Here is a 57,671-nt window from a genome sequence, read left to right as displayed (position 1 = left end):
TTCGTAGTATATCCTACAAAGCGAAAAACAAGTATTTCACTTCCTTCAGGTACAGTAATAGAGTATTTACCCTCTAAATCGGTAGTTGTACCTGTATTTGTTCCTTTTACCTGTACAGTTGCACCAGGTAAACCACCTTGAACGGCGTCTATTACTGTACCAGTAATTGTTCGCTGTGCCCATGCTGAACCAACCAGCATAAGACTCATTAGCGCACTTAGTAATAATTTTCTCTTCATGAGATTAGTGAATTTTAATTTAAATAAATAATCAATTTTAAATATTCGGAAGGTCGATTGTTTGATTACAAGATTGTTTAACAGAATATAAATAAACTATTAAATTATTGTTACTGAAAAAAGCACTCTTAAATTGTCAAAAAAAGCACAATTTCCATAAAGATAATTTTATCAAAAAAGCTTATTTAAGCCTTATACAAATAATTAATTGGTCATTAAATCAATACACCAAATAAAAAAATGAGTAAGGCTTTACATACAGCTTTCTATTTTTTTATAAAAGTATATCATATCTCTTAATAATCCAAAACAAATACTAATAAATTATTAATTATCATAGCTAATTTATAATGAATTTAAAATATATAGTTGATAGTAATACTTTTACAGTATAATAAAACACATATTTTAATTCCATTTTATACAATTTACATGTTGATTTAAAACCTTTCATTTACTAAGAGATGAAAATTGACATTCTTTTTTAAACTTAATATTGGGCAATAATGAATTTACATTTCAGGTAAAATACCTAAAATTAATATACATGGATTTGGTGGTTATTAAATAGCTTTTAGAATAAAAATACTACTCATATATAAATCCAGGGCATGTTCATAAAAATCTTTTATGTTCAAAGAGGTGATATACATTTCGTTCTTTGTAGGCTAATTCTTCTCTGAGTACTGTGAGATTTTCTACTTTTTGCACTTCCAATAGGTTTGTAGCTAGTGTTATACAAACAGCTATAAACCTACTTTGGTTTTCATTTCTAGTTATCAAATTGTCTTCTCCCATTTGTTTATCTCTTGTATTATGATGTACTTCTATTGCCCAATGCTCTCTTATAGCCATAAATAATTCTAGGAAATTAATTTGGTTGAGAGGTAAATTGGTTACCCAGTAACTTTTTTCTTTACTTTTTTTCTGTGTTTTTGTGATTTTTCTTTCTCTTTCTACTACTATCAGGATTTTGACTTTCGTTTCTTTCCAACGTTTGGGTAATGATTCTGTATTCATTTCATATCCAAAACCGATTCGTATTTCTTCTCTTCCATGCGCTTTTTGGTAGGCTTCTTTTTTATAAGAAGTAGTTAAATTATCGTCAATATGTTTACAATCTTCTAAAAGAAGTTTTTGATTTGCCTTTACTTGCATCAAATAAATACCTCCTTTTTTTGCTATTAAAGCAGGTAATTCACTACTCAAATGAAGAGCATCTAACGTATATTTACCTAATAAGTAATCGTAGGAGTTAAAATAATGAGATACAACAGTCTTTTCCGAGTCTTTACTTCCATTGTACCACCCTACAATACTACTTTGTTTAGTTGAATGAGAAGTACGAGAAACTACATTTTGACCTCGTTTTTCTCCTGCTACATCATCAATACTACCACGAAGTTCTTTTCCATCTATGGCGTACCATTCCAAAGCATCTTTATAAATATATTGATGAAAGAAGGTTTCATTAATTGCATTAAAACCTTGATAATCAACTTTTTTTAGAATACGTTGAAGTTGAGTATAAGAAATACACGAAGAAACTTCTATATCTAAATCTTGAGCTACTTCTTTATAAGAACGGCACATAGAACGATGAATATAGGCGACTGTCAGTTTTTTATCAGAGCGTAAAATACAAAGCATAAACAGAACAATGACAAATGCTAAAGAATGCTGTTTTCCACGGTTATCTCGGTGGTCTAAAAGACAAGTTTGTACTTCTTGATAATACTTTGTAAATTCGTTTTTTGGGGAGTATGCATAGTTTTATATTTTGTAGGTTAGAATTACAAAAATAGAAAATTTAGCAAACGCCCCTTTTTTTTGGACATTATTTTTTATGAACATGCCCTGTATATAAATCCTACTTGAATGTAAGTTAAAAAATAAGCATAACTAAGTTTAGAAGTTACGCACTCTAAACTCACATAACATTCTAATTAGCTAATAATCAATTGTTTAGAAAAACTTATTTTTTTTAGCAAAAATTTAAAATATAGAACTCAAAACAAATTATAAGTCGCTAAAAATCAATCATTTAAAAATAACGTAATATTTAGGTGCGTAACTCCTATAATTTAATTTCGTAATTTTGAACTTTAGTTATTTCTAACTCTTCAACTTTTTATTTATTCTATGATTTACTTAGATAATTATTCATTTGCTGACAAAACAGCTCTAGTTCGTGTAGATTTTAATGTTCCTTTAAAAGATGAAAATGGTAATTTTATAATTACAGATGACACTCGTTTAAAGGCTGCTTTGCCTACTCTCAAAAAAATACTAAAAGATGGAGGCAAAATTGTTTTGATGTCGCATTTGGGCAGACCCAAAAATGAAGGAGAAACACAAGAAGAAGGAAAAGGAGAAAATAAATTTTCTTTGAAACATATTGTAAAATACTTGAAAGAACATCTGAAGACAGAGGTAAAATTTGTAGAAGATATTACAAGTGATAAAGCCTTAGAAGAATCTAAAGAACTCAAAAAAGGTGAAGTTCTTTTATTAGAAAATGTCCGTTTTTATAAAGCAGAAACCAAAACAGAAAACGATAATCATACAGAATTTGCTAAAAAATTGGCTCTTTATGGAGATGTATATGTCAATGATGCCTTCGGAACAGCACACAGAAAACATGCCTCAACAGCAACAGTAGCTGATTTTTTTGATAAAAAAGATAGAGTTTGTGGCTATGTAATGCAACAAGAGCTAGAAAATGCCAAGAAAGTATTAGGAAATCCAGAACGCCCTTTTGTGGCAATTATGGGAGGTGCAAAAATTTCTGATAAAATAATGGTTATTGAGAAATTATTAGACAAGGTAGATGCTCTTATTATAGGAGGTGGAATGGCATATACGTTTTTTAAAGCAGAAGGAGGAAAAATTGGAAGTTCGTTAGTAGAAGAGGATAAATTAGAATTGGCTAGTGAACTTTTAAAGAAGGCAAAAGAGAAAAATGTAAAAATTTATTTACCAAAAGATTCTGTTGCAGCCGATAAATTTGATAATAATGCCAATACAAAACTTGTAAATAACAATGAAATACCAGATGGATTTATGGGATTAGATATTGGAAAAGAAGCACAAGAAGAGTTTTCTAATGTGTTGAGAAATGCAAAAACAATCATGTGGAATGGTCCAATGGGAGTTTTTGAGATGTCAAATTTTGCAACAGGAACTAAGAAAATTGCTGAAGCTGTAGTGCAAGCAACAGAAAATGGAGCATATTCACTTATTGGAGGAGGAGATTCGGCAGCAGCTATCAACCAAATGAATGCAGGAGATAAAGTTTCTTATGTTTCGACAGGTGGTGGTGCACTTTTAGAATATTTGGAAGGAAAAGAATTACCAGGAGTAACAGCTTTAGAAGGATAATTTTTTAGTTATTATTGACTTAACCCTAAGAGATTTAAATTGAGATTTAAATTTCTTAGGGTTTTTTAGTAGATAGAATTTTTCTATTTGATTTAGCTTTTTATTATATTGAGATAAAATTATTCTACTCTACAAATACACATACAAACAATATACTTATGAGGACTATGCAACAATGGCTTGATAAATATGGAGAAAGCCATCAAAATCACACCAATAAAATGATTCATTGGATTTGTGTGCCTACTATTTTTTTTAGTGTGTTAGGACTTCTTTGGAGCATTCCACATCAATTTTTGATGGATTTATTCCCATTTATGGGGAGTTTTGCTAATTTTGCGACTATTTTTTGTATTGCTTGTTCTATTTTTTATTTGCGTCTGTCTTTTCCTATTTTTTTAGGAATGATTGGAATAGCTATTGTTTATCTCTCAATTTGTAATTGGATTTATACTACTCCTAATCTCTCTCTTTGGGTGGTCTCACTAACTATTTTCGTGGTAGCTTGGATAGGGCAATTTATTGGACATAAAATTGAAGGCGAAAAACCTTCTTTTATCGATGATTTGAAATTCCTTTTGATTGGTCCTGCTTGGTTACTTTCTTTTGTTTTTCGTAATTTGGGAATAAAATATTAACTTATCAGTAGTCAGACATAATCAACAAATATTTTTTGTTACTCTACACATATAAAGTGCTGCTATATCCAAATAAAAAAAGCTATACAATTTCTCGTATAGCTTTTCTAGTTCTTAGCTTATTTTATTCTATCAATTTTTATCTAAAGGAATCACTTTACCAGGTTGTTGTCTATCTACAACTCCTTTTTCTACAAGCATGTGTTGTATTTGTTCGGCTTTCTTTTTACTCCAATAATTTCCGTACAAAATTTTGAATGTAAAATCAGGACCATAATGATCAACTTTTATGTAAGCTTCTCTATATCCTTCTTCGATAAGCATTTCACAAAACTCTTGCGCTCCTTCTTGTTCTGGAAAATCTGTTAGATGAATTACCCAACGCCGTTTATCTATCCTATGTCCTTTGTGGTCATACATAAAATCATTTTTGGGGTCAAAGGGTTGATAAGGAGGATAGAAAGTAGCAATTTCTAATACTTTATTATCTTTTTTGAATGGCATAAACCAATCATATTGCAAGACAGAAAATTCTTGTATATCTTCATCCACAGGTTTTACATACAAATAATAGGGATTTCCATCTTCTTCTTTTTCCATTCTTGCAAGGTCTCCATTTACTGTTGGCGTGTAAACAGTTATAAGAATATTCGAACGACGATCATCTTCTGGTGATTCTACAAAACTCTCAGGCATTTTTGGCAGAGCTGTAAGAACATCCATTTTTCCATCAAAGTTAAAATCACCAAATGATTCTATTCCTGGCAAAATACTATTAAAAGCATAAGCTACTACCTTATTGGGGTCAGTAATATCAAATAGATTATAACATTTGAAACGACAACCTTTGGTCATACATTCCTCACTCAAAGTATAAAAACAAAGATATTTCCTACCCAAAAAATCAAATTCATATACATCCAAAAAAATACTTAAATATTGAACTAATGAACGCTCAATACTACAATAAAATTTAAAGTGTTGTCCATTTATATAAACTCCTGTTGGAGCTGGATTTATAATTGGATGATACTGAGGTCCATTAAGTACATATAAAGCAATCGGAATACTAGACCCTTGATAATCTGTAAAACTAGTGTCCTTCTTTTCTCTAGGAAGTGAAGGAGTAGGGTGCATTGTAATAGTAACAGGTTCTTGACTAAGTTGTGCTATTTTATAATCTTGTGCCAAAACAGAAGATTTAAGTAGCATAAGTGAACCAATAAATAAAATAAATACGATTATATTTTTCATAAACTGCGTTTTTTCACTTTATTAAATAAGCAGACTTTATAGTATAATTTTAAGGATGTTTTTTTTGTATTCTTATCTTCAAAACGCTAGATTTTAGCAAAAGTTATATTTATTGATAATGAATACTGAGAATTAAATAATAAGTTTAAAAGTTATGTTTAAAACTCTGTCTTCATATTTATTAATTTTCCATTTACTCCTGCTTTCTTTAAGTCTAATTGTAGCTTTTGTATTTTTTCTTTGTTTTGATAATTTCCAGCTAAGACTAAGAAATGCAGATCCCGATTGTATTGATCAATGTAAACAAAAACATCTTCTAAACCTCCCTGCATCAAGTATTCACAATAATCTAAAGCTCCTTCAATTTCATCAAATTCTGCTACTTGGACTGCCCATAAATTCTGAGGAACTCGGTAGCCTTTAGCATCATATAAAAATGGTTCTTTAGGGTCAAATGACACATAAGGAGCATAATAAGGCGTAATAGGAGCAATTTTTCCAGATTGATCTTTCAATGGAATAAACCAATCATTTTGTACGACTTCAAAACCCGAAAACTCTTCGTCTGTTCCTTTAATAAACAAATAATAACTGTTTCCTTCGTGCTTTATATCAACTGCCTTTCCTTCTTTATCAAATGAAAATACAGTAACTAATCCATAAAGTGATTTATCTTCTGTTGGAATTTTGTCTTCTTCAATATTAGGAGGAAGTTGAGAAGCTACACGAATAAAATCCATTACACCATCACTATTATAGTCTCCAAAAGTAAATGTTTCACCATATACACTTGCAAAAGAGTTAGCTGTTACATTATTAGGGTCTGTAATATCATATAAATTGTAACAACGATACAAACAACCTTTATGCAAACAATCTTCTCTAAAACTAAAGAAGCAAAGATATTTTCTTCCCAAATATTCAAATTCATAAATATCTAAAAAGTTAGAAATATTTTTCTGACTTCCTCTTTCAGCATCACAATAAAACCCATATTCTTTTCCATTAATTAAAAGTCCTGTTGGATTAGGATTTAAAATATGATGGTATTGAGGTCCATTAACAAAATAAACCGAAAAGTTTCCATACAAGCCAGAATATACTGTAAGGGTAGTATCTCCTTTTTCATCAAAGCCTGAAGGCAAAGGATGAGACTTTACTTCTACTTGTTCTTGAACGAGCATAGGAAAAGTATAAATAGCTTGTGCTTTACTGTTTTGATGAAAAGCCAAAACAGTTAAAGCAAAGAGTAATAATAGAATATTTTTTTTCATAATTAAAGAATATTTTGAAAATGATTAGCAAAAATCAAATTATAATCAGAGTGAAGTATTTTAAGATAGTATTTTACAGATAATATAGAAAAGTTTAAAAAATGGAATTAAAGAAGCTATTTTGATTTCTCTAATCAAAGGTATATATCCAAAATACGAACCAAAAATGTTATTTGTATCTTTCTAGATTTGTTTAAGGTTCAATTTAACTAAAAATATAAAAAATAGGAAACATATTATTGATTGCCTTCTATTTCTTTACTCTCCATTTTTTTGCTTTGTTATTTAATTCCTCAATATGATGATATGTACTATGCAAGTTATTTAACTGTGCTAATAGTTGTTGGTCAGTCATTTTTTTCTCTTGCACTAAAGTATGCAAATCTTTACTTTGTTTCACTAATTTTTGTAAGGTATTTTGAAGTTCAGTTTTCAACTTTTGAGTTTCATTTTTCTCAAAATAAGCTGGTAATTTAGAATTTAAAAGATTTTCAGCAGCTTCTACAAGCTCATCAGAATCATTTTTGACAGGCTCAAAATCTCCATCTTCAGCAGGATGAAAAGTAAGTGCAATGGCTTGATGAAAAACTTCTAGCTCTTCCCAAACATCTATTTGAACAAAGGAACTAAAAGCTATAAAAACAAAAACCAAAGCAAGGGATGAAAATAAATATTTCATGTTTTTAAATAATTTGAGATAAAAAATATATACTAAACACTTGTCTTATTTTGTTTTTGACTTTTGTAAAAAGTAGTCAATTCTTTTACACGCTCATCAAAAGTAGTTTCTTCAAGATTGAATTCATTTAGAATTACTTTTGAGAAAAATTCTTTAATGTTTTCTGTGTGATTTGTTCTTCGTCCGTTAGTAAGATTAATAAAAACAAGTTTCATCCAAAGAAGTGATTTTAATTGCGTTTCGTCTTTGTTAAGCATTCGACATTCAATCATCAAATTTGAGTCGTCAAAAAATGCTGTTGCTGTTCGGATTACTATTTCTTCTCCATACACTGCTGAGCGCAAGTACGCCAATTCTTGCTTCTGAACAACCCATCCCTTTTTCTCTTCATTTATAAAGTCTACCAATCTCCATCCATAATCATACGTAACTTGATTATCTCTTCCATCAAGAAAATAATCTAAATATCTGCCATTGTTAAGATGCCCATAAGGGTCGCAATCTTGAAAACGAACCAGCATTTCTGTTTTTGATAATGGATTTATTTTGTGTTTGGGCTGAGGAAGTTGCATAACTTAATGTCAATTATAGATTACGAATTAAAAATTACGAATATAGCTCATTAACTATAATGCCTTTATAGTTTAATGATAGTCTTTTAATTAATATTTTTTCTAACTAATTAAAATAATTTATAGGTTTACAAAACTACCTAATTTTGATTGAAAATTTATGTTTAAAATTCTAAAAATTAAATTGTTACTTTTGATATAAAAATGGATTCTATGTAAGAATTAATAAAAATGCAAAGTCATTTTTTCATTTATAATTAAAGGGTAAGTATGCAAAATCAGTCTAATTTGTTCAAAATCAATTATTTTCTTTTCTTTTTTATATTACTTGTCAGTTGCAAAAGTTCTCAACATGATAAAAACGCACACAAAGTAACTAAAGAATTTGATACACAATATAGTAATAGTCAATATGAATTTTCTTATATAACATGGGGTACTTTTGAAACTATAACTAGTTGGGATAGTGTCAAAAAATATATGCCAAAAAAAGATAGAAAGCGTTTTTCTAAAAATATGTTTCTGACAGGTGCAGACTTTCCTCTCTTGAAATTTAGTCCTACGAAGCATTACATTTTTGTATATCCAATTACAAAAAAGAATAAAAATCAAGTACTAGAAAGATTAGATTCTGCAAATAAAATTTTTGAAAAAATTTATAAACATCCTACCAAAAACTATTTTATTCATTTCTATGCTCATGATAATACAAAGCTAGAAAATTATAGTGCTGAAGTTTTTACTCAAGGGTATAGAAGCTCATTTGACTCTGTAAAAGTAGGTAAAGACTACAAAGTAGCAGCACCAGAAAATCCTTTTTCTATAGCTAATGAAGCATTTTCAACTCAAAAAGATTCGACTGGAAATTATGTTTTACCTCTTTTAAAATTAGATTATTATAGTGAAAATTATCAAACTGAAAGAGAAAAAGCTAATTTTACTCAAACATCAGCTACTTATCATTCCTTTATTCATCGTTCTGAAAAACTACCTTTATTTTGGAAAGAGTATAGAAATTTGACCTATTTCAAAAAAATAGAAGAAGATACTTTACCTTCTTTTCTAGTAAATGACGAAAAAGCAATCGATTTTCTTGTAGAAAAAGCTAGTCAAAATCAAGTTGTTATGCTCAATGAAGTGCATTTTGATCCTCAACATCGTTTGTTAGTTAATCATTTATTAGAAAAATTATACAAACAAGGATTTCGTTTTTTAGCTTTAGAAGCACTCGGAAAACACGACGAAGAAATAAATAAGAGAGGATTTATAATTCAGAAATCTGGATTTTATACACGAGAACCAGCTATGGCAGATTTGATTCGTCAGGCTCACAATCTAGGATTTTATATTTTTGGTTATGATGATTATGGAAAAGATAGAGAAAAGAAACAAGCAGCAACTATTTTTGATAAAACAATAGCCAAAGATAGAGATGCAAAAGTGATTGTTTTTGCAGGTTTTGGTCATATTAGTGAGAAAAAAGCCAAAACAGACAAGCAACGAAATATGATGGCAGTTGAGTTTGAACTTCTATCAGGCATCAATCCTCTTACGATAGACCAAGTAGAATATATGAATAAGGCAAATAATTGGTTATCTATTATTGATACTGCTTTTGACAATGGATTTATTGAAGTTGATATTAAAATTGCAAACTCATTCTATAATTTCCCTCAAGAAAGAAAAGAAATAAAGTACACTTTTTCGGATAGCATAAAAACAGAATTAAATATTGAAAGAACAGAGTACAAAGGAAGTCTAAAAGTCTATAATTTGGAAGAATGGAAAATTACCAAACAAGCTGTTCCTTTTCAAGTTTTGGCTATCAAAGATGAAAATTTTGTAAATCTATTTCTGAATCCTAATCAAGAGTACCATTTAGAAATTTCTGACCCACAAGGAGGAGTAATCTTTGAAGAAAATTTGAAAGCAGAATAAAAAATAGTAGTAACTGGTTCAAGTGTCGAAACTTGAACCAGTTATGAAATTAGTTTCTACTATAATTCGGAGCTTCACGAGTTATCATTACGTCATGTGGATGACTTTCTCTCATTCCTGCATTGGTAATTTTGACAAACTGTGCTTTTTGCAAATCTTCAATAGAAGCTGCACCACAATATCCCATTCCAGCTTTAAGTCCACCAACAAGTTGATAAATTACTTCAGCAGCTTTTCCTTTATAGGCAACTCTTCCAGTGATTCCTTCTGGAACAAGTTTTTTAATATCATCTTCTGTATCTTGGAAATAACGGTCTTTTGAGCCGTCTTCCATTGCTTCTATCGAACCCATTCCACGATAATATTTGAATTTTCTTCCTTCATAAATTATCATTTCCCCAGGTGCTTCGTCTGTTCCTGCCAAAAGTGAACCTATCATAATACAAGATGCACCTGCTGCAATAGCTTTGACTAAATCTCCTGAAAAACGTACTCCTCCATCTGCAATAATTGGAACTCCTGTTCCTTTTACAGCCTCAGCAGCTTCAAAAACAGCCGATAATTGAGGCATTCCTACTCCTGCAATAATTCTAGTTGTACAGATACTTCCAGGTCCTACACCTACTTTTACAGCATCTGCACCAGCATCTGCAAGGGCTTTTGCGCCTGCACCTGTGGCTACATTTCCTACAATAACTTGAAGTTTTGGATAAGTAGATTTTACCTTTTTGAGCATTTCTATAACACCTTTTGAGTGTCCGTGAGCTGTATCAATCGTGATAACATCAACAGCAGACTTTACAAGTGCAGCAACTCTTTCTAAAGTATCGCCAGTAACACCCACGGCAGCACCTACACGCAAGCGACCACGTTCGTCTTTACATGCATTTGGTCTATCACTATTTTTGAGAATATCTTTGTAGGTAATAAGTCCTACAAGATTGTTTTCATCATCAATAATTAATAGCTTTTCTATTTTATTTGCATCTAAAATTGATTCTGCTTGTTGCAAATCAACACCTTCTTTTGCTGTAATCAGATTTTTAGAGGTCATTATATCTGAAACAGGAAGCGAAAGGTTTTTCTGAAAACGCAAATCTCTATTTGTAAGGATGCCAATCAATTTTTTGTTTTCATCAATAACAGGGATTCCACCAATTTTGAATTCTTTCATCAAGCGATTTGCATCAGCAAGGGTTTGGTTAGGAAAAACAGTTACTGGGTCGGTAATCATTCCACTTTCCGAACGTTTTACTTTTCTTACCTGTTCAGCTTGACGTGCAATGCTCATATTTTTATGAATAAAAGCAATTCCTCCTTCTTGAGCAATAGCAATTGCCATTTCAGCCTCGCTAACCGTATCCATTGCAGCCGAAACAATCGGAACATTCAATGTAATTGTTTTGGTAAGTCTAGTTTTGGTTTGCGTATTTCTTGGAAGAGTTTCAGAGTAAGCAGGTACGAGCAATACGTCATCGTAAGTGAGAGCTTCCATTAAGAATTTGGAAGCAAAAGCATCAGAAAAACTCTGGCTTTGTAAGTTTGGGTGGCTAGTTGTAGCTGCACCGTTTTGGGTTGTGGAATTTTCAGGCATGTGCAAATAATGTAATGTTTCTATTTGCCATACAAAATTAAGGAATTATTTGGATTTACAAGTATTTAGATGAAATATTATTTTACAATTAAAACTACTTAACTAATTCTTAACACTAAGAAATTAGTTGACCTTTTATTTTTTGGTCAAAAACTTGGTTAATAAAATAATTGAAAGTAAAAATAAACTATTGATAAAGCATTAACTAGATTCATTATCCATCTTATGATTTTAAATTTGACAAAAAATGAATTACTTTTTAGTATTTTTGTAAAAGGAATATTTGAACCAAATTAATTACTAATCATTGAACATTAATCACTAAAAAATTGCAATTTCCTTCTATCAACCGTCCTTTTTCCAAAAAACGTATTGGCTCTTATCCATATATAGGTGTACTGGTTAATATTACGTTGGCACTTTTTATTACTGGACTTTTGGGTTTAATTCTGATTTATACCTATCAATTTTCTATCAGAACTAAAGAAAACGTTGAAGTTGAAGTGTATTTGCGTAGGGATGTAAATGAAAATCAGCGTTTGAGTATTCAGAAAAAACTTACCCAATTAGATTTTGTCTTAAAAGATGAAAAAGGAACACCTCGCATTCGTTTTATGGCAAGTGAAGAAGCAGCTAAAATGATGCGTCAAGAAGCAGGAGTAGAATTTGAAGAGTTTTTGGTAGGAGAAAATCGTTTGCCTGATGCCTATTATATCAATGTAGAAGAATCGTATTATCAGAAGGACAAAATGGCTCTGTTAAAAGCACAAATTGAAAGTATAGAAGGCGTTTATGAAGTAGATTTTAAAGATAAATACATCGAAGAAATCACCAAAAATCTCCAAACGATTAGTTATATTTTCTTTGCTTTTGCACTTGTTTTCTTTGTTGCTGCTATTATTTTGATTGATAGTGGTGTTCGTTTGGCTCTTTTTTCACAGCGTTTTCTGATTCGTAGTATGCAACTTGTTGGAGCAACACCCTTTTTTATCAAAAAACCTTTTCTTCGTCGTGCTTTTATTCACGGAATAATTGGGGGAATAATCGCTTATATTTTGGTACTTATTCTTGCTAAAGGTTTTGCTTTATGGATTCCAGAACTTAATGCTTTTGATTATATGGGTTCTATTCTTGGTCTTGGCTTCATAATTTTAGTTTTAGGAATAAGTATAAATACAATTAGTGCTTACATTGCTGTGAGCAAATATTTGTATATGCGATTGGATGATTTGTATTAAAAATTTCAACAAACTAAGAAGTCTGTGATACATTGCAACTAGAACCAATTTATTTTCGTTTAGACAAACAACTAGAGAAACGAATAGATTGTAAAAACACCAAATTTCAGAATTTTCTTTTATTTCTCTATCTTGTAAATGCCCTTCAATAGGGCTTGTTTTAAATTTAGACGAATAATTAGCTACGCTGAACTACGTTTGACAATGAAAAAATATATTCCTTTCTTTCTTATTTTTTGCTTTTACTTTTTAGTTAATCTTTCAGTAATTGCACAAACAGCTTCTATACCTCATTCTTTGGATGAAGCAATTTCACTTTTCAATGCAGGAAATCATAGTGAGGCTAAAACACTATTACGCCAAAATTTAGAGTACGACCCAGAGGATTCAGATTCTCGTTCTGTCTTGGGAAAAATGAATTATCATTTAGGCGAATGGCAAAGTGCAATTGATATTTGGAGCGAAGGATTGAATGGAAAACCCTCTGATTATGTTTTTCACATGAATATCGGAAATGTTTTTTATGAAAAAGCAGAGCAAAATGCACCTTCTATTTATTTGACAACCTATTCAGAAGAAGATATAAAAGAAAAACCAACACTCTACGAACAAGATTTTCTAGAAAATACTTCTACTTCCTTTCTAAAATATTGGCAGAAAGGAATTAATGCCTATCAAGCTGCCTACGAAATTTATCCTTATGAAGAATATGTTTTAGAAAGATTAGTTGACCTCTATGAAATGAATAGGGAGTTTGATAATTCATTTTTATATTACAAGCAACTAGCAGAGCTTTACCCAGAAAATAGTTATTACCTCACAAATGCTGCTATTTATCAAGCTAAAATAAAGACATCCAGTCAAAAAGAACAAGATTCTTTGGAAAGTTTAGTGATTGAAAGGCTGAATTATTCTTTAGAAGTTGATGCTCACAATCCTGATACATACAGAGAATTAGCTCGTATTTTAGCAAATAGAGAAAGTTCTGAGAAAGAGAAACAAGAAGAAAATGAAGATAATTCTCAAGAAAAAATAACAGATGAAATTACACCTTCTTTAGAAATTACGCAAAAAGCTAATTTTTATGCTTCAATTCCCAAATATGCACGTTTTGAATTTTCAAATGAAAAAGCGTTACTTTTAGATAGGTTATTAACAAAAAGTTATAGTCAGAAAAAAAATTGGTCTATGCTAATAGATTCCTTGACAAACTCTATTTCTGAAAAAGATTTTATCACTCAAAATTTATTAATTACTGTTTTGGCTGCTGATGCTTCTGACTCTGAACTATTGCGTACTTTTAATAATTACTATTCCTTAGCAAGAGAACGAAAAAATATCATTAATTCACTTGCAAGCACAAATAATGGTCAATGGCTTTTGGTTCAACTCTTAGGAGAAACTAAAGAAATCAATTTAACACGAGAAGTAACCACTACTTTAGTTAGAAAAAAATCGCCTAATATGCATGATGTTTTGATTGGTTTATTAGAATATGATTATTTACCAGAATCAATGGATATTGCAAAAAACTTATCAAAACTAAATGATGAAAGAAGTAGAACAGCACTTATAAAAGAACTTTATTTGCCTCTTCCAAAAACGTCTGAAAAATGGAAAAATAAAACCTATTATGCACTACAAGTTCGCCAAATGCGTGCTATTATAGCACTTTCTTCATTAGAGAAAGATGAGGAAATAAAAAATGAATTACTCAAAGGTTTGGAGCGTCAAGAAGTACGTTTGTTTTGTGCTGTGGCTCTTTACTCTCAAACTAGAGATACAGATTATCTAAAACTTGCCAAAAAATACAAACCTAAAAAAGTTCCTTTTCCAGAACTAGGACAATTTTTGAAGCAGTTTAATAATTCAAAAGCGAACTCTTTGGGGGATAAGTTGATTAAGGGGTAAACAAAATATAAGAAATGCAAAAATTCGATTGGATAAAACGATTTTATGAAATTCGCAATGAAGGTGACACTTGGAAAAGTATTTCAGATATAATTCCGAATAAATTTGATGATTATTTTCTGATTCACTGGAATGTAGGAATAGTTGATAATTTTCCTTTTGATGATTATCCTTTAAAAAATGAAACGATAGAAGAAACCAATAAGAGGATAAAAATTGAAAAAGAGTTCGGTTTGTTTCTTAATCCAAATGAAAGCAAACTATTTCGTCCAATAACTATAAAAGAAATTGCTGAGAGATTTAATGTAGCTTATGACTATAATGTCTTGAATAATATTAAGCGAACACCAGCAATTAAAACGCTTGCAGACCTAAGTATTTCGAATTTGAAATTGGGGCTTAATAAAATATCTCAAAATGAATCACTCAATTTATTTATAGAAGATATTTATAGACATTCAATTGATGAAATAAATCCAAAACAGGAGATAGAGAATCTTACTATTGAAGATTATTTTGAGTGGCAGCAAGAATTAGGCTTTGACTATTGTACATACTTATTTCCTAAAAGTATGAAATGGTGTATCACAACTTCAGAGAATTTTGATATGTTTCTATGCTGTAAAAATGAACTTACTTCGAAAATAAGAAGTGTTTTTGAGTTAGAATTATTTCCAGTTAAATATGAAGATAAAATTTTACAATAATATTAAATTCATCAATCCACCTCCAAAAACTTAACAGCTTTTTTATAGTCTTGAAAAACTTTTGTATTTGTTTCTATACTTGTTTTTACTTCAACAATAGAAATTCGGCTTCGTTTTTCTACATCTAACTCTAGGTTTTCTAAAGCATTTTGAAATCCGTTTTTATCTTCACAAAACGTATATTCTAACTCAAATTCTTTACTCAAACTTTGAGCATCCAAAGGCTGTTTGATTACAAAAAACTCATCTGATTCAGGCTGTTTGGCTGCATCTGGAAGCATCTTAAAAATTCCTCCTCCATGATTATTGAGTAGAATTACAATCAGATTTTTTGGTAAATAATTATTCCAAAACGCATTTCTATCGTAGAAAAAAGCAACATCACCAGTCAATAAAATATTCAATGTTTCATCGTCTGCAAGAGCGTGTCCTATGGCTGTACTTGTTGAGCCATCAATTCCACTCGTACCCCGATTAGAGAAAATTTCAATTTCTTTATTTGCATCTTTATCTAAGTTTAGATAATTGGCATAACGCACACTCATACTGTTTGCCAAATGAAAATTAGAACGTTGTGGTAAGTGTTCCATCAATCTCTTAACAGCTTCAAACTCTGAAAAAGGTTGCTCTTCGAAAAAATGAGCATTTAATTTCTTAATTTCTGCATCTGTTCCACGCCAATTATCAACAAAGAAAGATTGACGATACGACTCTGCAAAACGAGTTTGTTTTTCCAAAACCTTTCTAAAAAAATAGGATGGATTAAGAGGAATTACTTTTGTAAGTGACTGAAAAGTATCAGCAGCAATTCCAGCAGGTTGAATGTGCCAATGTTCAATAGCAGGATATTCACGTAAAAATTTTTTGAGATTTTTTGAGATGACTGATTTTCCAAATGTAATCAATAATTCGGGTCTGAGTTCTTCTAAACTTTCTCTATTCATCAAAAAAACGTCTTGATGCTGAATACTATTTTTTACAATATGAAGATTTGAAATTACATCTGCCACAACAGTAACCTCCAAACCATTAAGCGCATAAATCAAACGCTCATCATAACGCATTTGTCCTCCAACAATCAATTTTTTTTCTGTTCTATTCCACACTTCTAAAAGCTGTTCCCAATGCTGTGTTCGTATTTTTGGACGGCTATGAATTTGTTCGATAATCTTTACATCATTATCATATTTTATTTGGTTTTCATACAAACTATTTATATCATCTTCTTCATTCGTAACTTCAATAGGTGGATAAAACGGCTCACGAAAAGGCGCATTGATATGAACAGGCGCAGCAGGATAGGTTTGACAAAGATTAATTGCCTCTGAAATAGTGCGTTCGATATGCCAAACAGCATCTTCATGTGACAAATCAACTGGCAATGTATAACTTTCTTTTACGTGTTTTCCGTAGATATTTGTTTGTCTGATTGTCTGTCCATCAAACTGATCTATCCATTCTGGAGGACGGTCAGCCGTCAAGACAAGCAGAGGAATTTGTTGAAAATAGGCTTCTGCAATTGCTGGAGCATAATTGTAGGCAGCAGAACCCGAAGTACAAATCAAAACAACAGGTTTATTGGTCTGCTGTGCAATTCCTAAAGCTATAAAAGCAGCAGAACGCTCATCAGCCACCACTTTGCAATTCAAATTTTTATGTCTTACAAAAGCTAGTGTAAGAGGAGCAGACCGAGAACCTGGTGAAATGATTACGTTTTCGATGCCGTGTCTGTGGCAAATATGAGCAATATTCCAAATGGGTTGAAGAGCGTAAGACATAATTGAATTGACAATTAAAAATTAAAAATTACGAATAGATTAACTATACAGTTTATTAACGATAATCCTTATAAGGTTATGTTTTGACTTGACAAATTTAATCAATTTGAAACTATCTAGATTACAAAATTAGATTATTAATCTTATTTAATCTCTTGTTTGTCATTTAGTTTTCACACTTTGGCATATTAATAGCTATTTAACTCATTGTGATTGCCACGAGATTGGTAATTTTTTCATGGCTATAAAAAAGAGGTTTCGGCATGTTCTGAAGCCTTTTTTTCTGTGGTTTATGAAACTCTATAATCTCTCAAAAATCATATCTAAGATTAACTAAAAAATTTCGTTTATTCATTCTATAATCAAAACGATAAGAATTATTTTTTATGAGATAGTTATCTTTGTCAGCAAGATTTGTAATTAGAAGACCTAGTTCTAAATAAGGTGTAAAACGATAGGCAAATTTTGTATCTACAGTTGCCCAAGCTGCTACATTTTCTGGGCGAAAATCTTTTGTTCGCTCAGTAATATCTGAACTTCTACGCATAACTTCACTTTGTGCATGAACCATTGCCGAACCTAAAAATTTATTTTTTTCATAACTAAAACCAACATTCAAACTATGTGCAGGATACCAAGTCAGTTTATCAGGACTTTCTGTAATTGTGGTATCTCTAATGGTTTCGTTTAGGCGTTGAACAAAAGAATAATTTCCCATAATCTGAAATTCAGAAGAAATAGATGATTCAATCTCATATTCGATTCCAAAATTAGTAAGACTGTATAAATTTGTACTCAAATTAGCATTGGCAACACTATAAGCAATAATATCTTCAAAATTAGTATAAAAGGTATTCAGTCGCATAATCGTTTTTTTTGAAGCCTGCCACTCTCCAACTAACTCAAATGTAGTGATAGATTCTGCCGAAAGTTCGTTGATATTCGAAGCAAGTGAATATGTATTTGCACCAAACATTTCGGTAGGAGTAGGCGTACGAAATGCTCTTCCTCCAAGAGCTTTGACAGTAAGTGTAGGCATGGCATGAAAAACCAGTCCTACTCTTGGACTAAACTGTTCAAAAGACTTTGATTCTTCGTTTCTTTCTGATGAATAAATATCTGTATAATTGAAAAATTGATTGTCATAACGAAGTGTAACTGTCGCTTGTAGAAGTCCATTCAAAACTCTAGGCGATGTATATTGAGCAAATAAAGCAAGATTTATCAGAGGTTTTGATGCTATAAACTCCAACCACGCATTCATTGGCTGAGGATCATTATCTTGAAAAGGAGAAAAATCTGAATTCAAATCAATATTTGAAGTATGAGCATCATCTCCATCATAATAAAATACATTTCCTTCTATACCTGCAAGAAACACCGACTCTTTTCCTAACGAATATTTGTATTGCATTCTACCAAAAACATCTTCTGCACTTGTTTTCAAATATTCTGTAACCCCTAATGGATAAAAATTATCAAGCGCACCATCAGGATAATAACGCATATTCCAATCCACAGCATGACGCTGATAACGCACAACATATTCTTGTACTAACTTTTTATTCAAATGTCCACTTGTATAACGCAAAGATAGCATTTTCCGATTTTCTTTAATGGCTTCTGGTTGATCTGGAATAAAAAACAACCAACCATGTCCTGTTTCAAGCTCCCAATCGTGCTGATGATATTGTAATTCGAAACCTGATAATTTCCCTCTTCCCTCTAGCTTTCCAAAAAGATAATAGCTATTTCTTTTATCATTTATTTCTTGTTTCAAAAAATTACCTGCATCATCTGTTCTTTCTGAATCATCAAAAGATAAATATTCGTTTCCTAGTGTAGAAAAAGAATTAAAAGCCACAACAGCAGCCAAGACATCACTTTCTCCACCGACTACCACATCATAAATTTGTTTGTTATTGCTTCCCAAACGAATCTGAGCCATTCCATTTTGTCTAAAATCAGAAGGAGAAACAGTATTTATTCCCATTGCTCCATTCATTGCATTTGCACCATACAAAGCCGAAACAGGTCCCCGAATGAGTTCTATTGATTTAGAAAAAACTAAAGGTGTAACCTCAGAAGTATAAGCTGTTCCATACAAATTATCATTATAAGGAACACCATCTACCAAAATAAGCAAATGATTATTATTCCAACCTTCATACACTCCTCTAGAACTTACCGTTTTTCTATCATAATCTTGTGAAGGTGAAAAGCCAGCTTGTCTGTATAAAATATCATTTAGACTAACCCAACCATATTTATTTATTTTTTCTTGTGAAATAACTTTTACAATACTAGGCGCATCAAGTACACGCTGCTCTATTTTGGAAGCAGAAGAAACTTTTCCTGTCAGTAAGTTTTCTTCAGGTTGTAAAAGTTCATCAATACTCAATTGATAGAGTGAAGAATCACTTTGAGCTAATAATGAAAATGAAATAGATAGACAAATTGATACAAAAATGCATGTCAAGTAATGTTTTTTCATGAAAAACAAGGTGTAAAGTAATGTAGTTACAATGTTACTTATTTCAAGATAAGAATTTATTTTGTTTCATGGTAGTGTAAATAATTATTTTTGAAATTTAAATTGCAGCATAACACATCAAAAAATTAGACTATAAGAAGATAGAAAAATTATTTACTCATCAACATACAGCTTTCTACTAATTTCAAAAATTCGCTTCGATAACCTTCTATATCTTGTCCTTTTGCATTTTTGGCTAATTCTATTACATTTTGATAATCAGCATTTGATTTGTATTCCGAATTTCTCAAAATCATTCCAAAACTAGCCACAGCAGCCGAAAAACGAAAATTATCAGACGTTTTGGATAAAGCTATATTTTCATCTTTTAATGGACTTACAATCAATTTACTTTTGGTTTCATCAGGCTTTTTGTAGCGTAATTTTAAGTTCAAAAGCTCATCAGAAGAAGCCACAGCCGTATAATTTGAACTTATTTTAGAGTTATTTTGATAACGTAAATCATCTACTGAAGTCAAAAATTCACTTTTTACACCAACAGGAATAATTTCGTACAATGCCGTTACAGTATGTCCTGCGCCAAGCTCTCCAGCATCTTTTTTATCATCATTGAAATCTTCTTTTTTGAGCATTCTGTTTTCATAACCAATAAGACGATAAGCAGCTACTTTTGTAGGATTAAATTCAATTTGAAGTTTGACATCTTTTGCAATTGTAAAAAGCGTTGCTCTCATTTCCTTCACAAATACTTTTTTTGCTTCTTGAATATTATCGATATAAAAATAATTTCCATTTCCTGCATTGCTCAACTCTTCCATTTGGTAATCTTTATAATTTCCCATTCCAAAACCACAAACGGTCAAGAAAATATCGTCATTTCGTTTGCTTTCAATAAGTTTTACAAGGTCGTCAGCCGAATTAACACCCACATTAAAATCGCCATCTGTACACAAAATGATTCTATTATTTCCATTTTTGATAAAATTTTCTTGTGCAATTTTGTAAGCTAAAGTTATTCCTGCTCCTCCTGCTGTACTTCCACCTGCCGAAACATTTTCTAAGGCATTCAAGATTTTAGCTTTTTCTTTTACTGAAGTAGAAGGCAAAACCAAACCAGCAGCACCAGCATAAGCAACAATCGAAATATGGTCTTTTTCATTCATTTCTTCCAAGAGCATTTTCAAAGAAGAACGCAAAAGAGGGAGTTTGTTTGGGTCTTCCATCGAACCCGAAGCATCAATCAAAAAGACAAGATTAGAAGCCGATAAATTTTTGTAATCCAATTCTTTTCCTTGAATTCCGATATGAACTAATTTGTGTTTTGTGTTCCAAGGTGCAACCGAAATTTCTGTATTTACAGAAAAAGGAACGTCGTTTTTTGGTTGTGGATAATCGTAATCAAAATAATTGATAAACTCTTCGATACGAACAGCATCAGGATTTGGAAGCTGTCCAGACTGAATAAAACGACGAGCAGTAGTATAAGAAGCATTATCAACATCAATCGAAAAAGTAGAAAGAGCTTGATTTTTGGGTTGGATAAATTTATTTTCTACTAATTTTTGATAGTTTTCGGTGTTTGTATTTTTTACATCATCTTTTCTAGGAGCTTCTATCGCTGTTACATCAGTTACAATATTATCAATTTCTATTTCAACATCTTCTATTTTTATTTCAATATTTTCACTTAATTCTAAATCATTTTCTACCTCTATTATTTCTTCTGGAGATATGGGCGTTGGAATATTTGTAAGTGGAACATCTATAATTTCCTCTTTTTCATCAGAACTAACCAAAACAGTAGAATCAGCCATTAGATTGCTATTTGAAGCTGTTTTTTGATTAGAACAAGCCGAAAGAATAGCTAAAAAGGCAGCTAGAAAAGCGAGGATTAAAATTTGTTTTTGAGTTTTCATAAAAAGTAGTTTTTGAGTTGTAGAAATATAAAATTTTGGAATCTCATTTTTACGTTAAACATTATCACGATTATTTACAGATTTGATAATCAGAAAATCTTATTTTTCCATAGCGTAGGGTTTGCAAACCCTACGTTATGGAAAAATGAACATTACTAAATTAAGCATGATAACATTTATTAGATAAAATTTCTAATGAGTTTCCATGTTTCTACAATCATTTTTTTTTGAAAAAGACACATACAATTCAAAGAAAAAACAAAGTTGAACTCAAATAATCTTACTTTACCTCATCTCTAGCTTCAATAGCTACTAACTTCGGAATACCTGCTATATCTTCTATAATCATCTCTATAATTTTTCCATCTTCAAAACGATAGTGAAAAGAAAAAAGTTGATTATCAATACCTTTTACTTTTGCTACAGGAACTCTTGTGAATAATACATATTCTTGTGAGAGGTTTACAATATTGCGTATCTTATCTGCTATGAGTTTAAATTCATCAGGTGTAGCTCGCCAATATAAGTGTTGAGAAGAGTGTTCTTGCCAAACAACGTCTTCTAAATTTTCCTTGAGTAGGTCTATAATAATGTGTCCTTCATCTTCAGCTTTCGTAAGAAAAAATAGATTAGACATCTCATATTGCTGTTTTTGTGATATTCTATACGAAATATAGTTCTTTATTTTTTCTTTATACTCAATAGCCTCATCTACAAACATAACCTGCAATTTCACTAGGTTTTCTTCTTCTACAATATCAAAACTTATTTTACTTAAAATGGTAGTATCACTTGTTTCTAAACTTTGTAATAGAACATTTTTATCATTTGTATAAATTAACTCCCTTATAAATCTCTTATTTTCTTCGGAAGTAGGATATATACTTATACTAATTTTCGAATCTTGATAGACTGTTTCTTTCTGATAAGGCTTAACGGTACAAGAAAAAAAAGTTGATACAAGAAAGAATAATATGAGAATTTGCTTTATCATGATTTCGAATGTTTTTTAAGTAGAAAATAGTAAAAACCCTAAGGGTCTTCGAAGACCCTTAGGGTTTAATAATAGCTCAAAAATCAACTTCTTAAATATGAATTACTTCTCCATACGCTGCTGCTGCTGCTTCCATAACAGCTTCTGACATTGTTGGGTGTGGATGAACCGATTTTACGATTTCCATTCCTGTGGTTTCTAATTTTCTTGCCACAACAGCCTCTGCAATCATTTCAGTTACATTTGCACCTATCATGTGTGCGCCTAGCCATTCGCCATATTTTGCATCAAAGATTACTTTTACAAAACCTTCTTTTGCACCTGCTGCACTTGCTTTTCCTGATGCAGAGAATGGGAATTTGCCTACTTTAATTTCATAACCAGCTTCTTTAGCTTGTGCTTCTGTCATTCCTACTGAAGAAATTTCTGGCTGACAGTACGTACATCCAGGGATATTTCCATAGTTCAATGGCTCTGGGTGATGTCCTGCAATTTTCTCTACACAAATAATTCCTTCTGCGCTTGCTACGTGTGCAAGAGCAGGTCCGTGTACAATGTCACCAATCGCATAAACGCCATCAACTGAAGTTTTGTAATAGTCATCAACAACAACTTTTCCTTTTTCAGTTTTTACGCCTGTGCTTTCTAAGCCAATTCCTTCTAAGTTTGTAGAAACTCCAACAGCAGAAAGAACTACATCACATTCGATGATTTCTTCGCCTTTTTTAGTTTTGACAGTTACTTTACAACCTGTTCCAGAAGTATCTACTTTTGTTACTTCTGAAGAAGTCATTACTTTCATTCCTTTTTTCTTGTATTGTCTTTCTAGTTCTTTAGAAACGTCTGCATCTTCAACAGGAACGATTCTGTCCATAAATTCTACAATTGTTACTTCTGTTCCGATAGAATTATAAAGATAAGCAAACTCTACTCCGATAGCTCCAGAACCTACCACAACCATTTTTTTAGGTTGTTTTTCTAAAGACATCGCTTTACGGTATTCAATGATTTTTTTACCATCAATAGGAAGATTTGGTAATTCTCTTGCACGTCCACCTGTTGCAAGGATTATACTTTTTGCTTCATAAATTTCTTTTTTTCCATCTTGAGTGGTTACTTCTACTTTGCCTTTTCCAGCTAGTTTTCCGAAGCCCATTATTTTATCAATTTTATTCTTTTTGAATAAAAACTCAATTCCTTTGCTCATTCCACCAGCTACATTTCGGCTACGACCAATCATATCGCCAAAATTTACTTTAGATTCGCCTACTTCGATGCCATATTCTTTGGCATGTTGAACATATTCGAATACTTGAGCAGACTTTAAAAGTGCTTTTGTAGGAATACAGCCCCAATTTAGACAGATTCCACCAAGTGATTCTTTTTCGATAACGCCTACTTTTAGTCCGAGTTGAGAAGCACGAATTGCAGCTACATAACCACCAGGTCCTGAACCGATTACTAATAAATCATAAGTTGCCATAAATATATTGATTGGATTAAGGTTTTTAAATTCTAATATACTTCAAAGATAAGACTTGAAAAGCAATAAAAAAAAATTGGCAACCTTAACTAATTACTTTCTATAAAATCTAGTTCAAGCATCTAAGCTTGAACTAGAAATTAAAACTTAGTTATCCCATAGAATAAAAAAAACGTTCTTCTGTAATTTTGCCATTTTCTACTTTATAGACAGCCAATTCTTCGTCTTTTACTCTTCCTCTGTCTTTGAAAGTGGCATCAAAAGCCATTGTACAAGAAAAATGGTTTCCTGCTACAATAGGTTCAGAAACTTCTGCAAAGTGCATTTCTTCCAAATTATTTGCCCATTCTTCTCCTTTTTTACCAATGGCTTCCATTCCTTGCACTTTGTTGTTAGGAAATAGTTCGGGTTCAATGCTAAAAGCATCTTGATGATACAGTTCTTTGTGAGCTTGCTCATAATTTCCCTCTCGGCAAAGCTCTACTAAACGGTTTGCAATTTTTTCTGTTGTCATGATTGAAATAACTTTTTGATAAACTAATTAAGTGATGAAAAATATAGCTGGTAGAAACTGCTCACAATATAAAAAATCCAAATCAAAAAAGCTAATTAAAATAGCATTGCTAAAAAAATTAACATAAAGTTCAAACTTCTGAAAAATTGTTTTGGCTCTTCCGACTTTTTAGCGATTTTCATTTTCTAAGAACCAACTTCTATTTTAATTTGGTCTGTACCATAAGGTCTGACCAAGTTTAAATAAGCATTTACAGTTCAGAAAGGCTTATTTTGTTCAAGTCAGACTTTTGGTACAGACTTGAACAAAATATAAAATATTGATTTTGCGCTAAAAGGTCGGAAGAGCCATTGTTTTTATACAGTTTTCAGTTCAGTTTCTTTTTCCATCAAGAAATTGATTGCAAAACGTATCAGACTACTCATTCTTACTATAAAAATGACTACTCCTAAGAGTGTAATGGTAAGCAATACAGATTGAAGAATAATTTTGAGATATTGAGAAATAAGTGTTGCTGATTGCCAATTTTCATAAAATGAGACTAAAATATTTGGAAGCATTGGCGTAAATTTCCAAACCATGATTGATAGAAAAACAAACCAAAAGCTAAAGAAGATAATTGTTCCAATAGAAAAAAAAGAAAGTGCATAAAATTGCAGTTTAGTTTTTGTAATCTGACGAGCTTTGTGAATAGAAAGTGATTTAAAAATAGCTGATAAAAATTGATTTGATTTTTTGCGTAGATTTGTTAGTTCAAAGCCATCACTAAAAATCCAGTATCCATCTGCTTTCATAAAAGGAACAAAAGAATAAATCAATCGAATAAAGTTCATTGTTACCACTCCTGACCAAATGTGAGTAGAGCCAATATTAAAATAATCTAATAAAATAAAAAGACTTCCTGCAATCCATTGAAAATAAACACCTCCCAAATTAATAATCATTCTTTTTTTGGGTTGAAGCTTCCAAGCCTCACTAATTTGAGTAAAAAAAACAGGATAAACCAAATAAAAACCATAACCAATTTTGGGCGCACGAATTCCGAAATGCAAAGCAGCAGCAGCATGACCAATTTCGTGAAAAACAAATATAAAAATGATTAGGAAATAAAGTGACATATATTCTAAAGCTGAAGAATCTACCCATATTTTACTATGTTCTCCAAAAATAGAATGAGAAGAAAGGTAAAAAATATGCATAACAAGCCCAATCAAAACAAATAAGGCAGCTACCCATTTTTGATATAAAAATTTAAAAACAGAAGCTATAAAATTTGTCTGTGATTCATTTAAAAGTGTTTTTTGAGTTTTTATAGAATCAGCATCATAACTAAGCTCTTCACTTTTTGAGGTTTCAATTTCATTTATATTTTTCAAAACACCTAGAGGAATTATTTTTTTATCAATAATCATCTCTATATCTTGAAGAGTTAGTTTTTTGTAGGCTTGGTGTTTCGTAATTTGGGAATGAACTTGAAGAAGAGATTTATTTTCGTTCAGTTCTACCAAAATTTCTTTAATAAGTAATCCACAATAAAACTGTTTTTTTCCATATAGAACTAAAAACTGTTTATGAGATTCTTCAAAGTCTGTTTTCTCAATTCGAATAGAATCTGTCAATACATAAGGGGAAGGAGTAGAAGTTGTCTGCATATTTTTAATTAAGAATCTAAAATATTAATTAGCATATATTTATTATCTTGGAATAACAATATACTTATTTTTTAGATTATTTTGATTGAATAGAGATTAAAATTTTGAGGTAACAAATTATTTATCAACTAATCCTTATTTTTGTTTTTATTATTCTTCCAAAATTAATTTTATTACAATTATGATAATTTCATTCATCAGCCGAAAAGGTGGAACAGGCAAAACAACAAATATTATGCACCTTGCCACCACACTTGCCAGCCAAAAAAAACGGGTCATACTCATAGAAACAGATACTAACTATACGCTCACAACGCTTAGAAAAATGGAGCTTTTTAAAAAGAAAATTGCTGAAAATGATGCTCCTTTCCCTATTGTTGGCTCAACAGATGAACATATTATTGAAAACCTCAAAAAATTTAAGAAGAGTAAAAAATACGATTATATTTTGGTTGATAGTGCAGGAAAAACAACTGACGAAGCGATAAGAAAACTATGTTTAGAATCTGATTTAGTAGTTGTTCCGACAAGTCTTTCTCAGAATGATTTATTGGTAGCTTATCAGACCTTGCAAGACTTAAAACCTGCACAAGAAATTAATAAAAAATTAAAAATAGCTATTCTGCCTAGCCGAATTCATAACAGAACTAATCAAACGACAGTAGAAAATGCACTTTCTAGTTTAGATTCAATTATTATTTCTCCTTTTGTAGTTTCAAAAAATAAGATGGCAGAGTTTTCTACTTTAAGTCCTATTGCAGAATATAAAGAAATTGCGAAAAATATTGTATCTTTACTCAATAAATAAGAAATATAACTAACACACAATCAAGCATTTATCTAAAATATTTTTTTTAGTGAAAACAATCCAAAACTCGTTTACTTTAGTCTAATTCCTATTACAACTATGGCAAAAAACAGCACACTCGCAGATTTAGATGCTTTTTTGAAAGAACAAGAAACTTCTTCAACTACTACAACACAAAAAGCTCCCTCAAAAGAAGAATTTGTAAATAAAAATCCTCATCAGATTGTAGAAACTGAAATTTTAGCACAGAAAAGTACAACTGGTGCAAAACAAGAAAGCAAAAAGCTAGATACTACCGTTGAAATAAAAACGGCGACTAAAAATGTAGCTTCAAAACATATCAATAATCTTGTTCCAGATGCAAAGGAAGAATCTTCAACAATGGTTCAATGGGCAAAAGCAATTGATGAAACTGTAAAAGGAAGTGAAATGCTTCGTTCTGTTCCTCTTTTATCAGATATTACAGAAAGTGGTACTGAACAATTGAAAGCCACTGAAAAATTCTTAGAAACGTCTCAAAATATTTGGAAGAAATTTTGGAGTTAAGAAGATAAGGACTCTTGTATGATAGTTGAAAAGCAATCTTTAAAGTAATTTTGAAGGTTGCTTTTTTTGTTTTCTATAATAATTAACAAGTTCCATAATGCCAAATTCTTCGGTATTCTGCCCCTATTATTTCTATAATCCAAATCGTATTAAATTCTGGACAGCCTTTATTAGAGTATTCATTAATTACAGCAAAACTTCTATTTCCTATCTTAAAAATTGACTTTATAACTGAATAATAATTGTCAGAACAAATATTATAATCATAGCCTTCATTTGTTTTGAGATTGATATGTTCTGTCAATTTTTGTGAGTTAGAAATAGTTAGGCATGAAAAACCATTTAAAATATCTAATTTTTTGGTACTTATATTTTTCTCAAAACCTTTTTCATACTTGAAGACGAGTCTCATGAAAAGTCTTTTTACATTTTCTTTTATAAAAATTCTATCTATCAATTTGCACTTTGCTTTACTTTCAAACAGCATGTCTTCATTTCCTGTACTTCCTATAAAATTTGAAGTATTTGGTGAAATTTCATTTACTAACCAAATACTCAAATAGCTTTCTTTATCAATCGAACAAAGCGTATCATTTACCTTAATTTGATGAACATTTTTCTTTCCAATTCTGTCCCACCAATTTTGTCCATTTTGAGAAAAACTATAAACAGAAGCCGTAGAATCATAAAAGTTTCCTTCACCTACTAAAATTTTATCATATCCAAAACCCTCAAACCCTATTCCCAAAAAGAGAAAAGAAAACAGAATAAAAACTTTGATTTTCATAGTTGTTTTTTAGTGTTAATTAGTTTTGATTTTTAGAGGTATTTTTGATTTTATCCAACCTGCGAAATGAAGCTGTGTATCTGGTTCACCAATCATATAATCAAAAACTCTTCTTTGAATTGACTGTGGAGGAAAAACTATCAAGTACCAATACAAACCATCTACAAATCTTGTAGCTAAAACTCTACCTTTCTGATTTGGAGAAACAACAGCTATTATTTCATCATCATAGTCGTACTGCATAATACTATCTTTGTCAGTAGTATAATCTACCATTTCAACAAAATCGCCGTAGCCTCTAGGATTATTACCAATCAAGTATGCACTATCAACCGTTACAAAGATTCCATTTTCTTTTAGTTCTGTTGCACCTTTTACGTATCGATCTTTTTTCAAGTAACATATTTGTTTCTTCAAAATTAAACTATCATTTTCATAAGCATAAGTTTCATCACACATAAAATAATTATCACAACAGCCACTTAATTGTATGTCTATTTTGAGAATATTTTTATCTCTATAAATTTTTTTGATACTTCCACCTTCAAAAAGTTTCTTACTCTTATATTCTCCTTTTCCATTTAAAGTCCAAATACAAGCATGTTTACCTTCGCCTAAATCTCTAGTTGTAGGTTGTATAATCATATCTATAATTTTATTATTCTTTGTATCTAAAAGAAGTATTTTACTTGTCGGACAAAAACCTGCTTGGTAGCTTATGGAAGAGTCTTCATTAACATAAAAACCATAGTTATTCCATGTACAAACTCCCTCTTCGTCAACTCCTAAATTCTCACACTTTTTGATAATTTGTATTTTTTCAATAAAAGAAACCTTTACAGTATCTACTTGTAATTCTGTTTCATTAAAATCCTCATCTTCATCAAAACATTGCCCAAAACCATCAAATCCAATTCCCAAAAAGAGAATAGAAAACAGAATAAAAACTTTGATTTTCATAGTTATTTTTAAAATTAAAAAACACATTAATAATTTATTACTTATCACTTATCATTATTTCCACACGTCTGTTTTTGCTACGTCCGTTTTCTGTGGCATTGGTTTTTGTAGGATTTTTTTCGCCTTTTGGAGTAATTTTGATTTTAGATTTGTCAATTCCCTTTCTTTCTAGGAAGTCTTGAACTGATAAAAGTCTTTTTTGTGATAGAATTTCATTGTACTCATTACTTCCTTTTGAATCGGTATGTCCTGTAAGAATGATTTTTTGTGTAGAATGATTTTTTTCTAAATTTTGATTAAAAACAGCAATAAGATTTTCTAAAACTTGAATAGAGTTTTGGTCTAATTCGTCTGAATCAAAATCAAAATATACGATTTCTAATTTTGTAATTTTTTCGGTTTTTTCTATTTCTTCTTTACAATCGTTTATCTGTGTTTTTCCTAACTCAATTTTGGTGTATTTTTTTATTGATGGAATTTCTATCTTTTTAGTTTCAAAAAACGGTTCTTGTTCGAATCCTTTTTCGGTTTCTATGATTTGTTTGTACAATTTTTTGGTTTTTGGAGGATTAGAAACTAGTAAAACATACTCGCCTTTATTTCTTGCATTGGTAAAACTAACACTAATTTCTTTGTCATTTTCATCATACAAACTCACTTTTGCATCAATCGGGTTTTCATCACAACCCACAATATTTCCTTCTAAAAGCAAAACAGGTGAAGGTTTTATCTCAGGCGAAGCATTGATTAAATCGGCATAAAAAATATCGCCTTCTCTCACAAAATAGGCAGCCTCCCCAGAAGCCGTCAAAACAAAACCATAATCATCTTTATCAGTATTAAAGGGCGCACCAATATTGAAAATTTCAATTGCATTTCCATTCTCATCAAGCAAAGCCTTAAAAATATCAAGTCCACCAAAACCACCATAACCATCAGAAGCAAAATAAATCGTTTTGTTATCAGCAGCTAAAAATACAGAACGCTCATTTTTTGGCGTAGAAATAGGCATTTCTGTACAAACTGTCCATTTTCCAGTCGAATCTTTTTTACTCCAATACAAATCCATATCTCCACTATAGTTTGTACCAGCAGCCACAATAAACGTATTAAAATCAGAAGAAACACTCATTCCGTCGGTTGCATAGCCACCGTATTTTGAAAACTCTCTTCTAAAAAAAGAATTTATTCCTTGTCCTAATCCTTTTATGTTTGTCCAAGAATTCCCCTTTGCTTTTGCTTCATATTTAGCTTTATAATAAGGTCCTCCTTCTGACATCCAGTTTCTTCGCCACGACTGAAAAACTACCTGTTGTCCATCTTGGCTTACAAAAGGTTCGTCTTCTCCTGAGGAACTATTTATGGCTTTTAAGTTTTGGGCTGCTGTCCATTTTCCAGTTGAATCTTTTTTAGAAAAATAAATATCTCCATCATAACGAACTTGATTTTTATAGATTCCAGATTTTATAGACCAATTTTCGCCTCCTCTACTGCTCATAAAAAATAGATATTTTCCATCTGGTGTAACCGATAAATTTGTTTCTCTACTTTCAGAATTCAAAACCTCAATCGCTTCAATATGAACAGAATCTGGATGTTTTAAAATCTTTGGAAGATTCTTAGAATCTTGAGCAGAAAGAGAACTAACTTTGAAAATCAGAATTATTGATAATACAGATAGAAAATAGAGTTTATTTACTTTCATTTGGAATCGGATTGGGAGAGTTTTTTTGATAGAAGAACGGAAACAAGGTATGAATATTTTGCAATTTTTCACTAAATAAAAAAAGCATTTTATTCCTTTCGATAAGTCAGAATAAAATGCCTTTTATGATTATTATTTTTTGACAATAAAATTACTCAATAATCCTCATTTCTACTCTTCTGTTTTTTTGTCTTGATGATTCACTAGTATTATCTGAAATGGGTTTTGTTCCTCCGTAGGCTTTTGTTTCTATTCTATTAGCTTCTATATTTTTTCTCATCAAATAAAGTTTTACAGCATCAGCTCGTTCTTGTGAGAGTTTATAGTTTAAGGTTGCATCCCCTGCTGTGTCGGTATGACCTGAGAGTTCTATTCTGACAGCCTGATTTTCTTTCATAAATTCTACCAATTCAGAAATTCCTGTTGTATCACTAAAAATGGCTGTTGCTCTTTCAAAACCAATATGCAAACGAACAATGTCTCCCTTTTTGATAGATGTAGTTCCTAGTCTAAATTCTCCTTCAGGAAGTGTGTTGAGTTGAGAGAGTTTAACTAATCCTTGTCCAAAAGTTCCTGCCCAAACTGTTTTGTCTTGTGGGTTTTGCACTAATGTACTGACCATTGTAGAGGGAAAAGCAGAATTCTGAGGATTAAAAACAGTCCATTTGTTATTTTCAAAAAGAGATAATCCACTCAAAGAAGCTGCCCATAAGCTCTCCTTTGTTGGAAGCATGGTTCGGAATTGATAATGTACATCTTTAGATATGGTTTGCTTTTTATCTCCCACAAAAAACTGTGCTGTACTTTCTAAAGTTGAGCTGATTAATAACTCATTTTGAGGAGAAAATGCAATGGAGTTGATAGGCTGGTCTTTCAAAGAAGGATAAATTTTCAGACGATTATCTTCATCTAATGTATAAAGTCCTCGTTCTGTAGCTATCCATTTTGTGTTTTCTTTATCGACAACAATTTCAAAGACTCGTGTAAATGCAATTCTTTCAACACTAATCAGAATTTTGAATTTAGAATCAATTCGAAATAATCCTTCTTCTTCTGTTCCTACCCAAATTGTTTTGTATTGGTCTTCTGTTATACAAAGGACTGTATTTTTATTAGATTTTGAAGGAACTTGCAAATGTGAAAAGTTTCCTGCTGCATCAATTTTATAAATTCCTGCTCCATACGTTCCGATATATTTATCGCCATCTTTTCCAATAGCAATACATTTTATACCATAATCTTTTAATTCTGAGTTTTTGGGTGTATAGATTGTAGAATCTTTTTCAGACCAATGTACCAATCCACCTCCTGTTGCTATCCAAAGTGAATTATCACTTTTATCGAAAGCTAAATCATTGATAAAGTTGTGTGGAATAGATGAATTTTTATCATTATATGTATCAAAATGCCAAGTTGGTATACTTTGAGCAAAGCTAGACAGTACAAAAAAAGTATAAAAAAACAATAGACAAACAACCTTTCTAAAGGTTGATAAGGGCAAAATATAGTTATTCATCACGAAGAAGAAATTAATTATTCAGTTTATAGGATAGGTAGTTTTATGATAGAATAACGTATTTTTTCTATCAATCTATATTTTATACAGATTTTTTGTTGTGCTTTAACCTACTAAAATAGCAAACAGAATGTTAATTTTTAATTGAAAACTTATATTTATCACTCAAAATTCTATCGCCATGGCGCACTTGAAAATAATATTTCTTTGCTCCGAATGTAGAAGCAGCTTGTTTCCATTCAACACGTTTGTATTCTGTATCAAAAACTTCATCCTGACAATAAACAGGTGCTTGGCTTCCTTCTTCAAACAAACAAAGTGTTAGTGTTGCTTGATTTGGGTTTCCATCTAACTTGAAGAAATTCAAATCTAAATCAATAATTACTTGTCCAATATCAGCTTGTGGATATGTACCATCTTCTTCTACCAAAAGTAACTTTGGGCTATACCCATTATCTTTTTTACGACTTGCTTCTAAATCTTTTTTATCTCTATAATAACAATCAAATTTATTGAAAGGAGGTATTTTATCGATAATATCTGTCAGTCCATCCATTACTTCATTTACTTCATTCATCTGTTTCAATTGCTTTATCTTATTAACAATGAACTCATTATCTTCACGAAGTTTACGTTTTTCTTCTCTAATTTCGGCAACACGCTTATCTTCTAAAGCCAAATAACGATACTCTTTAAATTCTTTTTCCTTTTTAGATAAAGCTCCTTGATAACTTTTGATTGCCTTCTGAAGCTCTTGTGCTTTCCCCTTCAATTCACTTGCTTCCTCACTAGAAGATTCTCTGTTTTTGGCAAGCGCACGAATAGTTTGCTCTAATGTATCAATACGGCGTTTCATCGTTTCGATTTCGGTATCTTGTTCCTTGATAATTTCTCTTGATTCATTAAGAGCTTCTTCTTTTGTGTTGTTACAAGAAGTAAAAAACATACCCGAAAGTAAAAAAACAGGAAAGAATAAAAGGTAGATGTATTTTTGCATTGCGTTGAATTCAGATTTTAGAAAGGGAAGTTTTTATAGAGATAAAAATCTTTGATAGTAAATAGTTTTGTCGTATAAGAGACAAAGTTACTATTCGTTATGCGTTAAAAAAAATGTATATTCTTGTTTGAAAAAACTTATTTTTGAAATTTTTCACATTTTAACTCCAAAATACGCAAAATCTATTAGTTTGAAAATAAACTTTAAAGCTATTAGGGAAAATTTAATAAAGAAAAATCCTTTTTTGACAAAAACTATCAAAAAAGGATTTTTTTAGTTTAAAAAATTAGACATCATTACCTTCTAAAATATCTTATTTTTCGTTTTCAGAAGTAACTACAATTCGGACTCCATTTTCCTTTGTATCACTAATTGTTTTTATCTCATCATCTTTTATAGCTGAAGCTACGTTTTCTTTACGTTTTGTAGTGTCACCGTCTCTAGGTGTTTGAAGAGGAACAGAACTAACAATTATCTTTACTTCTGAATCATCTTCTAAATTATTCTGAGTTTGAGATGATTTTTCATCTTGTCCATTCTGTGATGTTTTAGTTGAATCATATTCTAATAATTCTTCTATTGGAACTTTTGTATCTTCATACGTATCAACTTCATTGGTAGGTTTATCTTCTCCTAGAAAAGATTCAAATTTCTTATGAAAATTGTTGGCTCTTTTCATAAGTCCTTTTCTATATATCAACATAGTAGAAGAGGCTGTTTTGTTATAAATATAGTTTTTACGCTGTTTGAGAAGCCAATCCCACATTTGTTTTTTAGGTTGAGATTCGATGGCTTTTATGGTTTGTTGATTGAGTTTTCCTGTGACTTTTAGATTGGTAAAACCATCAGCTTTGAGTCTTTCTTGAAAATACCTAATTGAAACAGGCGCAGAATAATACATTTCAGCAAAAAAAGCAGCAATTGCCAAATCTTCAATGTTGTTAGCACCTGACATATACCAAAACTGCTCACGGATTTTGAAAACATCATCATCAGTCAAATATCTGAAACGCTGAACGGTTGAGGGAATTTGAAATGTATCTGCCATAGCTAAAAAAGTTTTCCACTCTACACTTCTACTCACATAACGATATGTAGTTACATCATCTGGATTTGGGCGAATGGTATCAATCCCTTCACCTGCATAATTTTCTACGTGAGTAATCCAAGCATTATAAGTTTGTTTGTGCGACTGACTGACTTTTATGATTCCATAAGCTGCCACCGAAGAAACTGAAGCGATAAGAAGTATGAGAAGCGTTTTCATTGGCTAATTATTTTAGTTCAAAAAATTAAGTTGTGCTATTTTGTAGTTTTATTTTTTTAACAAAAACGGTTTTTAGGTGGAAAAGTTTTTTTTATTGATTTGAATCCTACCATTTTATTGAAAAGTAACATCAACTTGAGATTAGAAATATATATGTCGTCGGTGAGACACCGACAACGGCAAGAGATAAATTGTTAGGAAGTCTACAGCTATAAAAAAAGCACAATTATCATTTATAAAAAATAATAATTGTGCTTTTAGATTTACCAATTTGAATTTTTCATTATTGGTATTTCTACTAATATTTTTTTACTTATTCTCCTTTATCTTCTTCTGTTGTAGTTTCAGGAAGTAGAACAGCTTTGATATATGCTTTTGTATCCAAATATTTTATAGCTGCATTTTTCACGTCTTCAACTGTCAAATCTTTCAAGATAGATTTATTTTTTTCTATACTTTCAGGAGTTTCATTATAATAATAAAGTCCTTGTAGCGTAGAAAGCCAGTATTTGTTTTGAGTTTGGTTTACTTCATTGGTGCGTTTTTCAGCTTCTTTGAATTTCTCTAAATCAGTAGCATCAATATCGCCATTGCGTAATTTATCTACCTCTTCGATAGAAGCTGCAATCAAATCATCAACATTTTCAGGCGCACAAGGGAATGTAATCATTACATTATAATTTGGAACAGGATATTTATCTACACTTGTATAAGCACCTGCTGAATAAACACCACCTTTTTCCTCACGCAATTTCTCAATAAGTTTGAAACGCAATAAACCTGCAAGAGCATTCAAAGCAACTTCATCTTTTGCATCATATTCTGTCATTTCTCCAGCAAAAGAAAGACGCACATTACTTTGTGGTTCTGAACCTTTTTTATAGATTTTTTCTACCATTCCTTTAGGCGAACGAGTACCCAAATCTTTGAAGTTTTCAGTTTTATCTGTTGATGGAAGAGTCGCAATATAGGTTTCTAAAAGTGACTTCATTTTTTCTTCATCAAAGTTTCCAATAAAGAAAAATGTAAAATCAGCAGCATTTGCAAAGCGTTCGTTATACATTTTGTAAGCTGATTGCCAATCTGTTTTTTCTAACTCTTCTACTTTTGGAAAACCACTACGAATGCTTCCATTTGCCATTAATTGGCTGTACTGGTCATAGAAATAATAGTTTGGATTAGAAGCTAAGTTTTGATAAAAACCTTTTTGAGTAGCTACAAAAGAAGCAACAGCATCGTTATCTTGACGAGGATTAGTGAAATAAAGGTGCATCAGTTGAAGCGCAGTTTCTAAATCTTCTGGAGAAGTACTTCCTCTAAAACCTTCAGAATATTCAGAGATATAAGGACTAATACGAACCGTTTTTCCAGTCATAAATTTATCCATATCTGAGCCTGAAAGTTCTGCAATTCCAGATTGAGCAATGATAGAAGAAATATTAGAAACAGCTATGTAATCTTTATCTTCATACAAAGAATGTCCTCCCAAACTATAAGCTGAAACCAAAATTTCGTCATTTTTAAAGTCTGTTTTCTTCAAAATTACTTTTGCACCATTAGAAAGGGTAAATTCTGTATAACCCATTTTATCGTTGGTCATTTCCTTTGTAATGCTTCCTTTTTTAGGAATATTTGCTTCTTCGATAAGTGAACTAGCAATTTCTTTTTCTTCGTAAGGCTTCAAATCTGCGTTTGCAGCTTCATTCCAAATACTTACTAATTTTTCATCATTTGGAAGATTTACACCTTCTTTTTCCATTCCTGTTAAGATAGCAACTCTGTTTTCTTGAGTTATCCAACCTTTAGCCATTTTATTGACTTGCTCTAAAGTGATAGAAGGAAGATTTTTTTCTAAAAACTCATATTCAAACTTTGCACTTGGAATTGGCTGATTTTCTAGATAATTGTAAACATAATTCATTACAATTCTATTAGACTCTGTTTTGTCTTGTTCTTTATAGGCTTTTTCGTAGCGTTTAGAAAGTTGTTTTTTAGCTCTTTCTAACTCAGAACCCGTAAAACCAAATCTTTTCATACGTTCAAACTCTTGTGTAATTGTAGAGAGTCCTCCTTCGATATTATCTTCACGAAGTCCTGCATACAATTGAAGTGCATCCAAATCACGTCCAATCATATCGCCTTGAAAAGCAAAACTATATAAAAATGGAGGACTTGCTTGTTTTTGTAATTCTTCAAAACGAGCATTAAGCATTGTAGTAATAAGCTCGCTTGTATAATTTTCATTCAAATCAGCATAAGTCGTAACTGCTTTTTTAGGCATTTTGTAATACAATTGTAACTGAATTGCTGTTGCTTCTTTATCCGATACTACTTTTGCTAAAGGCTCTTTATTCAAAGGAGTTTTGAAATTTTTACGCTCTGCTGGATTTTTCACTTTCGGAATGCTTCCAAATGTTTCTTTGATTTTGGCTTCCATTTCTGCCACATCAATATCTCCAACGGCTACAATTGCCATAAGGTCTGGACGATACCATTTGTTGTAGAAATTACGGATAGTTTCATATTTGAAAGATTCCAAAATATCTTTTTTACCGATTGGTAAACGTTCTGCATAATGTGAGCCTTTCAACAAAGTAGGAAAATATTGAGTTCGCATACGCTCGTTTGCGCCTTTTCCTCTACGCCATTCTTCGATGACTACGCCACGTTCTTTGTCTATTTCTTCGTCTTCAAACAAAACGCCACTTGCCCAATCTTTCAAAATCAGCAAGCCTTTATCCACATAACCCACGCTATCTGTTGGGATAGGCAACATATAAACTGTTTCATCAAATGAAGTATAAGCATTCAAGTCAGCACCAAAACGAACGCCCATTGTTTCCAAATTATCAATCAAATCATTTTTCTTGAAATTTGTTGTTCCATTAAATGCCATGTGTTCGGTAAAGTGAGCCAAACCTTGTTGGTCTTCATCTTCCAAAATAGAACCTGCATTTACAGCCAAACGAAGCTCAACACGATTTGCAGGCATTGCATTTTTACGAATGTAGTATTTCATTCCATTTGAAAGTGTTCCCACTTTTACATTTTCATCAATTGGAATAGGCGTTTTCATTTCAGAACTTTTAGTATTCTTTTCTATTTTCTGTTCTGTTGTTGTATTTTGTGCATTTGCTGTTGTATAAGCAAAAGGAGTAGCCAAAAATAAGGCTGAAAGCGTGCCTACTTTTAGATAGGATTTTAATGAATATCTCATTAGTGAAAAAATTATAGTAGATGGACAATCAATTTATTTAAGAAAAATAAGAAAACTAATCCATTGAAAACTTATATAAAAATTAATAATTACAAAGGTAAAATTCTTTTCTTAAATAACAACTAAAAGTTTAGTTAATTTTTAGAAAATAGATTTACTTGATTTATTAATCACATTTTGTGATGTCTTCTATTTTTTTATTAAAAATTAAATTTATACAAAAAACATTGTTTTAAAATATACTGTTATACTTTTAGAATTATATTATTACCAATTCTATTTTTTATAAACTTTTAATTTAATTTTTCAAACTTATGTTTAGCTTAAAAGAAAAATCTATTATCATTACAGGGGGTGCAATGGGACTTGGCTATGCTACTGCCGAACTTTTTGCAGAGCAAGGCGCATACCTTACTCTAGTTGATTACAACGAAGAAAAACTAGAAGAAGCTAAAAAGGAACTTTCAAAGAAATATTCAGATGCGAAAATACTTACTGTAGTGGCTGATGTTTCGAAAGAAGATCAAGTAAAAAACTATGTAGATAAAACTATAAAAGAATATTCTCGCATAGACGGACTCTACAATAATGCAGGAATTGAAGGAGAGACAGCTTTACTTACAGAATACGACATGGATGCATTCAAAAAAGTAATTGACATTAATTTGATGGGTGTTTATTATGGAATGCGTTATGTAATTCCTGTTATGCAAAAACAAAAATATGGTAGAATTGTAAATGTAGCTTCAGTAGCTGGTATTCGTGGTGTCAAAAATGAAACACCTTATGTAGCTAGTAAGCATGCAGTATCTGGTATGACAAAAAATGCAGCTTTAGAATATGGACAAGACGGAATTATGACAAATGCTATTGCCCCTGGTGCAATTGTAACACCTATGGTAGAAGAGGCATTTAAGAAAATTAATCCAGATGATCCAAAATCTGCTAAAAAAGAATATGCAAAAGCAAATCCGACTTTAAAACTAGGTGAGCCAAAAGATGTTGCTACCTTAGTTGGTTTCCTTTTGAGTGAAGAGTGTAGTTATGTGAGTGGACAGGTGATTGCTGTAGATGGTGGACAATCTAGTATTTATGGAGATGTATAATAAAGATATTCTATAATAAATTAGAAAGCCATTTTTATCATTTTTTGATAGAAATGGCTTTTTACTTTTTGTAGTATAAAACTGTATTAAAAATCTAAAATATCATCTATAAAATCACAAGCAAAGAACCCACAGAAATCAATATCCACAATATTATACCTAATGCCAACGGTCGCCAACCTACTTTTTTAATTTTTTCGATAGACAAACTAAGACCAATCAAGAAAAGTGTCGTAACAAGAAGTTTTTTGGCAATCCAAACCAAATAAGGAGAGTATTCTGTTACAAAAGGAATATATGTATTTATCAAAATAGCTACTACAAAAAGTCCGATAAAATAAGGAATAGTGATTTTTGGAGGTATTTTTTTAGATTTATCATTTTTAGTTAGCTGTTCAGACAGATTTTCTTTTTCTGAATTATGTTCCTCAACTTTATTTTTTGTATAAAATTTAGAAACCAACACAGAAAGCAGAACCAAAGGAATAATCCAAAGTGCACGAACAAGTTTCAATGTCGTTGCAATCTTCAACGACTCATCACTAAAGCTCTCTGCTGCACCTACAACCGAACTAGTATCGTGAATAGCAACAGCTACCCACATTCCAAAATCTTGAGGTGAAAGGTTGAAAAAATGTCCTAGAACAGGAAAAACAAGCAATGCAACAGAATTCAGAAGAAAAACGACACCCAAAGACACCGAAATATCAGAATTATCAGCATCAATTACAGGCGAAAATGCAGCAATAGCACTCCCTCCACAAATAGCCGTTCCGACAGAAATAAGTTGAGCTAATTTATTTTCAACTTTCAAAATTTTTCCTAGAAAAAGCCCTCCTGCAAGTGTCAGAAAAATACTACTGACAACCAAACCAATTCCATTTTGACTTGCCGAAATTGCCATTTGAAGATTCAGACCAAATCCCAAACCCACAACAGCAACTTTTAGAAGCTGTTTTGTTGCTTTTGCAGTTTGATTTGGAAAAGGTTTTTTTAGAAAATGGGCAAATAAAAGTCCTGCTACAAGAGCAATAGGACTATCAACAACAGGAATCCAACAGGCAAAAAGACAAGCAAAAAATAGAAAAGGAATAAGTTTATGTTTCAAAATTGTTGTGTATAGGTGTAGTTTGTAAGCTACAAATTTACTGGCTTTTAATGAAAACACTTTTTGCAGGAAAGTTTTATTTTAATAGAAAAAAGATTCTTTTAATAAAAATTATCACTTAAAACCCAACTCTACCCAAATAGGAATATGGTCAGAAATATAACGAGCATCTTTTAGGCTACTGTAATCTTTATAAAAATGAATTACTTCAGCTTTTTTGATATTAAATGCTCTCGTTTCTACAAAAATATTATCATATTCTTCATTTAATGGATTTCCATCTTTTTCTTTCATTCGAAGACTTGTTTTTTGACCTTTGAAAGCTGCCACAAAAGAACGGTTTCTGAGTCCATCAAATGCTTCATGCTTTCCATCAAGATTAAAGTCTCCCAAAATCAAAATATTATCTGTTTTGTATCTATTTGGAATTTCTTCTAAGAAAACTACCTCTTTTTCAGGGTCTTTACTTGTCGGAACAGCGTGAAAACTACCTATCAATACAGTATTTGTAGTTTTGGATTTAGATACAATTTCAAATCTTGCCATATAAGGTTCTCTATCTACTTTAGCTTCAATGCTTTCTTCTAACCAGTCTTTTTTTAGAGAAATTTTAGCATTTTTGGTAGATGTTTTCCATACATACGCATACCGTTCTTTGCCATCTCCTGAAGTAGGTTCACTTATTTTGTACTCCCATTTACTTCCTGTTCTGTTTAGTTCATCAGCTAACTTTCCGACAGCACGAATTCCATATAATGAAGTTGAGACCTCTTGAATAGCTACAATATCATAGTCTTTTAACTTTTTGGCGATATATGCAATCTCTTCATTATCCTTTGATTTTCCAAAATTATATAAATTCCAAGATAGAATCTTGATAGTTTCGCCTTTAGAATTATCCGAAAGAATTGGAGTATTAGGAGTATTATCATTTGAATTTTCTAAAGAACCACAAGACGAAACAGCAGAAAATAGAATAAAAAATGAGAGAAATAAAAGTATATTTTTTTTCATTAGTAGAGTTTTTTATAGAAAAATGGATTCAAACAAAATTATTTGAATCCATTTATAATTATTTGACTACAATAATACTAATTTTCTATCTCATATCAGAAAAGGCTTTCACTTTGCAAATCAAAATTATTTACACAATTAATCTAAAAAAAATGTAATTCCTACTTGAAAAGAAAGCATATCAGTTCTGGTTTTTTTAACATCATAAATAAATTCGTCTGGAAATAATGGGTCTGGATAGATAGAATTTTTTGTCAAATATTTTGCTTTGCTTCCTTGTGTATAAACAGCACGAATATCTAGTTTTATCTCCTCTGAAAGCGATACTAATACTCCTCCAGCACCTCCATAGGCAAAAGAAAATCCATCTTGTTCGATAAATGAATTTATATCTTCTCCATCTTCTTCTTCTGTCGTTCTTGTATAAATATATCTTCCTCCTAAAAGTCCATCAGCATACGGATAAATAAAAGAGTCTACCCAACGAGGCTTAAAACGTACCATTGCAAAACTCTCAAAAATATTATTATTTGTATTTAAGGTATAATCAAATCCATTATTATCTGTATAATCTTCTGACTGCATTCCATAAATCATATAACCTGCATCTAATCCTAATGAAACAACAGATTCATCTTCAGTAAGTGGCACAAGTAGCATTCCACCAATACCAAAAGCAACAGACTCATTATTTTGAGCAAACTCTTCTAATGGAAAACCTGTTTGTAATCTCAGATTAAATTGCACTTGGGCAAAAGTTTCTTTAGAAGAAAAAATAAACACACTTAAAATAATAAGAAAGGTAAAATAAAAACGAGGTGAGAATAAATTGTGTAATTTTGTAGAAAGTTTATAAAGTGATGCTGCTAGATTTTTCATAAATTGGTAATTAGTTTGTAGTTGATAGTAATGATTAATTTTGAGATGCAACTCTTTTTGAGTTTTTAAACTCTATTTAGTGGTTTTACAATAAGTAAGTACTTGAGCAAAATTATCTATACATTTTTATTAAACACTAAGTTCATAAAGAACCCATAAGATGAACTGAAAATCAGCGTGGCTAAACTACTTTTCAAAACACTCTTTTTAAGTCTGTTTTGTTTAGATGGTCAATAAAAATTAAATACAGTAATATTTTTCAGATTATACTCGTAATTTTTAATTCGTAATTCGTAATTGTTGCTAAAATGTTTGTCAAATTATTTTCTAAAAAAAATCCTCGTTCGGATTTAGAACTTATTGAAGCCTATAAAGAAACCCGAGATAATAAATTTGTGGGAGAACTTTTTGAGCGTTATACCCACTTGGTATATGGTGTATGTCTAAAGTATCTTAAAGATGAAGAAGACAGTAAAGATGCTGTTTTGCTTATTTTTGAAAAGTTATTGACCGACCTTCTACGTTTTGAGATACAAAACTTCCCTCCTTGGTTGCATCGTCTTACTCAAAATTATTGTTTGATGTATTTGCGTCAACGTCAGAGAGAATTTAAACGAAGTGAAGATTATTTTACAAATCAAGATGACAATCGTATGGATTCTGACCCAGATTGGCATCTATCTAATAAAGGCGAAAAACACGAGAAAGAAGAACGACTCACTAGCATCGAAGATGCATTACATACACTCAATCCTGAACAAAAACAATGTGTAGAGCTTTTCTTTTTAGAAGAAAAAAGTTATCAGGAAATTGTAGAGATTACAGGTTTTTCACTTTCTAAAGTAAAAAGTTTTCTTCAAAACGGAAAGCGAAATATTAAAAAACAGTTGGGAATCTTAACTTTAATTTGTTGGCTTCTGTTTATGTAATAAGTAATGTAGCCTTTAGGATGCGCAAAAATGTACAACATACTTTAACAAGTATGCAACAGAAAATTAAATAATTACTATTTTTAATTTTCGCTCAACTAAAAGTCAATAAATTATAGTCGTAATTTTTAATTAGCTTCGCTGCTTTTGCAGGTCGTAATTCGTAATTGTTCTTATAAGTTTCTAAAATGATAAAATAATGAGCCAAACCCATACTAATAGAGAAAAAAAGATAAGGAGCATTTTAGAACGCTCTTCAAATATTGATGTCCAAACTTTACAAAAATATATAGATAAAAAACTTACTAAAGAAGAATTGCATGAAGTAGAAAAACAACTTCTTAATTCAGATTTTGCCACTGAAGCTGTAGAAGGTTTTTCTAATGCTGATTTTAAAGTAAATATTGCTGCCAGTACAAATCAACTCAATACAGAAATTAGAAATTATAATAAGCAGAGAGGTTTTTACAAACGAGATTACAGAGTTTTTTATGCAGCAGCTTCAGTAGCTTTAGTTTTTGTAGTTCTTTTTGGTCTTTTTAGGTTAGTTAATACGAATGTTTCTTCGGAAAATATGGCTATGGAAACTAAAGTAGAGCAATCAGAAAATCCAAATACTAAAAATAATGACTTAGCTTTAAATGAAGAAACGACAATATCTGAAGAAGAAGAAAATGCACTTGTAGAAAAACTTAAATATGAGAACTTAGAAGAGTTAAAGACAAAAAAGAAATCTAACCAAAGTAACTCACAAGCTGAAGATAATTTAGCTCTCAATATGGATAAAGAAGAAGCAACAAAAGAAAAAGATTTTTCTACTTCTGATGTTTGGATTCGTAAAAAAGAGAAAGTAGAAACTGAAAATAACGATATTAGTTTGACTGATTCGGAGAAAAATGTAGTTTCTTCTCCTATTGTAAGTGCAAATAGACAAATGAATTATGATTCCTCTAATGCAGCAAACACAAATCAGTTAGCTGATGATGACTATAATTTCTTTTCTGACACCTATAGAAAAGATGATTTAAGAAGAAGTCAGAAATCGCCAAAAGAAATATTGTTTGATGCCATGCAATCCTATGAAAACAAAAAATATACTGAGGCAAGTCTTCTTTTTGATTCTTATTTAGTTACCAATCCAAATAATGCACAGGCATTATATTTTGGAGGAATGTCATATTATGAAAATCATAATTATAAAAAATCCATTCCTTTATTAGAAAAATTCTTAAAGCAAAAATCTGATATTGTCTATCAAAAAAATAATCAAGATGCTGAATGGTATTTAGCTAATTCTTATTTACAAGTAAATCAAAAACAGAAAGCAAAAACTGTTTTACAAAAAATAGCTAATTCTAGTAGTAAATATTCAAATCAAGCTAAAGCATTACATTATTGAAAAAATAATTCATAAATGATATTCATTTTTGTTTTAACAACTAGTAAAATAAATCCTACTGCACCCTACTTTTTTTAAAAATATTTTTTAGTTGCAGCGCAACGTTCTATTTGTAGAAATTAAAGAGAGTCTATGTTTAAAAGTTGCAACGCAACGTAATATAAGTTAGACTAAAAAAGGTGTGATTTTAGATTGCAAAAATCCTAATCTCTTCTTCTTTTTCTTTTATTATTTAGTTTAATAATTCTTCCCAAAGCAAAAAACCTATTCTTACTTAAAAGAATAGGTTTTTTATTATTTATAATATAAAAGATCAAAATCAGATTGAGAATTAGAGTTGTTTGTTCTCATTATCTTCATCCAAATCTGTTGTATCTTTATCTGTTTTAGAATCAATAGTCGTTTCAGGTGTTTTCTGAATTTTAATTCCTTCCTGTTTTTGTTGTTTTTCAAGACTTGCTAATTTCTCTTCAAAAGGTAAATTAGATTCAGGAGTTTCAGAATATGGAATATTCTGAGGAATAAAATCTTCTTTTGCTCCAGGTTTACTGTAATCGTAAGGCCAACGGAATACTTGAGGAATTGCTCCCACCCAGTTACCGTGTCCAGGAAAACGAGGAGTTGTCCATTCTAATGTATTTGATTTCCAAGGATTTGCAGGAGCTAAACGACCTTTAAACATAGAGTAAACGAAGTTGAATACGAATACAAACTGTGCAAGGAAAGTTAAGATAGCTGCCGTACTAATAAACATATTCAAATCTGTAAACAAACCAAAAGGCTCAAATGCAGTATGAGAATAATAACGACGAGGGAAACCAGCTACACCGATAAAGTGCATTGGGAAGAATATTGCATATACTCCAATAAATGTTGTCCAAAAGTGGAAATAACCCATTTTAGCATCCATCATACGACCAAACATTTTTGGAAACCAGTGATAAATACCAGCAAGCATACCAAAGAATGAAGCAGAACCCATTACAAGGTGAAAGTGAGCTACTACGAAATACGTATCGTGTAATTGAATATCAATCGCTGCACTTGCCAAGTGAATACCTGTAAGTCCACCAACAATAAAGAGTGAAACTAAACCAATAGAGAAAAGCATAGCTGGAGTAAATACCAAGTTACCTTTCCAAAGTGTAGTGATATAGTTAAATGCTTTTACAGCCGAAGGGACTGCAATAATTAGTGTCAAAAACATAAAGATAGTTCCCAAGAAAGGATCCATACCTGTTACAAACATGTGGTGCGCCCAAACGATAAACGAAAGAACAGCAATACCAATAATAGACAAAATCATGGCATGATAACCAAAGATTGGTTTTCTTGAGTTTGTAGCAATTACTTCTGATGAAATTCCGAGAGCAGGTAAAAGTACAATATATACTTCTGGGTGTCCTAAGAACCAAAATAAGTGTTGGAACAAAATTGCGCTACCACCTTGATTTGGAAGTGCTTCTCCACCAATATAAATATCAGATAAGAAGAAACTTGTACCAAAACTACGGTCAAAAATCAAAAGTAATGCTGCTGAGAACAAAACAGGAAATGATAAAAGACCAATAATGGCAGTAATAAAGAATGCCCAAATAGTAAGAGGCATACGATTAAATGACATACCACGAGTACGCATATTGATTACTGTAGAAATATAATTGATACCTCCCAAAAGAGTTGAGATGATAAACAATGCCATACTAGATAACCAAAGTGTCATACCTAATCCAGAACCAGGCATAGCCTGTGGTAATGCACTAAGTGGTGGATAAATTACCCATCCTCCAGATGCAGGACCTGTTTCAATAAATAAAGAGTAGAACATAATTAGTCCAGCAGCAGCAAAGAACCAATAAGAAAGCATGTTCATGAACCCTGAAGCCATATCTCTAGCTCCAATTTGTAAAGGAATCAAGTAATTACTAAATGTTCCACTAAGACCTGCTGTAAGTACGAAGAAAACCATTATCGTACCGTGCATGGTTACAAGAGCTAAGTAAAATTCTTTATCTAATTTTCCACTCGCATCTATCCACTTACCCAAAATAGGTTTTAGGAAAGATAAATCTGCGTCAGGAAAACCGAGTTGCAGACGGAAAATTACAGACATACCTACTCCTATCATTGCCCAAAATATTGCTGTAAACAAAAACTGTTTTGCAATTACTTTGTGGTCAGTAGAAAAGATATAGTTCGTAATAAAATTTCCGTGATGCTCATGGTCGTCATGATGTTCCTCATGGACGAATCCATGATTATCAACATCGTAATGTAGAACATCTTGTCCGCTTGCTTGATGTGTTGTATCAGCCATAATTATTTGCGGTATTTATTGTAAAATAGATGTATTAAAATTTATTTTTTATATTCAAGTATTGTTGTCCTAATAGAATTATTTAGAAGCAAGATTAGAAGGAATATTTTTGATTCCTTGTTCTTTTAAATAATCTACATTTTTAGCAGCCCAAGCTTCTTCAGAATCATACCATTTTTGGAATTCATCAGCTTCTAAAACAGAAACTTTCATAAACATAGCAAAGTGGCTTCCTCCACAGATTTCAGTACAAGCTAATGTATATTCAAAAGCATCCCAGTTTGGATCACCTTTTTCTTTTAATTCTACTTTTACATCTTCTGCTGTTTTCGTTGGTGTAAACCAAAACTGTGTTGGCATACCAGGTACTGCATCCATTTTTACTCTAAAGTGAGGTAAAAATACACTGTGCAATACATCACGAGAACGGATTTTCAAAAGAACAGGTCTATTTTTAGGAAGACGCAATTCGTTGTACATAAAATCATCATAGTTAGACTCATCAGCTTCAAAATCCATTCCCATAGAGTTTGTTCCATCAGTCTTCATATAATTGAATTTACCAATTTTTCCATCTTTTCCTCCATAACGTACTTGCCAGTTAAACTGTTTTCCCATTACTTCAATAGCTAAAGCATCTTCTGGAGCAGGGTCAGTAATATCAGACCAAACAGTCCAACCTGTAACAACAAGAGCAGTCAAGACAATAGCAGGAACAATAGTCCAAGCAATCTCTAATTGGTTATTGTGAGGAATAAATGTTGCTCTTTTGTGTTCTTGATAACGATACACATAAGGGAAAAAGAATAATAAAATATGTGTTACTATGAAAACAAAGAAGACAACAGCTGTAGTTAGCCAAAATAAAAAGTCAATTTGTATTCCATGTATAGACGACGATTCAGGTAAAATATATTTTACTTTTTCAGAAAATCCATAAGCGAAAATAGAAGCGAAAAGCACGAAAAAGAATACAATAAATAAAATTGCATTTACTTTATTTGACATTCCCACTCTGCTATCTCTAGCATTTGGTTCTTTGACATCCTTCGCTACACGCACCAGCATGAATACACGATAGATGAGAGCCATTAAGACGAGGAACAGAACGCCGACGGCAGCAATAAGTAATCCGTTCATTTGTATAGGTCAGTTAAAAGTTTTATTAAAATTAAAATTCTTATCTATATAGTAATTATATACTGTTATAAAAAATGTTTTGTTAAATTTTATTAATTATACCGTAACGGATATAAATCTCAACTTCATTTTTCAAACTTAAATGTATATAAATTTATGTAAGTCTTTGAGAAGTAAGCAGTTTGTATTAGAAAAAGGTTTTCAAAAGTTTCAATTATTTTTGAAAGTTTTATAATAACACTCTGTTTTCTCTTTATATGATACAAAAATAAGGTTTTTAAAGCAATTTAAAAACCTTATTTCAGTTTAATTCTTACTTTGATTCACAATTTATAATGAATCTTATTCTGTGTTTACTATCTAAGCAAATCCTAAGTCTCGTGATTGTAAGCCTCTTCCAAGAGTGGGTGATTTTTTGCAACTAGAGGAGCTTTAGCTAAAGACATTCCTACTAAATAAGCAAAGATACCTACAAATACAAATGGCATCCCAATTTCTAAGAAACCAAATGAACCATGCTCACGAAGCGTTCCTGGAGTAATCATTTGGTAAAAATCAAACCAGTGTCCGATAATTACAGCAATACAGATTACTTTTAAAATAGTCATTTTACGTTTTGCATTACGTGTCATCAATCCAAAGAATGGAATAATGAAGTTTACAAGTAAAATAACAAGAATATATTTTCTATAAATTGGACTAGAAAGACGTTCTACATAATAAGCTGTCTCTTCAGGGATATTTGCATAATAAATAAGCAAAAACTGACTAAACCAAATGTATGTCCAAAAAATACTAAATGCAAATACAAATTTGCCTAAATCGTGTAAATGGTTTTCATTGATAAATTTCAAATAACCAGCTTCTCTTAGCATCACGACAGTAAGTGTGATTGCAGCAATACCAGCTACCCACCAACTTGCAAAGTGATACCAGCCAAACATAGTACTAAACCAGTGTGTATCAATAGAAAGTGTCCACCACCAAGCAGCAACTGAAGAAGTAACTCCAAAGAATACTACAAATGCAGCAGATAATTTTACCATATTACGGTAATGTTTTCTGATTTGTGTAGGACTTGTAGCTCTATCTTCTGCTAGTGAGTTCTTACGAGTAAAGAAGTGGAATAAATACCAACCTCCAATAATTACAATTGAACCTCCAATGAAAAAAGGAATATTCAAAAATCCTTGTTTTCCTACAATGATAGAATCATATTCAGGTGTATTGAGGGCATACAATGAGCCATCTGTCCAGTGAAAAATTTCATGATACCCCCATCCAAAAGCGATAAGGAATAAAATTAGACCAACAGGTAAGAAAGATGCAAATGCCTCAGGAACACGTTTGAAACCTGCCGACCATCCTGCCATAGCAATATATTGGATAGCTACCCAAAAAACTCCAATTACAGAAAGACCTACAAAGAAGATAACATTAATCCAAAGATTTACTTTTACTCTTTTTGTCCAATGATATGCATGATGTCCTCCTTCTGCTGCATGTTCTCCATCAGCATGAACAGCTTCAGGATTTTCTAGCGAAGAAAGTTCATTTCCAGTCATTTCTATGGCAGCATGAGCTTCTTCGTGATGCCCAGAATCAGTAGCCATAAAAAATAGCCCAACTAGGGAAAATAGTACGCCTATCCCTATGATGATAAATATAGTTCGTTTTGCTTTTGCTGAGAAGACAAACTGTTCGTTTAGAGCCTCTCTGTCAAAATGATGATCTTTGTGTGCAGCCATTGCGATTGATAAAGTTTATGTATAGTCTGCGAAATAATTTCTAAAGACAGTTAAGTAATTTTCTATTAATTGAGTAGATTTCCTTACTTATAAAACAAAAATCAAATGAACTCCTAATCTTTATATTTGTAATTACACTACACAGATTTTCAGTTCGTAATTGATAATTCGTAATTCGTAATTGTTTCTACGGTTTTCCTTGTTGTAATTGTTGTACATAACGCACTACTTTCCAACGCTCTTCTGGATTAAGCTGAACTTTTACAGGCCACATACGACCCTTTCCATAGGTAATTACATGGAAAATCCAACCTTCATTCAAAGTCTTATAACGACCTGCTGTATAGTTTGGAACACCGTTATAAACAGCTCCTACTTTACCGTCGCCTTTGCCTTCTGCACCATGACAGGCTGCACAATATGTCAAGAAAAGATGTTTTCCATCTGCTAGTACTTGCTCGTCATCTTTTGGTAGAGGGCTTGTCCAAGTTTTCGAAGCAAGTTCTACACTATCTCTGTGTATTTCATAAAACATAGACGTTCCTTGTAACTCTTCAGTTTGGTATTTCTGACGTTTTACTGTACCCACAGGAGGCATAAGCATGTTAGTAACTTTTTTTCTTAAATCAGGATTTTCTGCCAATTCTTCTTTTGTATAGTATCCATAAATAGATGCTGGAGAAGTATTGAAATAATCATCAAATACAGAGTACCAATGATTTTCGTTTTCCACTACTTGACTAAGTGGCTCGTAAGGAACAGAATGATACATTTGAGGTGCATATTCAACTCCTGGATAATTTTCTTCTGCTCCACAACTTGCTAAAAGAGTCATCATTGCAACTCCCAAGACAGCGTATAAAGTAGAAAATGTAAATGTATTAAATAGCTTCATTGCTTTTATTTTTTATACTAAATTAATCTGTATAATCAGATAGGTAATAAAATTATTTAGGACGGCTCGTAGAACGCACCCCATGCTTAAATAAATCACCCAAGTATTTGAAGAAAGAAGGGTTATTTTCTTCTTCTGTAAAGTCTTTACGATTTACTTCTTCTGCACCTGCTTCTTGCAAAACAGCTTTGATGTCTGCTTCTGAAAGGCTGTTTTTTGCCAAATCAATAGCTACAATATGTTTATCATCTGTACTACGACGGTCAAAAATACGAGGAACTTTATGAGGTTTCAAATCTTGTGAAACCAAGAATGAACCTACCATTCCGAAGGCAGAAAAAAGAACAGTCATCTCAAAAGATACAGGAACAAAGTCAGGAATAGAGATAAAAGGCTTTCCACCAATAATCATAGGCCAAAGTGCGCCCATCATACCTGTTTGCATCGTAATTGCACAAGTAGTTCCTAATGCTCCAAACATAAAGGCTGCCTTTGGAAGCCAAGAATGTCCATATCCTAAGTTTTTCTCCAATCCGTGAACTGGATAAGGGTTAAATACTTCGTAGATAGAGATTCCTTTTTCACGAATATGATCAACACCGTGTTTAAGGTCATCTTCATCACTATATACGCCTAGTATATAGTGTTTATCTACTTCCATTGTATTTGATATATGTGCCATAATTTTAATGTTTATATCTGATTCTCTAATTTGTTTAATTAATTGTGATTAAGAAATTAAACAACATCAAAAGGATCTTTAATGGTATCTCTGTTTTTGTAAACGTGGTGATTAGATGATTTCAATACTGCTTTTACTTCTGCCATGTTTATCACAGGGAAAAACTTAGCAAATAAGAAGAAGAGAGTAAAGAACAATCCAAATGAAAATACATAACACATTACATCCCAAAGTGTCGGACTAAAATATGTCCAAGAAGAAGGAAGGTAATCATTGTGAAGCGAAGTAACAATAATTACAAAACGCTCAAACCACATTCCGATATTTACAATGATAGAAAGAATAAACGTAAAGACGATACTTGTACGAAGTTTCTTGAACCAAAATACTTGAGGAGAAATTACGTTACATGTCATCATTGACCAATATGCCCACCAGTAATCTCCTGTTGAACGGTTGATAAAACAGTATTGCTCGTAAGGAACACCTGAATACCAAGCCATAAATAACTCTGTTATATAAGCAATACCTACAATTGAACCTGTTACCATAATGATAATGTTCATTAGTTCGATATGCTCTAAAGTAATATAATGTTCTAATTTATAGACTTTACGAGTAATAATCATAAGAGTAAGTACCATCGCAAAACCTGAGAAAATCGCTCCTGCAACAAAGTAAGGAGGGAAAATTGTTGTGTGCCACCCTGGAATTACCGAAGTTGCAAAGTCCATACTTACAATCGTGTGAACCGAAAGTACCAAAGGCGTAGAAAGACCAGCCAAAATCAATGACATAGCTTCATAATGAACCCAAGCCTTTGCACCACCTACCCAGCCAAGACTAAGCGCACCATAAAAAATACGACCAAAACGAGTAACAGCACGGTCACGAATAGTCGCAAAATCAGGCACAAGTCCCATAAACCAGAAAACTAATGATACTGAGAAATACGTTGAGATGGCAAAAACGTCCCAAAGAAGTGGAGAGTTAAAGTTTACCCAAAGAGATCCAAATGTATTTGGAATTGGTAATACCCAATAAGCTCCTAACCAAGGACGACCCATGTGAATGACTGGCCAAATAGCTGCACAAATAACGGCAAAAATTGTCATTGCTTCTGCTGCACGGTTAATGGCAGTACGCCATTTTTGACGGAAAAGCAAAAGTACGGCAGAAATAAGTGTACCTGCGTGACCAATACCTACCCACCAAACAAAGTTGGTAATATCCCAAGCCCATTGTACAGTTTTGTTCAAACCCCAACGACCAATTCCGTTCCAAAGCATATCTCCTAAGAAATAGCCTCCTGCTACAAGCAGAAATAAAGCAAAAGCAAAAGCACCCCACCACAATGGAGCTGGACTATCTTCTACTCTTCCTGCAATATCCTTTGTAATGTCGTGATAGGTCTTACCACCAGTTACTAAGGGTTCTCGTACATCTGATATTATTTGCATGATGATGTAATAATGTTGTGATGATTATCTAATTATTTTCTTTATATATTTTTGAAATTAAGATTTGTAATTAAATATTAATTACAAATCTTAATTATTTTTTATTTATCAGTAATGGATTTAAGACTGTGCAGCCTCTACCATATCTTCAGCTGATTGAGGAGTTACACCAGAAGGAACAAATGCTTCTTCTTGGTTACGAACCTTAGTCAAATACCAAACATTCGGACGAGTATTAATCTCGTGAAGAACATTATAAGCACGTTTGTCTAACTCAGGTTCTAATACCTTCACAATTTCACTGTTTCTGTCATTCAAATCTCCAAAAGTGATTGCATTTGTAGGACACGCACTAGCACAAGCAGTAACTACTTCGCCATCACGTACCTTACGGCTTTCACGTTTTGCAGCCAATTTACCTTCTTGAATTCTTTGTACACAAAGTGAACATTTTTCCATTACACCACGAGAACGAACTGTAACATCAGGATTCAAGACCATTTTACCAAGAGCATTGTTCATGTTATAATCAAACTCTGAGTTATTGTGGTATTTGAACCAGTTGAAACGACGAACTTTGTAAGGACAGTTATTAGCACAATATTTTGTACCTACACAACGGTTATATGTCATTTGATTAAGACCTTCTGAACTGTGAGTAGTTGCAGCAACTGGACAAACTGTTTCACAAGGTGCATTATTACAATGCTGACACATCATTGGTTGGAATACAACCTCTGGATTTTCAGAAACTGCTTTCAATTTAGGATAATCAGAAGCTCCTGGACTTTCACCTGGTGCTAATTTAGTTGATGAAGTATAATAACGGTCGATACGCATCCAGTGCATTTCACGACGATTTTCTACCTCAGTCTTTCCAACAATAGGAACATTGTTTTCCATACTACAAGCTACCAAACAAGCCGAACATCCTGTACAAGTGTTCAAGTCGATAACCATTCCCCAGTGATGGAGATTATATTCAAAAGTATCTGCTGCATACTCATCACGCTCACGCTGACGAACTAACCAGTTATCTTCTGTCCCCGGTTTTGCAGTTTCTTTTTTATCAAATTTAGCAATTTCGTCTTTATCAGAACCGTAGCCATCACTATCAATATCCCAAATTGAAATATCAGTAGGTTCTACTTTCTTACCATCCATAGTAACTTTAGGATCGTATTTTTTAGCTATCAAATTATCAACATCTTGATAATCTTTCAAGATAGCTTCTTGAATAATCGTTTCACGACCTAAATAAGTTTGGTGAGTTTGAGTACGAGCAATCTTTTCAGTATCGCCTGCTGCTTCAATAGTTACGCCTTTTGTACGTGTATATTGGATAAATCCATCACGCATAGAAAGCATTTTGTAAGCATTTTCTCCTCTTGCCTCAACAGAAACTTTTCCTAAGTTATTATTTTTGTTTTTGTCATCATCAGCTTTATGTCCATAACCTAACGAAATTGCAATCGTATTAGCTGGCATACCTGGCTGAATAATCACAGGAAGAGTATATTCTAAGCCATCAACTTTGATTTTTGCCTGAGAAGTTTTTACTTCAACAGTTTCAAATCCAAGTTCAGCAGCTTTTTGCATAGAAACAAGAACAGCATGTCCCCAAGTCAATTTTGTGATTGGGTCTGGTGTTTCTTGAATCCAAGGGTTATTTGCCATTGACCCTGTTCCCATTACAGGAGAAGGATAAATGACTAACTCTACTTCACTTCCTTGTGCAGGAACAGTAGTAGTATAATTCTTTTTGATATTTGCATCTATGCTAGACCAATCAGCATCTGCATAAACTAATTCTTTTGACATTTCTGTCACAGGAACACCTACAATTTCTTGTGCTGTAACTGTCTCTTGATCTACTACAAAATCATTTTGAGAAAACTCTGTATTTACAATTGTAACTCCATTTGAAAGGCTATCAGTTGTAACAGTAGTTTCTGATACTAAAGGAGTAGCTTCTGTTTCAGATGCAGAAGTAGAAGACTTCATTTTGCGAGTATAAACTCCATCATGAAGTACTTTTTTCCAGAAATTCTCAAAGTTCATTCCTTTCATAGAAAGACCTTTGTTTTTCCATGTTTTACGTAAATAGGTGTAATAGTCACCTTCCATTCCTGCCCAAGTCATCAAGCTATCTTGAAACTGACGAGTATCAAAAATTGGATTGATAGTAGGTTGAATAAGACTTAAATGACCAGCTTTTGGCTCTGCATCATTCCAAGATTCTAAATAGTGACGGTCTGGAGTAAGATATGTACAGAAATTTGCTGTTGCATCAACTCTGTCTGAAGTAGAAACTGACAACTTAGCTTTAGGAAGAGCTGCTGCAATATCGCCTCCTCTTGGGTGGTCATAAACAGGGTTACAATTGTAGAAAATTACACTTGCACCTCCTTGTAAATCTTTTATAAAATCTGTCATTTGCTTATCATCACCTTTGCGCTGATAAGAAGGATTTTGCATATCAATCGTTTTGCCGTAGCTTCCTAATTTTTGATTGATTGCATTGACAAGTTGCTGAACATCTGGGTCATTTGATCCAGAAACTACAAGAGCTTTTCCGTTTGCAGCTTTAAGATCTTTGAGAAGTTGTTGATAATTTTTCTCTAAAACAGCATTTTCAAATTTGAAAGAACCACCAGCATTTCCACCAAGTGCTTTATACAAAGCTGCTACAATTGCACCTTCTTGTGATGGAGCAATTGGCAAACGATAATCTGCTGAAGCTCCTGTATTTGAATAAACAGATTCAATTTGATAATGACGAGACATCGTTTTTTTCTTATCTGAAATTTTACGAGTCTTAGCATATTGAACTGAATGCTCTACTTGTGAAAGCCAAAAGCCTAAGAAGTCAGCATTGATAGAAACAATAAGTTCTGCTTTATCAAAATTATAAGAAGGAACTACTTTTCTTCCAAAACTACGGAAGTTAGCCTCCATCATACCCGAAACAGAAACAGGGTCATACGACACATGTTTTGCTCCCGTTTTAGCACAAAATTCATTTATAAGTTTTTGAGTTGTCGGACTTACAACAGTCTGACTAACTAAACGAAGATTAGAACCAATTTTTGAAGAAATTTCAGCATCAACTGTTTTCCAATCTGTTTTTTCGTTATTTTTTAAAGGATGTTTTACTTTCTCGTTGTCATACAATCCTAAAACAGATGCACTAATACGAGCATTTACTTTTCCTTTTGAAAGAGGAGAAAATGCGTTTCCATCTGCAAAAATAGGACGACCTTCACGAGTTTTGATAACTACTGGACTTGCCTCGCCACCATCTACAAATGTAGAAGCATAATAGTTTGGAATAGTAGGAACTACTTCCTCAGGTGCAGTAAGATACGGAATAGCATTTCTGACAGGAGCTTCACAAGCAGTCAAAGAAACTGCTGCTACACTGAATCCCATCACTTTTAAGAAATCACGACGAGAACTTTTAGTAATGTCATCGTCTTCTTCTTGTGTATTGTCACCATAGGCATCTTTTATTTTAAGATCCTGTGGAAATTCTTTTTCAGCGTTTTGGATAAATTCAGGCTCGTTCTTTAATTGTTCGATGCCCTTCCAATATATGCGTTCACTTAATTTCATTATAGTAGGTTTAAGTAGTTGAGCGATAAATTAATAGTGACATTTAGAACATTCAAGCCCACCAATATCTTCAACTTTGAGTGGTTCTTTAGAAGTAGAATTATGCAACTTGATAAGATTATCATAATAATCATTTCCTTTTGCATTTACATCCCATTCACGGTGGCAGTTGACACACCAACCCATAGTAAGTAGCGACACTTGTTGCACTACTTCCATTTCTTTAATATTTCCATGACACGTTTCACATTCAATACCACCCACTTTTACGTGTTGAGAGTGATTGAAGTAAGAAAGGTCTGGTAAGTTATGTACACGAACCCACTGAATAGGTTCATTTTTTTCAATAGCATTATAAATTTTTTGAATCTCTGGAGAACCACGACGAAGTTCGCCATGACAGTTCATACAAACATTTGCAGAAGGAATAACAGCTGACTTGCCTTTTTCTACTCCTGAGTGACAGAATTTACAATCAATTTCATAATATCCTGCGTGAAGTTTGTGAGAGAAGTTAATTGGTTGAGTAGGAGCATATCCTTGTTGAACACCGATTGTCCAAAGTCCTGCAAAAAGTTCTTTTGCTCCAACAGCTACTAGCACGAATAATACGACACCAATAAAACCTGGGCTTGTAAAGAAGGCTTTGAAATCAAATATAGATTGAGTAACTACTGTATTTTCATCTTCTTCTAGTTTTTCACGCTTCAAATAGTTAGAAAGAACTGAAGTAAGAACAACTAATACTAAAGCAACTACCAATAAGATAGCAATAAGAGCGATTACAATTCCTAATAAAAGACCTGAATTTGCTGCTCCTCCTTCTTGTGTAGTTCCTGTTTGTCCTCCTCCATTATCAACAACAGCAACAGGTACTGGAACAGTTTTGATATAGTCTAAGATAGAAGCAACTTGATCATCAGAGAAGAAATCATGGTTTGGCATCATTTGTCCATACTCTTTATAGAGTTTGGCTGCATATTCATTTCCTCCTGTAATTGTCTTTTCAGGATATTTAATAAAGTTGATGATAGCTGCACGACTTGGCCAGCGACCTTCTGCACCATTCAATGCAGGACCTACCACTTTTTTGTGGACAGCATGACATTGAGCACAGTTTCCATCAAAAAGTTCTTTTCCTTGTGCAATTACTTCAGGACTTGCTCCAGCAGTAGCATCTGCACCATCTGTGGCAGCCGTGTCAGTTGTTTGTGCTGTTGAATCTGCACCATCTTGAGCATAACACTGTGTAGAAAGTGTCATTACAGTAGAGAAGACCAAAAGCATCAAGACAAAAGCAAAAGCACTTCCTGTAACATT

General features: G+C 32.0%; 43 protein-coding genes (2 of these 43 only partly in view). 11 read left to right on the top strand and 32 right to left on the bottom strand.

Going from position 1 to position 57,671, the window contains the following annotated elements; translation table 11 throughout:
* Both V9L05_RS11480 and V9L05_RS11475 read right to left on the bottom strand, forming a co-directional pair.
* On the bottom strand, positions 1-239 hold the 5' end (the start) of the coding sequence (locus V9L05_RS11480; RefSeq protein WP_338812019.1) for a SusC/RagA family TonB-linked outer membrane protein. Its footprint begins 2,851 nt before the window's first position; 239 of the gene's 3,090 nt are visible here — the first part of the coding sequence; it begins with the start codon at positions 237-239; its stop codon lies beyond the left edge, outside the window.
* Positions 240-854: 615 nt separating this feature from the next.
* Positions 855-1,889: an ISAs1 family transposase gene (locus V9L05_RS11475; protein WP_338812018.1), complete on the bottom strand. Its 1,035-nt coding sequence runs from the start codon at positions 1,887-1,889 to the stop codon at positions 855-857.
* A gap of 492 nt (positions 1,890-2,381) precedes the next feature.
* On the opposite strand from V9L05_RS11475, the gene V9L05_RS11470 reads away from it, so the two are divergent.
* Positions 2,382-3,620: a phosphoglycerate kinase gene (locus V9L05_RS11470; protein WP_338812016.1), complete on the top strand. Its 1,239-nt coding sequence runs from the start codon at positions 2,382-2,384 to the stop codon at positions 3,618-3,620.
* Between the two features lie 167 nt (positions 3,621-3,787).
* On the top strand, positions 3,788-4,258 hold the full coding sequence (locus V9L05_RS11465) for an Mpo1-like protein (protein ID WP_338793115.1): 471 nt from the start codon (positions 3,788-3,790) through the stop codon (positions 4,256-4,258).
* A gap of 132 nt (positions 4,259-4,390) precedes the next feature.
* On the opposite strand, the gene V9L05_RS11460 is transcribed toward V9L05_RS11465, so the two are convergent.
* The 4 genes from V9L05_RS11460 to V9L05_RS11445 form a co-directional block, all read right to left on the bottom strand.
* Complete coding sequence (locus V9L05_RS11460) at positions 4,391-5,512, bottom strand: hypothetical protein (protein ID WP_338793116.1); 1,122 nt, start codon at positions 5,510-5,512, stop codon at positions 4,391-4,393.
* Between the two features lie 158 nt (positions 5,513-5,670).
* A complete protein-coding gene (locus tag V9L05_RS11455; protein WP_338812015.1) occupies positions 5,671-6,786 on the bottom strand; it encodes an SPOR domain-containing protein in 1,116 nt (371 codons plus the stop codon).
* Positions 6,787-7,036: 250 nt separating this feature from the next.
* Positions 7,037-7,465, bottom strand: coding sequence for a hypothetical protein (locus V9L05_RS11450; protein ID WP_338812014.1), 429 nt, complete (start codon positions 7,463-7,465; stop codon positions 7,037-7,039).
* A 32-nt stretch (positions 7,466-7,497) separates the two neighbouring features.
* Entirely contained in the window at positions 7,498-8,037 is a 540-nt protein-coding gene (locus tag V9L05_RS11445) for an acyl-CoA thioesterase (RefSeq protein WP_338812013.1), read from the bottom strand.
* A 270-nt stretch (positions 8,038-8,307) separates the two neighbouring features.
* On the opposite strand from V9L05_RS11445, the gene V9L05_RS11440 reads away from it, so the two are divergent.
* Positions 8,308-9,975, top strand: a complete 1,668-nt coding sequence (locus V9L05_RS11440) for a hypothetical protein (RefSeq protein WP_338812012.1) — start codon at positions 8,308-8,310, stop codon at positions 9,973-9,975.
* Between the two features lie 49 nt (positions 9,976-10,024).
* On the opposite strand, the gene guaB is transcribed toward V9L05_RS11440, so the two are convergent.
* Positions 10,025-11,470, bottom strand: coding sequence for an IMP dehydrogenase (guaB, locus tag V9L05_RS11435; protein ID WP_338815421.1), 1,446 nt, complete (start codon positions 11,468-11,470; stop codon positions 10,025-10,027).
* A 428-nt stretch (positions 11,471-11,898) separates the two neighbouring features.
* Between guaB and V9L05_RS11430 the strand changes: the two genes are divergently transcribed.
* From V9L05_RS11430 to V9L05_RS11420, 3 genes are all read left to right on the top strand, one after another.
* On the top strand, positions 11,899-12,807 hold the full coding sequence (locus V9L05_RS11430; RefSeq protein WP_338812011.1) for a permease-like cell division protein FtsX: 909 nt from the start codon (positions 11,899-11,901) through the stop codon (positions 12,805-12,807).
* A gap of 204 nt (positions 12,808-13,011) precedes the next feature.
* On the top strand, positions 13,012-14,718 hold the full coding sequence (locus tag V9L05_RS11425; protein ID WP_338812010.1) for a hypothetical protein: 1,707 nt from the start codon (positions 13,012-13,014) through the stop codon (positions 14,716-14,718).
* A 14-nt stretch (positions 14,719-14,732) separates the two neighbouring features.
* Positions 14,733-15,425 (top strand): hypothetical protein, encoded by a 693-nt coding sequence (locus V9L05_RS11420; RefSeq protein ID WP_338812009.1) that lies wholly within the window; start codon positions 14,733-14,735, stop codon positions 15,423-15,425.
* Positions 15,426-15,436: 11 nt separating this feature from the next.
* Here V9L05_RS11420 and menD read toward each other — a convergent pair whose 3' ends face one another.
* The 7 genes from menD to V9L05_RS11385 form a co-directional block, all read right to left on the bottom strand.
* On the bottom strand, positions 15,437-17,203 hold the full coding sequence (gene menD, locus V9L05_RS11415; protein ID WP_338812008.1) for a 2-succinyl-5-enolpyruvyl-6-hydroxy-3-cyclohexene-1-carboxylic-acid synthase: 1,767 nt from the start codon (positions 17,201-17,203) through the stop codon (positions 15,437-15,439).
* A gap of 310 nt (positions 17,204-17,513) precedes the next feature.
* Positions 17,514-19,697: a TonB-dependent receptor gene (locus tag V9L05_RS11410; RefSeq protein WP_338812006.1), complete on the bottom strand. Its 2,184-nt coding sequence runs from the start codon at positions 19,695-19,697 to the stop codon at positions 17,514-17,516.
* Between the two features lie 149 nt (positions 19,698-19,846).
* Entirely contained in the window at positions 19,847-21,613 is a 1,767-nt protein-coding gene (locus V9L05_RS11405) for a VWA domain-containing protein (RefSeq protein ID WP_338812004.1), read from the bottom strand.
* A gap of 280 nt (positions 21,614-21,893) precedes the next feature.
* Positions 21,894-22,607, bottom strand: coding sequence for a hypothetical protein (locus V9L05_RS11400; RefSeq protein ID WP_338793125.1), 714 nt, complete (start codon positions 22,605-22,607; stop codon positions 21,894-21,896).
* 91 nt (positions 22,608-22,698) lie between these two features.
* On the bottom strand, positions 22,699-24,090 hold the full coding sequence (gene lpdA / locus V9L05_RS11395; RefSeq protein WP_338793126.1) for a dihydrolipoyl dehydrogenase: 1,392 nt from the start codon (positions 24,088-24,090) through the stop codon (positions 22,699-22,701).
* 151 nt (positions 24,091-24,241) lie between these two features.
* Entirely contained in the window at positions 24,242-24,604 is a 363-nt protein-coding gene (locus V9L05_RS11390; RefSeq protein WP_338793127.1) for a nuclear transport factor 2 family protein, read from the bottom strand.
* A 356-nt stretch (positions 24,605-24,960) separates the two neighbouring features.
* Entirely contained in the window at positions 24,961-26,256 is a 1,296-nt protein-coding gene (locus V9L05_RS11385) for a hypothetical protein (protein WP_338812001.1), read from the bottom strand.
* Between the two features lie 181 nt (positions 26,257-26,437).
* On the opposite strand from V9L05_RS11385, the gene V9L05_RS11380 reads away from it, so the two are divergent.
* Both V9L05_RS11380 and V9L05_RS11375 read left to right on the top strand, forming a co-directional pair.
* Positions 26,438-27,064 carry a ParA family protein gene (locus tag V9L05_RS11380; protein ID WP_338811999.1) on the top strand — a complete coding sequence of 209 codons (627 nt, stop codon included), beginning with the start codon at positions 26,438-26,440 and terminating at the stop codon, positions 27,062-27,064.
* 99 nt (positions 27,065-27,163) lie between these two features.
* Positions 27,164-27,610, top strand: coding sequence for a hypothetical protein (locus V9L05_RS11375; protein ID WP_338811998.1), 447 nt, complete (start codon positions 27,164-27,166; stop codon positions 27,608-27,610).
* Between the two features lie 82 nt (positions 27,611-27,692).
* Here V9L05_RS11375 and V9L05_RS11370 read toward each other — a convergent pair whose 3' ends face one another.
* The 7 genes from V9L05_RS11370 to V9L05_RS11340 all read right to left on the bottom strand — a co-directional run bounded on the left by V9L05_RS11370 (position 27,693) and on the right by V9L05_RS11340 (position 38,059).
* Positions 27,693-28,397 carry a hypothetical protein gene (locus tag V9L05_RS11370; protein WP_338811997.1) on the bottom strand — a complete coding sequence of 235 codons (705 nt, stop codon included), beginning with the start codon at positions 28,395-28,397 and terminating at the stop codon, positions 27,693-27,695.
* Positions 28,398-28,412: 15 nt separating this feature from the next.
* On the bottom strand, positions 28,413-29,357 hold the full coding sequence (locus tag V9L05_RS11365; protein ID WP_338811995.1) for a hypothetical protein: 945 nt from the start codon (positions 29,355-29,357) through the stop codon (positions 28,413-28,415).
* A gap of 37 nt (positions 29,358-29,394) precedes the next feature.
* A complete protein-coding gene (locus V9L05_RS11360; protein WP_338811993.1) occupies positions 29,395-31,062 on the bottom strand; it encodes an OmpA family protein in 1,668 nt (555 codons plus the stop codon).
* 151 nt (positions 31,063-31,213) lie between these two features.
* Positions 31,214-32,578: an OmpA family protein gene (locus tag V9L05_RS11355; protein WP_338811992.1), complete on the bottom strand. Its 1,365-nt coding sequence runs from the start codon at positions 32,576-32,578 to the stop codon at positions 31,214-31,216.
* A 133-nt stretch (positions 32,579-32,711) separates the two neighbouring features.
* Positions 32,712-33,575, bottom strand: a complete 864-nt coding sequence (locus V9L05_RS11350) for a hypothetical protein (protein WP_338793134.1) — start codon at positions 33,573-33,575, stop codon at positions 32,712-32,714.
* 313 nt (positions 33,576-33,888) lie between these two features.
* Complete coding sequence (locus V9L05_RS11345; protein WP_338811991.1) at positions 33,889-34,842, bottom strand: hypothetical protein; 954 nt, start codon at positions 34,840-34,842, stop codon at positions 33,889-33,891.
* 313 nt (positions 34,843-35,155) lie between these two features.
* Positions 35,156-38,059, bottom strand: a complete 2,904-nt coding sequence (locus tag V9L05_RS11340; protein ID WP_338811990.1) for an insulinase family protein — start codon at positions 38,057-38,059, stop codon at positions 35,156-35,158.
* Between the two features lie 314 nt (positions 38,060-38,373).
* On the opposite strand from V9L05_RS11340, the gene V9L05_RS11335 reads away from it, so the two are divergent.
* Positions 38,374-39,165: a glucose 1-dehydrogenase gene (locus tag V9L05_RS11335; RefSeq protein ID WP_338811989.1), complete on the top strand. Its 792-nt coding sequence runs from the start codon at positions 38,374-38,376 to the stop codon at positions 39,163-39,165.
* Between the two features lie 106 nt (positions 39,166-39,271).
* Here V9L05_RS11335 and V9L05_RS11330 read toward each other — a convergent pair whose 3' ends face one another.
* The 3 genes from V9L05_RS11330 to V9L05_RS11320 all read right to left on the bottom strand — a co-directional run bounded on the left by V9L05_RS11330 (position 39,272) and on the right by V9L05_RS11320 (position 42,166).
* A complete protein-coding gene (locus V9L05_RS11330; RefSeq protein ID WP_338811988.1) occupies positions 39,272-40,273 on the bottom strand; it encodes a putative sulfate exporter family transporter in 1,002 nt (333 codons plus the stop codon).
* A 114-nt stretch (positions 40,274-40,387) separates the two neighbouring features.
* The gene (locus tag V9L05_RS11325) at positions 40,388-41,287 is read right to left on the bottom strand and encodes an endonuclease/exonuclease/phosphatase family protein (RefSeq protein WP_338811986.1); all 900 of its coding nucleotides are present in this window, start codon (positions 41,285-41,287) and stop codon (positions 40,388-40,390) included.
* A 138-nt stretch (positions 41,288-41,425) separates the two neighbouring features.
* Positions 41,426-42,166, bottom strand: a complete 741-nt coding sequence (locus V9L05_RS11320) for a hypothetical protein (protein ID WP_338811984.1) — start codon at positions 42,164-42,166, stop codon at positions 41,426-41,428.
* Between the two features lie 308 nt (positions 42,167-42,474).
* Here V9L05_RS11320 and V9L05_RS11315 point away from each other — a divergent pair, with 308 nt between their 5' ends.
* Entirely contained in the window at positions 42,475-43,095 is a 621-nt protein-coding gene (locus V9L05_RS11315) for an RNA polymerase sigma factor (RefSeq protein WP_338793141.1), read from the top strand.
* Positions 43,096-43,294: 199 nt separating this feature from the next.
* A complete protein-coding gene (locus V9L05_RS11310; RefSeq protein WP_338811982.1) occupies positions 43,295-44,494 on the top strand; it encodes a hypothetical protein in 1,200 nt (399 codons plus the stop codon).
* A gap of 331 nt (positions 44,495-44,825) precedes the next feature.
* Here the strand turns inward: V9L05_RS11310 and V9L05_RS11305 are convergent, their stop codons facing one another.
* The 8 genes from V9L05_RS11305 to V9L05_RS11270 form a co-directional block, all read right to left on the bottom strand.
* Complete coding sequence (locus V9L05_RS11305; protein WP_338793143.1) at positions 44,826-46,811, bottom strand: cbb3-type cytochrome c oxidase subunit I; 1,986 nt, start codon at positions 46,809-46,811, stop codon at positions 44,826-44,828.
* Between the two features lie 78 nt (positions 46,812-46,889).
* On the bottom strand, positions 46,890-47,951 hold the full coding sequence (locus tag V9L05_RS11300) for a cytochrome c oxidase subunit II (RefSeq protein ID WP_338793144.1): 1,062 nt from the start codon (positions 47,949-47,951) through the stop codon (positions 46,890-46,892).
* Between the two features lie 371 nt (positions 47,952-48,322).
* Positions 48,323-49,699 carry a quinol:cytochrome C oxidoreductase gene (locus tag V9L05_RS11295; protein ID WP_338811980.1) on the bottom strand — a complete coding sequence of 459 codons (1,377 nt, stop codon included), beginning with the start codon at positions 49,697-49,699 and terminating at the stop codon, positions 48,323-48,325.
* Positions 49,700-49,886: 187 nt separating this feature from the next.
* Positions 49,887-50,594: a cytochrome c gene (locus V9L05_RS11290; protein WP_338811979.1), complete on the bottom strand. Its 708-nt coding sequence runs from the start codon at positions 50,592-50,594 to the stop codon at positions 49,887-49,889.
* A 52-nt stretch (positions 50,595-50,646) separates the two neighbouring features.
* Positions 50,647-51,276, bottom strand: a complete 630-nt coding sequence (locus tag V9L05_RS11285) for a DUF3341 domain-containing protein (RefSeq protein WP_338793147.1) — start codon at positions 51,274-51,276, stop codon at positions 50,647-50,649.
* A gap of 56 nt (positions 51,277-51,332) precedes the next feature.
* Positions 51,333-52,736, bottom strand: coding sequence for an NrfD/PsrC family molybdoenzyme membrane anchor subunit (gene nrfD / locus V9L05_RS11280; protein ID WP_338793148.1), 1,404 nt, complete (start codon positions 52,734-52,736; stop codon positions 51,333-51,335).
* Between the two features lie 120 nt (positions 52,737-52,856).
* Positions 52,857-56,351 carry a TAT-variant-translocated molybdopterin oxidoreductase gene (locus V9L05_RS11275; RefSeq protein WP_338811978.1) on the bottom strand — a complete coding sequence of 1,165 codons (3,495 nt, stop codon included), beginning with the start codon at positions 56,349-56,351 and terminating at the stop codon, positions 52,857-52,859.
* Between the two features lie 30 nt (positions 56,352-56,381).
* Positions 56,382-57,671 carry the 3' portion of a c-type cytochrome gene (locus tag V9L05_RS11270; protein WP_338793150.1) on the bottom strand. 75 nt of this gene lie beyond the right edge of the window, so 1,290 of the gene's 1,365 nt are visible here — the last part of the coding sequence; the start codon falls outside the window, past its right edge — the gene reads right to left on this strand; the stop codon is at positions 56,382-56,384.

The sequence above is a fragment of the Bernardetia sp. Wsw4-3y2 genome (assembly GCF_037126295.1).
Taxonomy (GTDB): Bacteria; Bacteroidota; Bacteroidia; order Cytophagales; family Bernardetiaceae; genus Bernardetia.
Note: the sequence above shows the minus strand (reverse complement) of the source record. Positions and strands in the feature narration are given on the sequence as shown.

Coding starts and splice junctions, on each gene's coding strand:
- V9L05_RS11315 (WP_338793141.1), top strand. CDS start 42,475: ATGTTTGTCAAATTATTTTCTAAAAAAAATCCTCGTTCGGATTTAGAA.
- V9L05_RS11295 (WP_338811980.1), bottom strand. CDS start 49,699: ATGGCTGCACACAAAGATCATCATTTTGACAGAGAGGCTCTAAACGAA.
- V9L05_RS11350 (WP_338793134.1), bottom strand. CDS start 33,575: ATGCAAAAATACATCTACCTTTTATTCTTTCCTGTTTTTTTACTTTCG.
- V9L05_RS11355 (WP_338811992.1), bottom strand. CDS start 32,578: ATGAATAACTATATTTTGCCCTTATCAACCTTTAGAAAGGTTGTTTGT.
- V9L05_RS11285 (WP_338793147.1), bottom strand. CDS start 51,276: ATGGCACATATATCAAATACAATGGAAGTAGATAAACACTATATACTA.
- V9L05_RS11365 (WP_338811995.1), bottom strand. CDS start 29,357: ATGAAAATCAAAGTTTTTATTCTGTTTTCTATTCTCTTTTTGGGAATT.
- V9L05_RS11275 (WP_338811978.1), bottom strand. CDS start 56,351: ATGAAATTAAGTGAACGCATATATTGGAAGGGCATCGAACAATTAAAG.
- V9L05_RS11340 (WP_338811990.1), bottom strand. CDS start 38,059: ATGAGATATTCATTAAAATCCTATCTAAAAGTAGGCACGCTTTCAGCC.
- V9L05_RS11325 (WP_338811986.1), bottom strand. CDS start 41,287: ATGAAAAAAAATATACTTTTATTTCTCTCATTTTTTATTCTATTTTCT.
- V9L05_RS11470 (WP_338812016.1), top strand. CDS start 2,382: ATGATTTACTTAGATAATTATTCATTTGCTGACAAAACAGCTCTAGTT.
- V9L05_RS11465 (WP_338793115.1), top strand. CDS start 3,788: ATGCAACAATGGCTTGATAAATATGGAGAAAGCCATCAAAATCACACC.
- V9L05_RS11300 (WP_338793144.1), bottom strand. CDS start 47,951: ATGAACGGATTACTTATTGCTGCCGTCGGCGTTCTGTTCCTCGTCTTA.
- V9L05_RS11410 (WP_338812006.1), bottom strand. CDS start 19,697: ATGAAAAAACATTACTTGACATGCATTTTTGTATCAATTTGTCTATCT.
- V9L05_RS11305 (WP_338793143.1), bottom strand. CDS start 46,811: ATGGCTGATACAACACATCAAGCAAGCGGACAAGATGTTCTACATTAC.
- V9L05_RS11320 (WP_338811984.1), bottom strand. CDS start 42,166: ATGAAAAATCTAGCAGCATCACTTTATAAACTTTCTACAAAATTACAC.
- nrfD (WP_338793148.1), bottom strand. CDS start 52,736: ATGCAAATAATATCAGATGTACGAGAACCCTTAGTAACTGGTGGTAAG.
- V9L05_RS11440 (WP_338812012.1), top strand. CDS start 8,308: ATGCAAAATCAGTCTAATTTGTTCAAAATCAATTATTTTCTTTTCTTT.
- V9L05_RS11450 (WP_338812014.1), bottom strand. CDS start 7,465: ATGAAATATTTATTTTCATCCCTTGCTTTGGTTTTTGTTTTTATAGCT.
- lpdA (WP_338793126.1), bottom strand. CDS start 24,090: ATGGCAACTTATGATTTATTAGTAATCGGTTCAGGACCTGGTGGTTAT.
- V9L05_RS11475 (WP_338812018.1), bottom strand. CDS start 1,889: ATGCTTTGTATTTTACGCTCTGATAAAAAACTGACAGTCGCCTATATT.
- V9L05_RS11335 (WP_338811989.1), top strand. CDS start 38,374: ATGTTTAGCTTAAAAGAAAAATCTATTATCATTACAGGGGGTGCAATG.
- V9L05_RS11385 (WP_338812001.1), bottom strand. CDS start 26,256: ATGCAGACAACTTCTACTCCTTCCCCTTATGTATTGACAGATTCTATT.
- V9L05_RS11370 (WP_338811997.1), bottom strand. CDS start 28,397: ATGAAAATCAAAGTTTTTATTCTGTTTTCTTTTCTCTTTTTGGGAATA.
- V9L05_RS11290 (WP_338811979.1), bottom strand. CDS start 50,594: ATGAAGCTATTTAATACATTTACATTTTCTACTTTATACGCTGTCTTG.
- V9L05_RS11345 (WP_338811991.1), bottom strand. CDS start 34,842: ATGAAAACGCTTCTCATACTTCTTATCGCTTCAGTTTCTTCGGTGGCA.
- V9L05_RS11455 (WP_338812015.1), bottom strand. CDS start 6,786: ATGAAAAAAAATATTCTATTATTACTCTTTGCTTTAACTGTTTTGGCT.
- menD (WP_338812008.1), bottom strand. CDS start 17,203: ATGTCTTACGCTCTTCAACCCATTTGGAATATTGCTCATATTTGCCAC.
- V9L05_RS11445 (WP_338812013.1), bottom strand. CDS start 8,037: ATGCAACTTCCTCAGCCCAAACACAAAATAAATCCATTATCAAAAACA.
- V9L05_RS11405 (WP_338812004.1), bottom strand. CDS start 21,613: ATGAAAACTCAAAAACAAATTTTAATCCTCGCTTTTCTAGCTGCCTTT.
- guaB (WP_338815421.1), bottom strand. CDS start 11,470: ATGGAAGCTCTCACTTACGATGACGTATTGCTCGTACCTGCTTACTCT.
- V9L05_RS11380 (WP_338811999.1), top strand. CDS start 26,438: ATGATAATTTCATTCATCAGCCGAAAAGGTGGAACAGGCAAAACAACA.
- V9L05_RS11390 (WP_338793127.1), bottom strand. CDS start 24,604: ATGACAACAGAAAAAATTGCAAACCGTTTAGTAGAGCTTTGCCGAGAG.
- V9L05_RS11375 (WP_338811998.1), top strand. CDS start 27,164: ATGGCAAAAAACAGCACACTCGCAGATTTAGATGCTTTTTTGAAAGAA.
- V9L05_RS11310 (WP_338811982.1), top strand. CDS start 43,295: ATGAGCCAAACCCATACTAATAGAGAAAAAAAGATAAGGAGCATTTTA.
- V9L05_RS11420 (WP_338812009.1), top strand. CDS start 14,733: ATGCAAAAATTCGATTGGATAAAACGATTTTATGAAATTCGCAATGAA.
- V9L05_RS11400 (WP_338793125.1), bottom strand. CDS start 22,607: ATGATAAAGCAAATTCTCATATTATTCTTTCTTGTATCAACTTTTTTT.
- V9L05_RS11425 (WP_338812010.1), top strand. CDS start 13,012: ATGAAAAAATATATTCCTTTCTTTCTTATTTTTTGCTTTTACTTTTTA.
- V9L05_RS11460 (WP_338793116.1), bottom strand. CDS start 5,512: ATGAAAAATATAATCGTATTTATTTTATTTATTGGTTCACTTATGCTA.
- V9L05_RS11360 (WP_338811993.1), bottom strand. CDS start 31,062: ATGAAAGTAAATAAACTCTATTTTCTATCTGTATTATCAATAATTCTG.